Raw genomic sequence first — 49,707 nt, 5'->3', positions numbered from 1 at the left:
AGACTTCCTCCACACCTACAACCACCACCGCACCCACACCGCACTCGGAGGCCACCCCCCGATCAGCCGCGTCAACAACCCTGCGGGTCAATACAGCTAGGTCGTGCGTGCCAGGCGTCGCGAGCCAGACGGGATGTGGCAGACACGGCCTAATGGCCCGCGAGGCCTTCGCCGCGCAGCAGGTCGCGGCCGAACTCGACCATCTTCTTGGCATAGTCCTCGGTCCACTCCGCGCGGCGCGCGATGTCCTCCGTCGTGAGCCGGTCGAAGCGGCGCGGATCGGCGAGCTGGGCGGCGGCCACCGCCTGGAACTCGACCGCCCGGTCCGTGGCCGCGCGGAACGCGAGCGTCAGCTCGGTGGCCCTGGCCAGCAGCTCCGCGGGGTCGTCGAGGGACTCCAGATCGAAGAAGTGCTCGGGGTCGGCGACCGCCTCCGAGGGCTCGAAGAGCAGCGGTGCGGGCCGTAGCCGCCGCTCGCTCCGCTCGGGATCCGGCATCTCGTTCCTCCTGCTCGTACGTGTACAGGCCCTGCGACCACCGTCCATTCTCCCGCCCACCGCAAGGGGGCGTCGGGCGCGTGTGCCATCAGGCGTACGCGGGGCCCGGCAGGGCTTGTGGCGCAAGGCCGACGGCTGCTTGCCGATGACTCAGGGCCGCCAGCTCACCTTGTGCTCCGACAGATGCGCCAGGACCGCGTGGTTGGCTTCCCAGCCGTCCGGGAATTTGACCGTCACTCCGAGCTGGACCGGCTCGGTGGACGGGTGTTCGTCGAGGAGTTCGGCGACGCCCGCGCGGCAGACCACCACGCAGGCGTGGCGGTGGCGGGAGGCGAGGACGCAGAGGCGGCCGGTCTCCAGATGGAAGGCGGTGGCGTCGGGGCGGCCGGAGAGCGGGTGGAGGACGACGGTGACATCGAACTCGCGGCCCTGGAGACGGTTCGCGGTGTCCACGGCCACGCCCGTCACACCCAGCTCCGCGAGGGCCGCCCGGACCGCCGCCGCCTGGTCGCGGTGGGCCGTGCCGACCGCGATCCGGTCGGCGGTCACCGGCACCGGGTCCGGGGAGCGCTCGCTGGTGGCCACGCCTCCGCGGTCCAGCAGTCTGCGGACGACCAGGGCCACGGCCCGTACCGCCTCCGGATCCGTACGAGGCGTACGCCGGGCGGGCAGCTCCAGCAGGCCCCAGCCCGACTCCGCCGCCTCGTCCAGCACCCGGTCAGGGCCCGAGCCGTCGGACGCGACTCCGAACGCGAGCCGCCGGTCGCCGTGGTCCGTACCGCTGCGGAACGGTGTGTACGGATAGAACGCGTCCGACACCAGCGGCGCGGCCGACGCGGGCAGCCGCCAGGAGACGGGCAGCCGGTGCTGGGGCAGCTCCGGGTTGTGCGCCAGAAGCGTGGTGACCGCGCTCGCCGACGGGTCGTACGACAGCCCGGCCCACTGGTCGGCGCCCACCACGCTGAACGGATCGAGCTGGCCAGGATCGCCGACGAACAGCGCGCGCTCGAAGAGCCCGGCGACGGCGAGCAGCGCGTCCGAGCGCATCTGGTACGCCTCGTCCACGATGGCGTGCCGCCAGGGCTCGACGCCCTGCACATGGGCCCATTTCGCGGCGGTCGAGATGACGATGTCGAGGCCCGCGAGCTCGGCCGCCTTCGCGGACTTGCGGACGTTCGGCAGCTCGTCCAGCGCCTTGTCGTACGGATCCGGATCATTGCTGTGCAGCCGGCCGACCGGCAGCTCGGGATTCTTCTCGGCGAGCCGGACGACAAGATCGTCCACCTGGGCGTTCGTCTGCGCGACCACCATCAACGGGCGCCCGGCCGCGGCCAGTTCCCGCGCGGCCCGTACGACGAGCGTCGACTTGCCCGCGCCGGGCGGCGAGTCCACGACAACACCGCGGTGGGCTCCATGCAGCGTGTCCCGCAGGATCGCGTCCGTGGCCCGGCCGGCGGCGGCGCCCGGATCGAAGGCGGACGGCGCGTAGGAGGAGGAGTCCGATGTGGGACGGATCACAGGAAGTCTCCCTCGGTCACCGGGTCCGGAGCCTGCTGCGGTGAGGACGAGGCTGTGCCTGCCGTGTCCGCCGTTCCTTCTGTGGCCGGAGGGCCGCCATGGGTCCAGGGCGTCTCCTCCGGGTCCGGCAGCTTCGGGCCGACGCGCTGGTCGTGCTCGAAGAGCGTCCAGGCGATCCGGTCGCCCTTCTCCGGCACGGACCCGGGCGCGGGCTCCTTGCTCCGGCCCATACGGTCGGTCAGCCGCAGCACGAGCGTGCCGTCCTCCTCGGTCCCGGTCCCGGTCCCGGCTCCGTACCGTACGAACTCCGCCGACTGCGGCTTGCCGTCCAGCGAGCGGAACACCTTCGTACGCTCGCCGAGATGCGGCCGGTCGTCCGTGCGGAGCGTGATCAGCGGGCGTGGGCTCGGGCGTTTGCTCTCGCTGTACGCCATCTCCACCTCCGTCACCTCGCCGACGAACGCCTCGCCCGACAGCCTGCGGCCCGCGAGCACCAGCGGATCGTCCAGCGCCTCCGCCGCCTCCAGCTGCGCCTGTGCCGTCTCGCGCGAGGCCAGCTTCTGCGCCGCTGTCACGGCATCGTCGCGCCGGGGCTGTGGCGGCTCACCGGCGCGCACGCGGTCGCGATGGCCGGTGAACGACCAGCGGTCGCGCGTCCAGCGCTCCTCCACCCGTGCTCCTTCCGGCAGTTGACGCAGCAGATCGAGGCCGTGCCACACCGCGTCCCAGGTCGGCCGCAGCACACCGAGGAGCAGTTCGCGGATGTGCCGCTCCGCGGCCGTGAGCCTGGCGAGCCGCTCCTCCGCGTCCGGTCCGTCCTCGGCCGCGCCCAGCTCCTGGCGGGCCCGGTCGTACCGTTCGATCGCGGGCGCCAGCAGTCTGTTGTCGAACGCCGGATCCGTCGCGGGCCCGGCCGGCGGGCATGCCAACTGCCCGTCCCTGTCCCGGTCCAGCTCCGCCCGGAGCGCGGCCTCGGCGCCCGAGAGCGTCCCTGGCGGATTGATCCAGGCGAGCAGCGCGCCGAGATGCTGGTCCTCCAGGTTTGACTGCCCGGTCGCCCAGTGGCGATTGAGCAGATCGGTCGTCGCGAGCAGCAGCGAGGAGCCCGGTACGCGGGCGCGCTCGCCGTAGTGCGTCAGCCAGCGGCCGAGCAGCGGTACGCGCGGCGGCGCCGGGTACGGCGTCTCCGGATCCTCCTCGGCGGTGCGCCGGAACCGCATCGACCGGCCCAGCAGCCGTACGAAATCGATGCCCGGCCGGCTCGGCACGATCAACTGCGGTGCGTCCACGCACAGTTCGACCTCGACCTTGATCCGCTTCCCGGTCTCCGGATCGGTCTCGTTGCGCTCGGCGGGCTCGATCACATCGGCGTATGCGTCGAGATACGGGAGCACGGCCTCGGCCAGCTCGCCGAGGAACGCGAACCGCAGATCGCGGTCGCGCGGCTGTGCGACGGTCAGCAGCCGCGGCGCGTCCCGGTCCGTGCCGACGAGCGCGCCGAGCGGTGCGCCCGCCTCACCCGCGGTGGTCAACGGCACGAGGACGAGCGGCCGTTCGGAGATCCGCCGATGCCGGACGGTGGCCAGCGGCTGGGCCCGCCCGCTCGCCACGGCCTCCAGCCGCGCGAGCGTACTGATCAGCGACATCAGCCCTCCGTCCCCGGACGATCCGCACCATCCGCGACGGCCCGGTCGGCGACTGCCTGCTCGGCGACGGCCAGGTCGGTGATGGTCCGGTCGGCGACGGCCGGATCCGCGTCCGCCAGTGCCTCCGCCCTCAGCGTCGCCGCCCGGCGGAGCGCCGCGACCGTCGGGTCGTCCGGATCGCCCGTGTCGCCGTGGGCCGCCGACAGCACCGCCGTGACCGTCGTCAGCGCGCCCAGTTCGCCTCGTACGCTCCGGCCCAGCGCCTCCACCGCGCCGCGCTCCCGCGCGCGGGAGCGGCAGTGGAAAGCCAGTTCGCAGGCCGAGAGGCACTCGGGCGCATAGGCGGCGGTGACCGCGTCGACCGCGCTCGTCAGCTGGGCGCCCGAGCAGCGGTCCAGATCGAAGGTGGTGCCCTCAGGGAGCGCGTCGGCGATGTCCTCGATCCTTGTCAGCCTGGTGAGCTGACGGCGCGTCACCGACAACTGCTTCCGTACGTCCACGACGGACGCCGTCGGCAGATTGGAGAAGTCCTTCGGGCAGACCAGCAGCACCTGATGGCCCACCTCCGCGCCCTCCGTACGGGCCGCGACGCGCTCCAGGGCCAGTACGTACACCGCGGCCTGCCGCGCCGCCGCGCCCACCTTCGACGCGTCCGCCGAACCGTCGATCATCGGGAAGGACTTGATCTCCACGACCGTCCACCGGCCGTCGGGCCGCACCACCACCGCGTCCGGCTCCAGATACGCGGGCGAGCCCGCCACTTCGAGGGCCAGCAGCGGATGGTCGAGCAGCGCCCAGGCGCCGGCCGCCGTGGCTTCGCGCAGGGCCAGTGCCGTACGCGCCGTACGCCCTTCGGGGCCCGCCGCCGACAGATCGGGAACGGAGACCTCACCGGGCACGGGCGGCGGTTCCTGGCCGCCGATCCGGTCCGCCAGCAGCCGCATCAGCTCCGTACCACCGTCGGCCTTGACCTTCGCCTCGAAGGCGTTGCCACGCATGAACGCGAACTGGGACTGCCCGAACGGCGCGGGAGAGCCGAGCGCCTTGGCGAGTGCCGCCTTGTCGACACCGGCACCGTCCAGCAGGGCACGCCGGCGGCAGCCGGGATTCGCCGCGAGGGCGGCCAGCGCGCGGGCATCGAGCGGATGCGGCGCGACAGCGGGGCCGCGCAGCTCAGCGAGCCGTCGCCGGAGTGTCGTCTGCGGAGGAGGTGCCGGAGGTGCTGCTACGGGTCCGCCGCCCAGGGAATCGCTCACCCGCGGAAGTCTCGCATCCACCGCTGACAATCGGTGATGCGCGGGGCCGCGGGGAGGGCGGCACGGGTATACGGGAGGCCGTCGGCGAAGGGTCCGGCGAGGGAGCGGGCACGGTGGTCCGCGAGGGAGCCGGTACGGAAGTCCGGGAGGGAGTCGGGAGAGGAGTCGGCAGGGCGGTCGCGGTCGGCGCCGGTCCGAAGCGGGCCGTCAGCGCCGTCCGTATCCGGTCCGCCGCCCGTATCGCGGCCCCTGTCAGCAGCGCTCCCACCGCCATCACCACCGCACCCGCGACCGCGTCCAGGAAGTAGTGGTTCGCCGTCCCCATCACCACCACCGTGATGACAACCGGATAGAGCGCGCCCAGCCACCGCGCCAGCGGCGTACGCGCGTGCCGCCACAGCAGCACACCGCACCACAGCGCCCAGCCGACATGCAGGCTCGGCATCGCGGCGAACTGGTTGGTCATCTCGCCCAGACCGCGCGGCGCGCTCGCCTCGTCGCCCCACCAGCCGTACTCGCTGTACTGCGCCATGGTGTCGACAAAGCCGTGGCTGGCGTGCAGCAGCCTGGGCGGGCAGGTGGGCAGCAGCGTGAAGCCGACCAGGCTGAGCAGCGTGGAGAGCGTGAGCCAGGTCCGCGCGGTCCGGTAGAGCGCGGAGCGGCGGCGGAAGAGCCAGACGAGTACGGCCGGTGTGACCAGATAGTGGAGCGAGGCGTAGACGAAGTCGGCGGGTACGGCGAGCGCCGGAGTGGCGGTGAAGAGCCGGTTGAGCGGATGCTCGGCGTTCAGGAAGAGGGCCTTCTCGAACCGGAGGATCGCCAGCCCGTGCTCGACGGCCTCCGATCCGTCGTCGCGGGCCAGCAGCCGTCCCGCCGAGTACGCGGCGTAGATCAGGACGACGAGCGTGAGCTCCGCCCACCAGCGGGGCCGGGCGTCCGACGGCCGGGCATCCTGCGGCCGAGCACCCGGCGGCCGGATACCCGGCTGACGCGTGGCGCCGACGCGGGCGCTGTCTCTGGCGCGGGCGGCGGCGCTGTGCGGCATACGGGCGGTCTCCATCGTCATTTCATGCGGTTTTCGGCCGGTGTTCAACCGTACGGTGTACGTCTCCCATTTCCTCGGTCGGGTGGCCCGCCGAACTTCCGTTCGGTGAAATCGCGGCCAACGGAGAGAGGGACGCCCGTGTCCCCCAGGAGGTTGCCCTTCGTTCAGATACGCGATGATGGAGCGGCACCGGTTGTGAACTTCAGGGAGTAGCACCCATGGCACCGCGCATCCTTCTCGCCCGGCACGGCCAGACGGCCTGGTCGCTTTCCGGCCGTCATACGGGCAGGACGGACATACCTCTGCTGGACGAGGGCCGCCGAGGCGCGAAGCTGCTGGGCGAGCGGCTGCACCGGGCGCCCTGGTCGGGCCTCGCGGACGTGGAGATACGGACCAGCCCGCTGCTGCGCGCGAGCGAGACCTGCGCGCTGGCGGGCTTCGGCGACCGGGCCGAGGAGTGGGACGCGCTGATGGAGTTCGACTACGGCGCGTACGAGGGCATGACACCGGCCGAGATCAAGTCGGACCGGCCCGACTGGTTCATCTGGCGCGACGGCGTTCCCGACGGCGAGAGCCTGGCGGAGGTCTCGGCCCGCGCGGACGAGGCCATAGCCTGGGCGCGCTCGGCCGACCGCGATGTGCTGGTCTTCGCCCACGGCCATATCCTGCGCGCGATAGGCGCGCGCTGGCTGGGCGAGGACATCTCGTTCGCGGCGCGCATCCGGCTGGATCCGACGTCGGTGTCGGTGCTCGGCTGGGCGTACGGGCTTCCGGCGGTCGAGGTCTGGAACGACACGGCGCATCTGACGGACTGACGCGCCGGGGGTACGGGCGGGTGCCCGTCAGGTGTCCTTCTTGGCCTTACGCGCGGGCTTGGTTTTACGTACCGGCGTTCGTCGCGGCGTGGCGGTCCAGGAAGGCGCTCACCTCCGGCAGCCGGCGCTGCGGCAGCAGTACCCGGGCCGTGGTCGCGAGTCGTGTGTGGATACGGGACGACTGGACGCCGTCCAGCAGATCCAGCACCTGATGGCCCGCCACCGCCGCCGCGTCCGGCGAGCCCGCGCGGGCCAGATCGGTGGACAGCTCCGCGCGGTAGAGGGCGAGATTGCGCGCGAAGTGCGGATCCTGGAGGACCGTGGCGCGGTACGCGTGACGCGCCGCCCGCGCCCAGTCGCCCAGTGCCTCGTGGCAGAGCGCCTCCTGCGACTCCAGCTCCGGTTCGCCGAAGAAGGACATCCACTCGGGATCCGCGTCCGAGGGCCCGCGCTCGAAGAAGCCGTGCGCCAGGGACAGCGCCCGCTCACAGTTCGTACGGTCGCCGAGCCCGGCCCAGCCGCCCGCCTCGCGCAGCGCGAGCAGCGACAGCAGCCGCGGCGAGGCGAGCTGCGCGGCGGCCCGCGCGCCCGCCTGCGCGGCGCGCACGGCTTCCCGGCACCGGCCCGAATCCCTGGCCAGGAAGGACATGTTGCAGAAGGCGTGGGCCTCCAGCGCGGGATCGGCCGCGACCCGTGCGGTCGCCAGCGCCTCCGCGTAGTGCGAGCGCGCGTCCTCGAACCGGCCGGAGTCATGGGCGAGCCAGCCCACCGAGATCGACAGCTCGCCCGCGCCCGAGTGCAGCCGGTCGGCGGTGGTCTGCCGGGTGGTGGCGCCCGCGTCGAGCAGGGCGTACGCGACGCGCAGCGGCCGGGTGGCCTGCCGGTAGAGCCCGTCGGCGCCATGGCGGTCGTCCAGCAGCCGGATCCGCCGTACGGCCTCCTCGACGGCGGCCACCTCGGTCTCGCCGACGCGCCGCGGCGCGGGCACGGCCGCGGCGGGCGCACCGCCGAGACCGAGGGACGCGGCCATCACCGTGACGGGGCCGCTCGTCATGAATGCGCGACGCAGCACGTCGCTCTCCTCGTTGGTGTCGCTGGTCTCACTCGTATCGCGGATGGCACCGGCAGTGCTGGTGTCGCTGACGGGCGCCGGTGGCAAGGGCAGGGACGGAGGCGGCGGCGGGAGCGGTGGCGGCTCCGCCATGATCCGGGCCGCTCTGCCGCGTACCTCTTCCCGCGCGGAGAAGCCCAGGTCCTTCAGCGTCAGTCCCGGGAACATATGCAGGAAGACCCGTTCGTACGCGTAGTTGGGACAGCGGATCTCGCCCGCCTCCACCCGTCCGACATAGCGTGCGTCGCAGGCGACATGTTCACCGATCTCCCGAGCGGCCCTGCGTACGGCGGCGGCGAACTCCGCCGGCGAGCGCTGAGCGCGCAGCCTGCGGAAGGCGTGGTTGGGAACTGCCCGGGACGACGCCATGACCGAGCCCTCTCCTGGTACAGCCGATGGAGCCGCCGGTCTCCTCCGGCACTTCCGTCCGGTCCGGCACTTCCGTCCGGCACTTTCGGCGAAGCAAGAACGTACCGGTTGTGATGGGTCGTACACACAGGGTTTGCGTGCAAAGCGGATATCTCGCTCACGATCTGCTATGAACTGCCATCCTTTGCGGCGGCGTGCCGCCGTAGCCGTTGACGCCCTCGGGCGTTGAACCCCCTGGAGACGCTCAAGGCGTCTGCGCTCGACGAGGAGGGGTTCCCTTGTTGGAGTCTCAGCACACGAACGGCCAGGAGTTCGGCACGCGTTCCGGGGACGCGGGGGAGCCCTGCGACCTGGTGACCGTTCCGGCCCGGCAGGGGCTCGAAGCGGTGGACATTCTGCGCCGCGGGAGCACGCCCGCGGTGGGGCCCGTGCTCCATGACGCTCCCTGCGACACTCTCGGCTTTCTGGTGCCGCCGGGCACCGCGGCGGGCTGGGACATGCCGGGCAGCGCGTGTACGCAGACACATGGCCGCGGAGTGCGTCTCCCGGCGGATCCACCGGTCACGGGCTCGAACTGGCTGCTGCCGCCCGACACGACGGGCCCGGTCACGGACCCGGCGGTACTGAGGGAAGCCCTGGGCCAGGCGGCGAGACTGATCGAGGTGGTGGACCGATGCCGCTAGGCAGCTTCTTTTTTGGGGCTCGGTTCGCCTCCGGGCGCTTTCTGCCACTGTCGACGGTCGACCGTGCTCGACCCCTCGTACCTCGGGGCCTCCGCGCGCTCTCCCTTTCGACAGCGGCGCGCCCTTCGGCTCACTCGCCGGCGGCCGTGCGGGGCCGGAACGTCTCCGCACCCCAAGGCGGCCGGGCGAGAGGCGGTCGCGAGAACCGGTCGGGCATCCGAGCCCTTAAAATAGAGTGGCCTTGTGGCGAGGAACAGGCGTGGTGCGACGGGTACGGCGAGGGCGGCCGTCGTGGTGGAGGCCGTCGACGGGGGGAGCGCCGAGCTGATACCCGACCGGGAGCGGCCTCGCGCCTGGTCGCTGCTGATCGACGGCGCTCCGCAGTCCCATGTGGACCTTGACGATCCCACCCGTCTGTCCTTCGAGTACCAGCGCAGACTCGGCCATGTCGCCGATCTCCTGGCGCCCGCGGGCCGGCCGCTCCAGGTCGTGCATCTCGGCGGCGGCGCCTTCACTCTCGCCCGCTATATCGCCGCCACCCGCCCACGCTCCACCCAGCAGATCGTCGAAGTGGACGCCGCGCTCGTCCGGTTCGTCCGTGCGCGGCTGCCGCTGGATCCCGCTGCCCGGATCCGGGTCCGCTCCACCGACGCCCGCGCCGGACTCGCCAAGGTGCCGGACGGCTGGGCGGATCTGGTGATCGCCGATGTGTTCGGCGGCGCCCGTACTCCCGCGCATCTCACCAGCGTCGAGTTCCTCGCGGAGGTACGGCGGGCCCTGCGGCCCGACGGCTGTTACGCGGCCAATCTCGCCGACGGACCGCCGCTCGCCCATCTGCGCGGGCAGATCGCCACCGCCGCGACCGCCTTCACGCATCTCGCGCTGGCTGCCGATCCGACCGTGCTGCGCGGGCGCCGCTTCGGCAATGCCGTACTGCTTGCCTCCGACCGTGAGCTGCCGCTCGCCGAGCTGACGCGCCGGGTCGCGAGCGATCCGCATCCGGGACGGGTCGAACACGGGCGCGCGCTGGCCGACTTCACCGGTGGTGCGCCCGCCGTCACGGACGCGAGCGCCAAGCCGTCACCGCCGCCTCCGGCCGACGCGTTCACCACCTGACGGACGCGTCCACCGGCCGCCGCCCGACGCGCTCAGCGGTCGTCGAACTGGACCATCGGCGGATGGCCGTTCCAGGTGCAGAACACCGAGACCTCCCGGCCGTTCTGGGTGAACGTCACCCGGATCCAGGCCGGTTGCGTCCACACCTGCATCTGCCAGCCCGCGTCGGGTGTCGCCGAGACCAGCTCGGCCGAGACCTCGCCGATGTCGAACGCGACCCGGCCGCCGTCGACCGTATAGCTCTTCACGCTCCCGGAATCGGGCGGTTCCGCGTAGCCGTCCGTGCCGCCCTGCGCGGGCTCTCCCGTCGACGCGTACGGCGACGGCTGCCGGTCTCCGTCCGGTGCCGCCGCTCCCGCGTCCGTACCGGCGCCCTCACCCGTGCCCGTACCCGCGTGTGCGTCCGCGTCCGCGGACTTCACCGGGCGGCTCGGTCGCGCGGACGGGCTCGGAGGACGCTGGGTGGAGGAGGTGACCGGACTGGGCCGCGGCGCCGTCCAGTTGTCCGAGGGCAGCGCGAGTGCGCGCGGCGGATCGTAGGCCGTACCGGCCATGACCGTACGGACGCCCCACCACGTGAGCGTGACCGCCGCGCCGGTGGCCAGCGACCACGCCATCGCGTGTACGAGTCCTCTGCGCATCCGGGCCATAGTGCCGCACCCCGCGACACCCGCGCCAGACAACACCGGCTCCGGACAACACTCGTGCCACACAGGCCCCGTGGATCACGGACCGCTGGGACCGGCCTCCTCGTGTTCCCCGGATGGCGTACGGTGCCGCCCATGCCCAGTGTGCTCGTGGTCGAGGACGACCAGTTCGTGCGCTCCGCCCTCATCAGGCACCTGACCGAGGCCTCCCACACCGTACGGAGCGTCGGTACCGCCCTGGAGGCGCTGCGCGAAGTCGCCCATTTCCGGTTCGACGTGGTCATACTCGACCTCGGGCTGCCGGATCTCGACGGTGCCGAGGCGCTGAAGATGCTGCGCGGCATCACCGACGTACCGGTGATCATCGCCACCGCGCGGGACGACGAGACGGAGATCGTACGGCTGCTCAACGACGGCGCCGACGACTATCTCACCAAGCCGTTCTCGGTGGAGCATCTCTCGGCCAGGATCGCGGCCGTACTGCGCCGTTCGCGCGCCGGCGCCGACGAGGCCACGCCCTCGCGTGTCATCCGGGTCGGCGGGCTCTCCATCGATCCGCTGCGCCGCCAGGCCGAACTGGACGGATCCGCACTGGATCTGACGCGGCGTGAGTTCGATCTGCTGACCTTTCTCGCCGGGCGCCCGGGAGTGGTCGTACCGCGCAAGGAGCTGCTCGCCGAGGTCTGGCAGCAGTCGTACGGCGACGACCAGACCATCGATGTCCATCTCTCCTGGCTGCGGCGCAAACTCGGCGAGACGGCGGCCAGGCCGCGCTATCTGCACACACTGCGCGGTGTCGGCGTGAAGCTGGAGCCGCCGAAATGAGACGGGAGCCGTGGACATGAGACGGGAGCCGCGGAAATGAGATGGGCCCTGGTCAAGGTGGCCGTGGCCGTCACCGTGATGGTCGTCGTGGCCTTCGCCGTACCGCTGGGACTGGTCATCAAGGAGATGGCCAGGGACCGGGCCTTCACCAACGCCGAGCGGCAGGCCGCCACCATCGGCCCGACGCTCTCCATCACCACCGACCGCGCGGAGCTGGAACGGGCCGTCGCCTCCACGCTGGCCGGCGCGTACGGACGGATGGCCGTGCATGTCCCGGCCGCCGACGAGCCGGGCAGTCTGCCGCTGGAGATCGGTACGCGCCGGGCGGCCGAGGAGGATCTGCGGACCGTACGGCGGATCGGCCGCGCCTCCATCACCGAGGTCACGGGCGGTTTCGCGCTGCTCCAGCCGACCGCGCTCAGCCAGGCGAGGATCGCGGTCGTCGAGATCTTCGTGCCCGACGAGGAGGTCTCCAACGGAGTCACCACCGCCTGGCTGGTGCTCGCGGGTGTGGGTCTCGCGCTGGTGGTCGGTTCGGTCGCGGTCGCCGACCGGCTCGGACTGCGGATGGTCGAGCCGGCGCAGCGCCTCGCGTACGCGGCGCACGCGCTGGGCGAGGGAAAGCTCGGCGCGCGGGTCCCGGAGGAAGGGCCCACCGAACTGCGGTCCGCCGCCGTCGCGTTCAACTCGATGGCCGACCAGGTCGTCCAGCTCCTCGCCAATGAGCGGGAACTCGCCGCCGATCTCTCGCACCGGCTGCGCACTCCGCTCACCGTGCTGCGTCTCAACGCCGCGTCGCTGGGCGAAGGTCCGGCCGCCGACCAGACCAGGGCGGCCGTGGCCCAGTTGGAACGCGAGGTCGACACGATCATCCGTACCGCCCGCGAGTCCAAGCCGCAGACGGTGGCCGCCGGGCCGGCCGGCGGCTGTGACGTCTCCGAAGTCGTCCGGGAGCGGATGGACTTCTGGTCCGCGCTGGCCGAGGACGAGGGCCGTACGGCACGGGTCGCGGGCATCGGCGGCCCGGTCCGTATCCCGGTTGTCAGGGCCGAACTGGCCGCCGCGCTCGACGCGTTGCTCGGCAATGTCTTCCGGCACACACCGGAGGGCACGGCCTTCGCCGTCGATGTGCACAACGGCGAGGACGCCGTGATCGTCCTGGTCTCGGACGCGGGACCGGGTATCGCCGATCCCCGGGCCGCGCTCGCGCGCGGCAACAGCGGCGGACGGGACGGTTCGACCGGGCTCGGTCTCGACATCGTGCGCCGGGTGGCCGAGTCGACGGGCGGAGACGTACGGATCGGGCGCTCGGTGCTCGGCGGCACCGAGGTACGGATCTGGATCGGGCTCGACGGCTGGCGCGCGCCGGACGCGCCGCGAGGGCACCGCCTCGGCCGCCGCAAGCGGGCGGCCCAGGGCCGCAGGGCGGCGGAGGTCTGAGGCCTCCGGCCCTGGGCTCGGCGGGGCGAAGGCACGCGCCCGATCTTCAACAGGCGCCGGATCTTTAATCGGTTCCGATGCGCACCTTAAGCGCGCCCTAAGAACCGTGGCGCCTGTCCCGTACAGCCCATTTGTCCGTGCCGGGACAGCTAGCGTTCTGTCCTGGCTGCCCCACCAGCCGCCCCCCCCGCCGCCCCGGCCGGACCGACCCCCCACACCCATCCGGCCGGGGCTCGCGCGTACGGCGAAGGCCCGGGACACGCGCGTAACGAGACGGCGTACGGCGACGGGCCGGCGGCCGACGGGCCGGTGGGCCCGCGTCAGCCGACCGGGACCTCCGGCAGTACGCCCGTACCGGCCAGCCTGGCGTACCAGAGCGCGCTCGACTTCGGCGTACGGCGCTGGGTCTCGTAGTCCACATGCACCGCGCCGAAGCGCTTGCCGTAGCCGTACGCCCACTCGAAATTGTCCAGCAGTGACCAGAGGAAGTAGCCGCGGACATCGGCGCCGTCGTCGATCGCCCGCCGGACCGCCGCGAGATGGCCGTGCAGATAGCGGATCCGGTCCGGGTCGTGGACCGTACCGTCCGCACCGGGCCTGTCCGCGTACGCCGCGCCGTTCTCGGTGACCATCAGCGGCAGTCCCGGCGCCTCGCGCGTGTACCGCATCAGCAGGTCGTACAGCCCGCTCGGATCCACCGACCAGCCCATCTCGGTGAGTTCACCGGGCGGCTGATGGAAGGCGACGGAGTCCGCGCCCGGCCAGGGCGAATGCTCGCTCTCGCCGTGGCCGTCGTGGCGCCCGGCGAACTCGTCCGTGGCGGCCGAGACCACCGCGGGCGCGTAGTAGTTGATGCCCAGCGAGTCCAGCGGCTGGCGGATCGTCGCCGGGTCCGTGGCATGGACGAAGGACCAGTCGGTGATCCGCGCGGTGTCCGCGAAGAGATCCTTCGGGTACGCGCCGTTCAGCATCGGGCCGGTGAAGATCCGGTTCGCGAGCGCGTCGATACGGCGCCGCGCGTCCAGGTCCGCGGGCGACTGCGTACGGGCCCGTACGGCCGACGGGTTGAGGCTCACCGAGACCCGGCCGTCCGCCGGGAGCACGGAGCGCAGCGCCTGCGCGGCCAGACCATGGCCGAGGTTGAGATGGTGCGCCGCCCGCAGCGCCGCCGCCGGGTCCGTACGGCCCGGGGCGTGCACGCCGGACGCGTATCCCAGAAAGGCGCTGCACCAGGGCTCGTTCAGGGTGGTCCAGCGCCGTACCCGGTCGCCGAGCGCCTCGCCGACGTAGCGTGCGTACTCCGCGAAGCGGTACGCCGTCTCGCGCTCCGGCCAGCCGCCCGCCGCCTCCAGCTCCTGCGGCAGATCCCAGTGGTAGAGCGTGAGGACGGGCTCGATGCCGTGGCCGAGCAGATCGTCGACCAGCGCACGGTAGAAGTCGAGACCGCGCTGGATGGCGGGACCGCGCCCGGTGGGCTGGACGCGCGGCCAGGAGACCGAGAAGCGGTACGCGTTCACGCCCAGGTCCGCCATCAGCCGGACGTCCTCGGCCCTGCGGTGGAAGTGGTCGACGGCGATGTCGCCGGTGTCGCCCTGTGCGACCTTGCCTGGCGTGTGGCTGAAGGTGTCCCAGATGGACGGCGTACGGCCGTTCTCCCGGGCCGCGCCCTCGATCTGGTACGCGGCGGTGGCGGTGCCCCACAGGAAGCCGGGCGGAAAGGTGTCGGACATGGGTCAGCTCCCGTTGCCGTAGGTGTGAGGTGAGGAGTGAGCGGTGGGGGGTGACGGACGAGAGGTACGGAGTTACGGAGTTGACGGACGCGGACGTACGGCTCAGCCCTTGACCGCGCCCTGCATGATGCCGCCGACGATATGTCTGCCGAAGATCACAAAGGCGAGCAGCAGCGGCAGCGTGCCCAGCAGCGCGCCCGCCATGATCACCGACTGGTCGGGGATATAGCCGCGGCCGAGCCCGGTCAGCGCCACCTGCACGGTGGGATTGCCGTTCTGCGTCAGTGCGATGATCGGCCAGAAGAAGTCGTTCCAGGCCATCACGAAGGTCAGCATTCCCAGCACGGCCATCGCGGGCCGCGCGGCCGGGAAGACCACATGCCACACCACCCGCAAGCTGCTCGCGCCGTCCACCCGGGCCGCCTCGATCAGCTCCGTGGGCAGCGCTCCGATCAGATACTGCCGCATGAAGAACACGCCGAAGGCGCTGACCAGCGTCGGCAGGATGACGGACTGGAGCTGGTCGGTCCAGGACAGCTCGGCGATCAGCATGTACAGCGGTACGACACTGAGCTGCGGCGGCACCATCATCGTGCCGATCACCAGCAGCAGAAGCAGATTCTGGAACCGGAAGCGCAGTTTGGCGAAGGCGAAGCCGGCCAGGGTGGAGAAGAGCACGGTGCCCGCCGCGATCGCGCCCGCGACCACGGTCGTATTGAGCAGGGCCGTGCCCATATTGGCGTCGGTCCAGGCGATCTCCAGATTCTTGAAGAGGTTTCCGCCGAACCAGAACGGCGGAGGCGTCTGGGCGAGCCGGGTGTTGTTGCGGGAGGCCGCGATCGCCGTCCATACGAGCGGGAAGAGCGAGCCGATGGTGAAGATGATCAGTACGGCGTAGGTGATCCGCCCGCCGTGGAGCTGCCGGCCCGCGCCGCGCTTCTTCGGCCGGGCGACCTTCCTCCGGTCCGCCTCGGTGTGGCCGGGTGTCCGCTGATCCGTGAGTGTCTGTGAAGTCGTCGACATGAGTGGTCTCCCTACGCGCTCTTGCGGAGACGGCGGCCGATGACCCAGTTCACCGCGCCGATGATCAGCAGGATCAGGAACATCGTCCAGGCGATCGCCGAGGCCCGGCCGAGATGGAGATTCACCCAGCCCTGTTCGTACAGATAGAGCCCGAGCGTCTGGAACTGGTGGCTGGCGCCGCCCGTCGCGCCCGCGCCGCCGTTGAAGAGCAGCGGTTCACCGAAGAGCTGTGTCGCGCCGATGGTCGAGACCACACAGGTGAACAGGATCGTCGGCCGCAGCGAAGGCACGGTCACATGGATGAACTGCTGCCAGCGCGAGGCGCCGTCCAGGGCCGCCGACTCGTACAGATCGTTGGGGATGGCCTGCATCGCCGCCAGATAGATCAGGGCGTTGTAGCCGGTCCAGCGCCAGATGACGATCGTGGAGACCGCGAGCTGGGAGGTCCAGGTGCCGTTCTGCCAGTCGACGGCACCGATCCCGATCTGTCCGAGCAGCCAGTTGATCATTCCGTAGTCACGGCCGAAGAGCAGGACGAAGACCAGCGTCGCGGCGGCCACCGAGGTGGCGTACGGAGTGAGTACGGCGACGCGGAAGAACATCGAGCCGCGCAGCCGGTAGTTGAGCAGATGCGCGATGCCCAGCGCGATCAGAAGCTGGGGGATCGTGGAGATCAGCCCGATGGTGACGGTGTTCTGGAGCGCGTTCCAGAAGAACTCGTCACTGAGCAGCCGGGAGAAGTTGCGCAGTCCCACCCACTCCATGTCGGTGGGCGCGGTCAGCTCCACGCGGTGCAGGGAGGCCCAGCCGGTGTAGAGCAGCGGGAAGAGCCCGAAGGCCATGAAGAAGACGAAGAAGGGCGCGATGAAGGCGTAGGGACTCCAGCGCACATCGCGGCGGTACCGGCGGCTGCGCCGCTCACGGCGCCGCTCCTCGCGCGCGTCGCGGCCTGCGTCGTCGGGTTGCCGCTGATGTCCGTCGCGGTACGTGTCGTGGTCTGGGCCGGTCTTCCCGCCGCCCGTGGCGGGTGCGTCCGGCGCCGGGGCCGCGCCCTCCTCCTCGGAGGGCGCGGCGGCACGTGCGTCACTGGCCATCGGTCACTGGTCCAGCGCGTTGTCGATCGCCTTCACGGCGGCGTTCCAGCCGTCCTTGGAGGACGTGCCCTTCTGGTCGACCTGGAGCATGCCGATGTCGGCCAGGTTCTGCGCGATGATCAGATCCTTCGGACCGACGATCTGGACCGGTACGCCCTTGGCCGCCGCCGAGAAGATCTCACCGATGGGCGCGTTGTCGAAGTACTCGTGCTTGGCGCCCGACACGGCCGGCAGGGAGTACGCGGCCTGGGAGCTCGGGAAGCTGCCACGCTCGGCGAAGAGCGTGGCCTGCTGTTCGGGTGCGGTCAGCCAGGCGACGAGTTTGGCCGCGGCTTCCTTGTTCTTGCTCGCTTCGGGTACGACGAGGAAGGAGCCGCCCCAGTTGCTGGGCTTGGGCGCGGCGGCCACGTCCCACTTGCCCTTGCCGGCCTCACCGCCCTTGTCTTGGATGTAGCCCAGCATCCAGGCCGGGCAGGAGACGGTGGCGAAGGTGCCGTTGGCGAATCCCTGGTCCCAGCCGGGTGTGAACTGCTGGAGTTTGGCGGTCAGTCCGGAGCCGGCGAAGTCCGCCGCGATGTCCCAGGCCTGGCGCACGGCCGGGTTGGTCTTGTAGATGACCTTGCCGTCCTTGTCGTAGAAACGGTTGGCGTTGCTGCCTGTGATGGCGGCCATCACACCGCTCGCCGAGTCCACGAAGGCCGCGCCCTTGGGCGCCTTGGCCTTGAACTGCTTTCCCGCGTCGAGGTACTTGTTCCAGTCGCCCGCCCACAGCTTGCCGACCGCCTCACGGTCGGTGGGCAGGCCCGCGGTGGCGAAGAGGTCCTTGCGGTAGCAGATGCCCTCCGGGCCGATGTCGGTTCCCAGCGCGATGGTCTTGCCGGCCGTGGTGGTGGCCTGCGACCACTTCCACGGCAGGAAGCTGTCCTTCTGCACGCCCTCGGTCTTCCCGAGGTCCACGAGCTTGTCGCCCTGGGTGGCGGTGATCTCCGCGATGTTGTTGACCTCGATGGCCTGGACATCGGCGAGCCCGCTGCCGCTGCCGAGGTGGGTGAGGAGCTGCGGATAGTAGTTCTCGTTGCGCTCGATCGAGGTCTGCTTGATGACCACGTCCTTGTTGAGCTTCATGTACTGGTCGTAGAGCCCGGCCTCCTTGAGGCCGAAGGCCCCGAAGACTCCCACCGTGATCGTGGTCTTGCCCTTGCCGCTGACGCCTCCGCCCGAGGCGCTGCCGGAGGGATCCTCTGTGTCCTCCGCGCAGCCGGCCAGGACTCCGGCGCCCAGCGCGGCGACGGCCGCGAGGACCACCAGCCGACGGGACGAGCGAGTACGTGTGCGCATTACGTCCTCCTAATACACCGCACCGACATGCCGGGCTACGGCCCAACTGCTGTGCAGAGCACAGTAGTTGGGAAGGGCCGGTGCGGTCGGGATATGTGCGGGGCTGATATGGGTCAGGTACGGTGGGAGCGCTCCCATGTGTGATGTGTTGAAGCGTCGCCGGTCCCCGTAGGGGTGTCAAGGGACCGGGCGGCGCGAGGTGGCTCGTTTATCCGTTTGTTGGTTTACGCCATGGGCGCCATGAGGGTGGGTGGTGGTTCGGGCGGTGGATTCGTTGGGGGAGGCAGGGATGGCGTCTCGGAAAGCCCCGGGAGTCCGGGGAACGGACGGAGCCCAGGAGGCGGGCCGGGTACGGAGGACACCGGAGGCCGCGCCGGGAGAGCCGGGAGCACCGGGAGCCCTTGACGTCCCTTCAGCGCGCTCGGCGCGCCCGACGCCTTCAGCGCCTTCAGTGCCTTCGGCGGCGCGAGGGCGCGGCGGCAAGCTGCCCACGCTCGAAGAGGTGGCCGCGCGCGCCGGGGTCGGCCGTGGCACGGTCTCGCGGGTGATCAACGGTTCGCCGCGGGTCAGTGAGAGGACCAAGGCCGCGGTCGAGGCGGCGGTCGCCGAGCTGGGATACGTACCGAACCGCGCGGCCCGCGCCCTCGCCGCCAACCGCGCCGACGCGATCGCCCTGGTGGTGCCCGAGCCCGAGGCGCGGTTCTTCGCCGAACCGTACTTCTCCGACATCGTCAGCGGCGTCGGCGAGGCGCTCGCCGAGACGGGGATGCAACTGCTGCTGACCTTCGCGGGCGGCGCCCGCGAGCGCCGCCGCCTCGCCCAGTATCTGGCCGCGCACCGCGCCGACGGAGCGCTGCTGGTCTCGGTCCACGCGGACGATCCGCTGCCGGAGCTGCTGACCCAGCTCGGTATCCCGACGGTCATCAGCGGCCGGCGCTCGGCGGCCGAACCGCTGCCCGCGGTCGACTCCGACAACGCCGAGGGCGCCCGTACGGCCGTCGCCCATCTCCTCGCCCGGGGCCGGCGCACCATCGCGACCATCACCGGCCGGCTGGAGGTGTACGGCGCGGCCTGCCGCCTCGACGGCTACCGCCGGGCCCTCACGGACGCCGGACAGGCCCCGGACGGGCGGCTGACGGCCGTGGCCGACTTCACCGAGGACGGCGGTCGCCGCGCCATGCGCGAACTCCTCGCCCGCCGCCCGGACCTGGACGCGGTCTTCGCCGCCTCGGACGTCATGGCCGCCGGCGCCCGCCAGACTCTCCGCGCCGCCGGCCGCCGTATCCCGGACGACGTGGCCCTGATCGGCTTCGACGACTCGGCGATAGCCCGCCATATGGACCCGCCCTTGACGAGCGTCCGCCAGCCGATCGAGGAGATGGGCCGCGCGATGGCCCGTCTGGTCCTCGAAGAAATCGCCGCCCGCCCGACCGGCGCCGCGACACCGCCGCCTCAGATCGTGCTTCCCACCCAGCTGATCGTCCGGGCCTCCTCCTGACCTGGACCGGCCTGGACTGACCCGGACTAACCTGGGCCGACCCTGGATCAACTTGGACCGGCCTCGGCTCCCGGGAACGAAGAAGGCCCGGTCCGCTTGCGCGAACCGGGCCTTGCTCACTCAGGGTGAGTAACGGGACTCGAACCCGCGACATCCTGGACCACAACCAGGTGCTCTACCAGCTGAGCTATACCCACCACGACCGGTCGCTTTCCGACCGGCCGAGAAAAAGTGTACAGGGTCCGCGAGGGTGCTCGCGCCTGTATTCGTGCTGCGGTGGCGGCGGGCGCTTCCCGGGGTGCGGGGGTGCCCGGATGGGGCTATGGGGTGTGGAGCACGTGCTTGGCCGCGATCTGCTTGGCCGTGTCGGAGTCCGGGCCCGGCGCCGGTACGAAGACCGCCTCGCGGTAGTAGCGCAGCTCCGCGATGGATTCGCGGATATCGGCGAGCGCGCGGTGGTTGCCGGCCTTCTCCGGGCTGTTGAAGTACGCCCGCGGATACCAGCGGCGGGCCAGCTCCTTGACCGAGGAGACATCCACGATGCGGTAGTGGAGGTAGCCCTCCAGCGTCGGCATGTCACGCAGCAGGAAGCCGCGGTCGGTGCCGACCGTGTTCCCGCACAGCGGAGCCTTGCCGGGCTCCTTGACATGCTCGCGTACATACGCCAGGACCTGCTCCTCGGCGGCGGCCAGCGTCGTACCGCCCGCCAGCTCGTCGAGGAGTCCCGAGGTGGTGTGCATCTGCCGCACCACCTCGGGCATGGTCTCCAGCGCCGCGTCCGGCGGGCGGATCACGATGTCCACCCCTTCACCGAGCACGTTCAGCTCCGAGTCGGTGACCAGGGCGGCCACCTCGATGAGTGCGTCGTCCGTCAGCGAGAGCCCGGTCATCTCGCAGTCGATCCACACCATGCGGTCGTTCATACGCCTTACCCTACGGGGCGCTCCGCTGGCCGGGCAGACTCGGACGGCCCGGACCTGTTGCGTACATGTCGGAACCTGGCTTCCCGTGCTCGGACACCGCCGCCGACGTGGCCGTCTGGCCCGGCAGGCCGACGGCTGCCGCCGCCCGTCTGGCGTGCGGTGAGGCCTGGGCCGGCACGACCGACTCCATGACTCCCGGCGCCATCGGCTCGCCCTGCGGGCGCCTGGCCCGGTAGGCGGACCGGTAGGCCGCGGGAGAGGAGCCGAGCTGGCGCCGGAAGTGGCCGCGCAGCGCCACCGGTGAGCGGAAGCCGCAGCGGCCGGCGACCTCGTCGACGGAGTAGTCGGAGGTCTCCAGCAGCCGCTGTGCCTGAAGCACCCGCTGGGTGATCAGCCACTGGAGCGGCGCGCTTCCGGTCAGCGAGCGGAACCGCCGGTCGAACGTACGGCGGCTCATGTACGCGCGGGCCGCGAGCGTCTCCACGTCGAACTGCTCGTGCAGATGCTCCAGCGCCCAGGCCACGACCTCGGCGAGCGGGTCGGAGCCGATCTCTTCTGGTAAAGACCTGTCCAGATAGCGCTCCTGACCGCCACTGCGCCGCGGAGGTACGACCAGTCTGCGCGCGAGCGCGCCCGCGGCCTCCGCGCCGTGATCCGTCCGGACTATATGCAGACACAGATCGATTCCGGCCGCCGTGCCCGCCGACGTCAGCACATCGCCGTCGTCGACGAACAGCTCACGCGGATCCACATGCACGGACGGATAGCGCTTGGCGAGCGTCGGCGCGTACATCCAGTGTGTGGTGGCCGGGCGGCCGTCCAGCAGACCGGCCGCGGCGAGCACGAACGCGCCGGTGCACAGACCGACGATTCTCGCGCCCTCCTCGTGCGCCCGGCGCAGCGCGTCCAGCGCCTCCGGTGGTGGCGGCGATGTGATCGACCGCCATGCCGGCACGACCACGGTGCCCGCCCTGCTGATCGCCTCCAGGCCGTACGGCGCGGTGAGTTCGAGCCCGCCGGTGGTGCGCAGCGGTCCGTCCTCCCCGGCACACACGAGCAGGCGGTAGCGGGGAACCCCGGCGTCCTGGCGGTCGATTCCGAACACCGAGAGCGGAATTGAGCTCTCGAAGATGGGGCCACCGCTGAAGAGCAGCACGGCGACGACTTCTCGTCGGCGACGCCCGGAAAGCTTCCGTGCTGACTCCGGTGCGGCAATGGAGTCCTGGCTCATGGCGCTAAGCCCCCCTCGGTGTTCGCGTCTCCCCGTTCTTGTCGGGCCTCTCGCTCCTGCACGATTCCCCTCGGTTTTGCACGGGTCCCCAGCCTTCGATACTCATGATCGAATCTACTGTGTCCCGTGGTGCCGGCGTGACAAGTTCTCCATCCGGCGCTATGTCGACAAGGCAACTTGGCGCGAAGCATTCGATCACGAAGCGTTCCACTCGGGAGCCGAGAGTGGAAGTGGGCCTCGCGTGCATGGCCCGTCCCCGTAGGGTGCGGAGGACTGGGTCGGTCCTTTCTTCCCTGGTGGCAAGGGGGTTGGCAGGCCATTTCCCCAGGGGTTCTCTCCCAGTGTGAAGTTGGCCGAAAAGTGATGGGTGCGTCTGTACGAAGCTTTCAATCTCCCGGCGCACTACCTTCACGCGTGCGTGAGCTTCGACGCGCCCCCCGACCCCCCGAGGACCGTCGGCTTCCGGACGTTCCGTACGTTCCGTACATCCTTACCTCGTTCCTCGTCCTCCCGCGCGCTCTTCTTCTCGCGCCCGCCCGGCCCTCCGCGCCCGCTTCCGTCCTCGCGCCCACGCCCCTCCGCGGCCGTTCTCCCATCTTCGCCTCCTCCGCCCGCAGTTGGGCGGCGGAGCGCTCGGAACGGCGCAGCAGCAGCCGGCAGACGGCGGTCACCGCGGCGAGGCCGAGCGTCGTGGCGATCGTGCCGCCGAAGGACGTGCCGTACACGGTGAGGACCACCGGGACCAGCAGACAGCTCAACGACGCCCAGCGGACCACCTCGCCCGCCGGATCTCCCGACGGCGCCCGCGCGGTGTCCGCGACGGGCTCCCGGCACGGCTCTCCGTGCGGAGCGCGGGACCGCTCCGTACGACTTCCCGCCGCCCGGTGCGGCGGGAGCCCGGCAGCCGGTTCCACGGCCCGCTCCGCGAGCGACCGAGTGTCGGACGCGGCGAGTCCGCCGCCCGCCGGATCCGCCTCGTCCGCCGCCGAGGTCGCGCGCAGCGTCTCACGCGCGTCGCGACGTGGAGCGTCCGGAGTGGCCTGAGCGGTCGGTGATGCGGGCACGGGTGCTCCCTCGAAGTGACGATATGACCGATGGCCAACGAGGAGCGGAGCCCTCCGGTCACTCCTCGGACAACTGTAGGGGCCATCCGGCATTGCGATCCCGGGCAGCCTCGTGCATGCTCCCTGGAACGCCGCGTGTGGGGCGGCGGGCTCTGGGCATGAGAAGAGTGTCGCCGTACCCTTATGGGTACGGATTGGGAAGATGATTCCCGGACACGGCACCCGCCCACCACGACACCCGCCACGACCATTGTTGTCCCTTCCCAAGAGGACCTCTTTAGCCGAGACGCCATGGCTGGTCACGAAATCCCCGAACCCGCAGACCGCAAGCGCGTGGCCGACCCTCTGTCGGACCTGCGAGCGGCGGAACAGACAGATGCCTCCTGCGATCCCGCCTTCCGGCACGGAGTGGTCGTCGGCTTCGACGGCTCGACCTCCAGCGAGCGGGCGCTCGCGTACGCCATCGGCATGGCCAAACGGCTGGGCTCCGGCCTGATCATCGTCCATGTCGCCAACCGGCTCCCGACCACGGTCTGGGCGGGCTGCGAACCGCCGGTCTTCGTGGATGTGCCGGACCACCGCACCGAGGTGCTCGGTCTCGAACTGGCCTGTGCGGACTATCTCGCCGAGGTCCCGTGGATCCTGGTCGAGCGCGGCGGTGACATCTGCCATGAGCTGGAAGAGGTCGGCGAGGAGTATTCGGCGGACGCGATCGTCGTCGGCTCCACGCACGGCATCGTCGGGCGGATCTTCGGCTCGGTGGCGGGACGGCTCGCGCGGCGCGCGCAGCGGCCCGTCGTGGTGATTCCCTGACGGTCGGGCGCGATTCCCTGACGCCCGCTCGGTCCGACGCGGCCCGGTCCGACCTGACACCTGACGCGATCCGGCCTGACGTGATCCGACCTGACCCGATGTGATCCGGCCCGGGCGCCGCTCTGCCCGCTGCACTTCACATTGTCTGAGTATGTGTCAACTCCCTTGCGCCCAAGGTGAATTTACTCACGCGTAGAGGTGCATCGTGCGCTTGTGAAGGGTACATAACGGTCGCTGGGAAACAGCACACCCGCACATCATGAAGGGAGCCCGCCGTGGACAACGACGTCTCTGCGGGAAGCACCACCTCGACTTCGGTTCTCGGCCATCTCGCGCTCGGACTCACCCTGCTCGCTTTCGGCATCGGCCACACCGCCGTCATCGACGGAGCGACGGCGGCCGACGCCGTCCCGCTCGCGCTGTACGTCGGCGGTGTCGCGCTCTTCGTCGCCGGACTGCTCGAATTCCGGGCGGGCCGTTCATTCACCGGTACGGCCTTCGCGGGCCTCGGAGCCTTCTGGTTCACCTGGGGTACGGGCGTCGGCGATCAGATCTCCGCCGACGCGGCCGGCCTCTTCCTCCTCCTGTGGGCGCTGCTGGCGCTCAGCCTCACCTTGGGCGCGGCGGACGCGGGGCCGCTGTTCCAGGGCACGTACGGACTGCTCACCGTCGCACTGCTGCTGCTCGCCGTCGGGCAGTTCGCCGACAGCACCGGGCTCGCCAAGATAGGCGGCTGGGTCGCCGCCGTGGCGGGCCTCGCCGCCTGGTACGGAGCGACGGCCGCGCTTGCCAAGTGGCCGACCGCACTGCCGCGCCGTCGTGCTGCCGGCCGGGGGGTGACGGCCACCGGCTGAGGCAGCCGCGGGCCGGTGTCCGGGCAGCGCCGACCCCTACGGAGAGCGCCCCCGGCGCGCCGGGCGGCATGCACTGGGGGCGCTCTCACAGCCCTGCCGAGGGCTCGGCCGCAGCCGGTTTCGGGGCCGGCTCCGGGGCCGCGGGGCTCGGACCCGGACGCGCCCTGCTACTCCACCGTCACCGACTTCGCCAGGTTCCTGGGCTTGTCGATGTCACGGCCCAGCGCCAGTGCCGTGTGGTACGCCAGGAGCTGGAGCGGGATGCCCAGCAGGATCGCGTCCAGCTCGGTCTCGTTCTTCGGTACCACGATCGTGTGGTCGGCCTTCTCCTGCGGCTGGTGCGCCACCGCCAGGATCGGGCCGCTGCGCGCCTTGATCTCCTCCAGCGCCGCGCGGTTCTTCTCCAGCAGATCGTCGTCCGGGACGATCGCGACCGTCGGCAGCGCCGGTTCGATCAGCGCGAGCGGGCCGTGCTTGAGCTCGGAGGCGGGATAGGCCTCGGCGTGGATGTACGAGATCTCCTTGAGCTTCAGGGAGGCCTCCAGCGCCACCGGATAGCCGCGCACCCGCCCGATGAACATCATCGAGGCGGAGTCCGCGTACTGGGCCGCCAGCTTCGCGATGGCCTCCTCCGTCGCCAGGATCTCGGAGATCTGGGCGGGCAGTCTGCGCAGCCCGTCGATGATCCGCTTGCCGTCGGCGACCGACAGATCGCGGATACGGCCGAGATGCAGCGCCAGCAGCGCGAAGGCGACCACGGTGTTGGTGAAGCACTTGGTGGAGACGACACAGACCTCCGGGCCCGCGTGCACATACACGCCGCCGTCGGTCTCCCGGGCGATCGCCGAGCCCACCACATTGACCACGCCCAGCACCCGCGCACCCTTGCGCTTGAGCTCCTGCACCGCGGCCAGCACGTCGTACGTCTCACCGGACTGCGACACCGCGACATAGAGCGTGTCGGGATCCACGACCGGATTGCGGTAGCGGAATTCGGAGGCGGGCTCGGCGTCCGCCGGGATCCGCGCCAGCTCCTCGATGAGCTGCGCGCCGATGAGTCCCGCGTGGTACGAGGTGCCGCAGCCCAGGATCTTGATCCGGCGCACTCCGCGCGCCTCGCGGGCGTCCAGATTGAGGCCGCCGAGATGCACGGTGGCGAACCGGTCGTCGATCCGGCCGCGCAGCACCCGGTCCACGGCGTCGGGCTGCTCCGAGATCTCCTTGTGCATATATGTGTCGTGGCCGCCCATGTCGTACGACTCGGCCTCCCACTCCACGGTGGTCGGCGTGGCCGAGGTGCGGGAGCCCTCGGTCGTGTACGTACGGAAGTCGTCGGCCTTGAGCGTGGCCATCTCGCCGTCGTCGAGCGTGACGACCTGGCGGGTGTGCGAGACGAGGGCGGCCACGTCGGAGGCGACGAACATCTCCTTCTCGCCGATCCCGAGGACGACCGGTGAGCCGTTGCGCGCGACGACGATACGGTCCGGGAAGTCGGCGTGCAGGACCGCGATCCCGTAGGTGCCCTCGATGAGCTGGAGCGCCTGGCGGACCTTCTCCTCCAGGGTGGCGGCCTGGGAGCGGGCGATGAGATGGGTCATCACCTCGGTGTCGGTCTCGGAGAGGAACACCACACCGTCCGCCTCCAGCTTCACCCGCAGCTCGGAGGCGTTGTCGATGATGCCGTTGTGGACGAGCGCGACCTTGCCCTCGGCGTCCATGTGCGGATGCGCGTTCTCGTCGCTCGGCGAGCCATGGGTGGCCCAGCGGGTGTGCGCGATACCGGTGGTGCCCGTGAAGCGCTTGGGCACGCGGGCCTCCAGTTCGCGGACCCGGCCCTTGGCCTTGACCATCTTCAGCGTGGCGGCCTTGCCCGCGGCCGGCTTGCCGGTGATGACCACGCCCGCCGAGTCGTATCCGCGGTACTCCAGCCGCTGAAGGCCCTCCAGCAGCAGTGGTGCCACATCACGCTTGCCGATATATCCGACGATTCCGCACATACAGTCTTGCCCCTCCAGATCGGTTCATGATCGGTTCAGCCGTAGATCGGTTCGGCTGTGGATCGCTTCAATCGCTTCAGCCGTAGACGATGCGGCGCAACTGCCGGAGTGAGAGCTCCGGCGGCGCTACCGCCCGGTGCGGCAGCTCGGCCGCGATCCGCTCGAAGATCTCCGCGTTGGTGCCGCCGGAGGCCTGTATCTCCCGGTGGCGGCGGCGGACGAACTCCTCGGTCGTCTCGTCGAAGTACGCCAGCACGTCGAGCACCACCCGGGCCGCCTCGCCGCGCCGGAGCGCGGTGCTGCGGACGAGATGGTCGATGAGGTCGTCGTACGACGGGCTGCGTTCCGGCACCCGTTGATATTGCGGGTACGGAAGGGTGTTTGCAAGAAATCTGCCCGGAATCGGGCAGGAGTCGGCCCTTTCCGGGGCCGAACGAGGGAACGGTCAGCTACTACGGCGAAGGTACGGCGAATACGACGGATATGCGGGATGCGGCGGATGCGGCGCCGCCCGAACGGCAGCCCGGGCCGCTCTCAGAGCCGCTTCAGGACGGCCTGTTTGGCGGTGGCGAACTCCTCGGCGGTGAGTATCCCGGCCTGGTGCAGCTCGCCCAGCTCCCGCAGTCTGCGCAGCAGCGCGTCGTGGTCCTCGCCGCCCGGCGCCGCGGTGCCCGCCGGCTCCGTCTCCGGCTCCGCCTCCGTGCCCGTACCCGTAACGGCCGAGGCGTACGGATGCGGCAGCCGGGCCACCACGGCGGCTCCCGCCAGCGCCATCAGCGGGTCCTTCCTGAATCCCCACAGCTCCACCGCGTACGGGTCGTACTTCGGCCGGGCCGACGCCGGTGCCCTGGCCACCCGGAAGCGCATATAGCCGTTGTCCAGCCCGGCGCTCGGCTGCCACTCCACCGACTCCACATCGGCCAGCGCCAGGATCGTGGGGCCGCCCGAGGACTTGGACTCCTCGGTCTTCCAGTTCCACTCCAGTCTGATCCGCTCGCCGTCGAAGGTGACGGTCCCGTCGCCCGCGCTCGCGGTGATCGGCAGGGCGGGCCCGGGCAGCAGATAGCGGTCGACGGGACCGGACTCCACACCGTCCAGCAGCAGGGCGTTGCGCACCTCGTCCACGAGATACTCCGCGACTCCGGAACGGTCCCTTTCCACGGTCAGCCGGTACGGATCCGAGCTCTCGCCCAGCCGGCCGGCGGCGATCTGGAGCAGCGGATCGGCGCCGTCCCGCAGCCGCAGCCGGAGCCGCCCGGACTTCCGGCCCGACTCGAAGGAGATCCCGGCCAGCGCCTCCAGCGGTACGGCGATTTCACCGAGTGCCGCGCGCAGCGGGCTCACGCCCTTGTCGTTGCCGGGCACGATGCGGACCGTATCTCCGTCGAAGAGCCATGTGCCGTCCTTCTGGATGATTTCCGCCATGCCGTGGATTCTTCCATCGGGAGGGCGGAAATTGGTCTACACCTTGACCGCCGGTGGGACGTGCGGGTCCCATGGGAGAAGTTCATCGCCCGGCACCGCAGGTGAGTACCCCGTCGAAGGGACAACCTTGTGAGAACCGTTGTGGCACACCGCAGATCGTTACCTCGGCTGTTCGGCTCGCTGCTGCTCGTCGTGGCGGCCGGTATCGCCGGCATCGGAGCCACGGGCCCGGTGCCCATGGGCTCCGCGACCGTCCATGGCGACCGCCCTCACGGCGGCTCCGGAGCCGGCGGCACGGCAGCCGCGCGTCCGCTGGACCAGGTCGTGCCCGCGCCGCAGCGCGTACGGCCGGGCGGCTCGCCGTACGTCATCACTGCGGCGACCCGCATCCTGGTCGACGGCCGCTCGCGCGACGACTCGCGCGAGGCGCGGCGGATCGGCTCGTATCTGGCCGACGTGCTGCGCCCGTCCACCGGATACGCCCTGCCGGTCACCGACCGGCACGCGCAGGGCGGTATCCGGCTGCGGCTCGGCACGGGAGAGCGGAGTCTGGGCGCGGAGGGCTACCGGCTGGAGTCCGGGCGGCGCGGTGTCACGATCACCGCCCGTGAGCCCGCCGGACTCTTCCACGGCGTCCAGACACTGCGCCAGTTGCTGCCCGCCTCGGTGGAGAAGCGCGGCGCGCAGCGCGGTCCCTGGACGGTCGCGGGCGGCACCATCACGGACAGCCCGCGCTATGGCTACCGGGGCGCGATGCTCGATGTCTCACGGCATTTCCTGACGGTCGATCAGGTCAAGCTCTATATCGACCAGCTGGCGCTCTACAAGATCAACAAGCTGCATCTGCACCTCTCCGACGACCAGGGCTGGCGGATCGCCGTCGACTCCTGGCCGAGGCTGGCCACATACGGCGGTTCCACCCAGGTCGGCGGCGGTCCAGGCGGCTACTACAGCAAGGCCCAGTACCGCGATCTGGTGCGCTACGCGGCCTCCCGCGAGCTGGAGGTCATCCCGGAGATCGACATGCCGGGCCACACCAACGCCGCGCTCGCCTCGTACGCCGAGCTGAACTGCGACGGCGTCGCGCCTCCGCTCTACACGGGCACGAGCGTCGGCTTCAGCTCGTTGTGCGTGTCGAAGGAGGTGACGTACGACTTCGTGGACGACGTGGTGCGCGAGCTGGCCGCGCTCACGCCGGGCAAGTACCTCCACATCGGCGGCGACGAGGCGCATGCCACCAGCCATGCCGACTATGTGGCCTTCATGGACCGGGCGCAGGCCGTCGTCCGGAAGTACGGCAAGACCGTCGTCGGCTGGCATCAGCTCACCGGTGCCACGCCGGTCGCCGGAGCCGTGGCCCAGTACTGGGGTTACGACGCCACGGGCGCCGCCGAGCGCGCGCAGGTCGCGGCGGCGGCCAAGAAGGGCACCGGGCTGATCCTCTCTCCGGCTGACCGCGTGTATCTCGATATGAAGTACGACAGAAGCACCGCGCTGGGCCAGTCCTGGGCCGGCTACACCGAGGTGGACCGTTCGTACGGCTGGGATCCGGGGACGTATCTCGCCGGCGCGGGCGTGCCCGAGGACGCGGTGCTCGGTATCGAGGCGCCGCTCTGGACGGAGACTCTCGCCACCAGTGACCAGCTGGAGTTCATGGCGTTCCCGCGGCTGCTCGGTGTCGCGGAGCTGGGCTGGTCCCCGGCGGCCACGCACGACTGGGACACATACAAAGTGCGGCTGGCGGCGCAGGGACCGCGTATGACGGCGCTCGGTATCGACTACTACCGCTCGCCGCTGGTGCCCTGGCCGACCGGCTGACGGACCCACGCGCGGCGGGTGCCTGGGGGACCGGCCGGCCCTCGGCACCCGCCGCGTACCCGCCGTGCATCTGTCGCGTACCCGCCGCGCGCCGTCGTCGCTCAGCCCGGCAGGCCCAGCTCCCGTGCGATCAGCATCCGCTGGACCTCGCTCGTGCCCTCGCCGATCTCCAGGATCTTGGAGTCGCGCCACATCCTGGCCACCGGATACTCGTTCATAAAGCCGTAGCCGCCATGGATCTGGGTGGCCTCGCGGGCGTTGTCGACGGCGACCGTCGACGAGTACAGCTTCGCCAGCGCCGCCTCCTTCTTGAACGGTTCACCGTGGACCAGCCGCGAGGCCGCGTCCCGCCAGCCGATCCGCGCCATGTGCGCGCGCATCTCCATGTCGGCGAGCTTGAACTGGATGGCCTGGTTGGCGCCGATCGGCCGCCCGAACGCGTGCCGCTGCTTCGCGTACGCCACCGACTCGTCCACACAGCCCTGGGCGAGACCGGTCGCCAGCGCGGAGATCGCGATCCGGCCCTCGTCGAGGATACGGAGGAACTGGGCGTATCCCCGGCCCTCCTGGCCGAGCAGATTCGCCAGCGGGACCCGTACGTCCGAGAAGGACAGCTCACGGGTGTCCGAGGCGTTCCAGCCGACCTTGGAGTAGGGCGCGGCAACGGTGAAGCCGGGCGTGCCGGACGGGACGATGATCGAGGAGATCTCCGGACGGCCGTCCGCCTTGTGGCCGGTGACGGCCGTGACCGTGACCAGACCGGTGATGTCCGTACCGGAGTTGGTGATGAAGCACTTGCTGCCGTTGATCACCCACATGTCGCCGTCGCGCACGGCCGTGGTGCGGGTGCCGCCCGCGTCGGAGCCTGCCTCCGGCTCCGTCAGTCCGAACGCGCCGAGCATCTCGCCCGAGCAGAGGCCCGGGAGCCACTCGCGCTTCTGCTCCTCCGTACCGAAGAGATGGATGGGCATGGCGCCGAGCGAGACTCCGGCCTCCAGGGTGATCGCCACGGAGGAGTCGACGCGGGCCAGCTCTTCGAGGGCGATACCGAGCGCGAGATAGTCGCCGCCCATACCGCCGTACTCCTCGGGGAACGGCAGACCGAACAGGCCCATCCGTCCCATCTCACGGACGATCTCGTACGGGAACTCGTGCCGCTCGTAGAAATCGCCGATCTTGGGCGCCACGACGTCATGGGCGAACTCCTCGACGGTGCGGCGCAGTTCTTCGTGCTCGGCGGAGAGCCGGTGGTCCAGGGACATGGGTGCGTCACTCCTTGTGGGAGAGGGCTCGGACGGTACGGGAGGGGCTGGGGCGGCCCAGCCGTTCGGCCAGCCAGACGCTGGTGGCGGTGAGCTTGCCGAGATCGACGCCGGTCTCGATACCGAGGCCGTCGAGCATCCACACGAGATCTTCGGTGGCGAGGTTTCCGGTGGCGCTCTTTGCGTACGGGCAGCCGCCGAGGCCGCCCGCGGAGGCGTCCACCGTGGTCACACCGTGCTGGAGCGCGGCGAAGGTGTTGGCGAGGGCCTGGCCGTAGGTGTCGTGGAAGTGCACACCGAGGGCATTGGTCGGCACGCCCTCCTCGTTCAGCTCGGCGAGGAGGGTCTGTACATGGCCGGGAGTGGCGACGCCGATGGTGTCGCCGAGGCTCAGCTCGTCACAGCCCAGGTCCAGCAGGGCCTTGGCGACCCGGACGACCTGATGGATGGGGACGGGACCTTCCCACGGGTCGCCGAAGCACATGGAGAGATAGCCGCGGACATGGATCTTGTCCGCGCGGGCCCGCTCGACCACCGGCGCGAACATGGCGAGCGATTCGTCGACCGTACGGTTGAGATTGGCCTTGGCGAAGGACTCGGTGGCGCTGCCGAACACGGCGATACGGCGGACGCCGAGGGCGATGGCGCGGTCGAGGCCACGGGAGTTGGGGACGAGGACGGGAAGCGCGACCTCCCTGCCCAGATCGCCGAGGAGAGGGAACAGCTCCTCGGCGTCGGCGAGCTGAGGCACCCAGTCGGGGCGTACGAGGCTGGTGGCCTCGATGGTGGTCAGCCCGGCGTGGGCGAGCCGGTGGATGAACTCGGCCTTCACCTCGGTCGGTACGACGGCCTTCTCGTTCTGGAGCCCGTCGCGCGCGCCCACCTCGTGGATACGCACCTGGGGCGGCAGTCCCTCCGCCGGGACGGCCATGGGCAGTCCGTCGGTCATGACTCCTCCTGAGGGATGGCGGTGTCCGTGGGCGCGGCCGACGCTGGGTCCGGTGGCGCGGTATCCGGCGTCGCGGTGGGCGCGGTGTCCGGTGGCGCGGTCGGCGCGGCTGGCGCGGCTGGCGCGAGGTCCTCCGGTGCGGGCGCCGGGGTGACGACCGCCAGGATCTGGTCCATGGCGACGGTGGAGCCGGGCGTGACATCCAGCTCGGTGACGGTGCCCGCGTGCGGCGCGGAGATGACGTGCTCCATCTTCATCGCCTCGACGACGAGCAGGCTCTGCCCGGCCGCCACCTCGTCCCCGACGGCCACCTTGACCACGGTGACGGTGCCCGGCATGGGCGCGACCAGCGAGTCCACTCCGCCACGCGCGCCGCTCCCGCGCAGGGCGGCCTCGACGGGATCGAAGTCCACCACATGCCAGCTCTCGCCGTCCCTGCCGAGCCAGTCGCCGGCCCGGTGGAAGGTGTGGGTCATCCCGTTAACGGTGACCGTGACCCGGGTGGGCTCCACCTGGAACCTGTCCCCGGGCCGCATCTGGTGAGCGACGGGTTCGAGTCCCGTTACTTGCAACCGGTGTGTCACCGGGACGGGTTCGCCGCCCAGGCGCCAGCCGTTCGGTACGGAGAAGGGATCCACCCATCCCGCGCGCGCGGGCGGCCGAAGCTCCGCCTGGCGTACCGCTGCCGCCGCCGCGTAGACCTCCGGCGGGACTCCGTCCGGAAGCAGGGACGCCGTGTCCCGCTCCACCAGGCCCGTGTCGAGATCGCCCGCGATCACCGAGGGATGGGCGAGAAGCCGGCGGAGGAAGCCGGCGTTCGTGGGGACGCCCAGCGTGACCGTCCCGGCAAGGGCCGCCCGTAGTCTGCGCAGGGCGGTGGGCCGGTCCGGGCCATGGGCGATGACCTTGGAGAGCATCGGGTCGTACGTACTGCCGACGTCCGAGCCCTCGGAGAGGCCCGAGTCCGTCCGTACGCCGTCGCCCTGCGGCTCGCGCAGCGCCAGGACCGTACCGCCGGTGGGCAGGAATCCGCGCGCCGGGTCCTCCGCGTAGATCCGGGCCTCCACGGCGTGGCCGGTGAGGTGGATGTCCGGCTGGGCGAAGGGAAGCTTCTCGCCGGCGGCGACCCGTAGCTGCCACTCGACCAGATCGAGGCCCGTGACCAGCTCCGTGACCGGATGCTCCACCTGGAGGCGGGTGTTCATCTCCATGAAGAAGTACGAGGCCGGATCGCGGCCGGGCACGATGAACTCGACCGTCCCCGCGCCCGCGTATCCGCACGAGCGCGCCGCCTGGACCGCTGCCTCGCCCATCGCCGCGCGCGTCGCCTCGTCCAGCAGGACGGACGGCGCCTCCTCGATGATCTTCTGATGGCGGCGCTGGAGCGAGCACTCGCGCTCGCCGAGATGCACCACATTCCCGTGGGTGTCCGCCAGCACCTGGATCTCGATATGGCGCGGCCGGTTCACCCACCGCTCCACCAGCAGCGTGTCGTCCCCGAAGGAGGAGCGCGCCTCCCGGCGGGCCGCCGCGATCTCCTCGGCGAGCAGCGACTCCGCGCGTACCAGCCGCATGCCCTTGCCGCCGCCGCCCGCCGAGGGCTTGAGCAGCACCGGCATACCGATCTCCGCCGCCGCGGCGGCCAGTTCGCCATCGGTCAGACCGCTGCCCGAGGAGCCGGGCACCACCGGGACGCCCGCCGCCCGGACCGTCTCCTTGGCGCGGATCTTGTCGCCCATCAGCTCGATGGCGGAGGCGGGCGGTCCGATGAAGACCAGCCCGGCGTCCGCGCAGGCCCGCGCGAACGTCTCGTTCTCCGCGAGGAAGCCATAGCCCGGATGGACCGCCTGCGCTCCCGTACGGGCCGCCGCGGCCAGCAGCCTGTCCACGGAGAGATAGCTCTCGGACGCGGCGGCCGGGCCGATCCGTACGGCCGTGTCGGCCTCCCGCACATGCCGGGCGTCCGCGTCCGCGTCGCTGAAGACCGCGACCGAGCGCACTCCCAGAGCGCGCAGAGTACGGATGACACGCACCGCGATCTCGCCGCGGTTGGCGATCAGAACCGTGTCGAACATGCCCACCCTCACATCACATCCGGAAGACGCCGAAGCCGGGCGCCGCGCTGTCCCGCTGGGGCAGTGGGGCGTTGGCACACGCGGTCAGGGCCAGACCCACCACCTGCCGGGTCTCCAGCGGGTCGATCACACCGTCGTCCCAGAGGCGCGCGGTCGCGTAATAGGCGTTGCCCTGGGTCTCGTACTGCGCGCGGATCGGCGACTTGAACGACTCCTCGTCCTCGGCCGGCCACTCCTCGCCGCGCCCTTCGATCTGGTCGCGCTTGACGGTCGCCAGCACGGACGCGGCCTGCTCACCGCCCATGACCGAGATCTTGGCGTTGGGCCACATCCACAGGAAGCGTGGCGAGTAGGCCCGGCCGCACATCGAGTAGTTGCCCGCGCCGTACGAACCGCCGATCACGACCGTCAGCTTCGGCACCCGCGCGCACGCCACGGCCGTCACCATCTTCGCGCCGTGCTTGGCGATCCCGCCCGCCTCGTAGTCCCTGCCGACCATGAAGCCGGAGATGTTCTGGAGGAAGAGCAGCGGGATACCGCGCTGGTCGCACAGCTCGATGAAGTGCGCGCCCTTCTGGGCGGATTCGGAGAACAGGATGCCGTTGTTGGCGATGATGCCGACGGGGTGCCCATGGATCCGCGCGAATCCCGTCACCAGTGTTGTCCCGAACTCGGCCTTGAACTCGGCGAACCGCGAGCCGTCGACCAGCCGCGCGACGACCTCACGGACGTCGTAGGGCGTACGGGAGTCCACCGGCACCGCTCCGTACAGCCCGGCGGGATCGGCCTTGGGCTCCTCGACCGGCTCGACGGACCAGGGAAGCGCGCCGCGCGCGGGCAGCGTGGAGACGATGGTGCGCACGATCCGCAGCGCGTGCGCGTCGTCCTCCGCGAGATGGTCGGTGACACCGGAGATCCGGGAGTGGACCTCGCCGCCGCCCAGCTCCTCGGCCGTGACGACCTCGCCCGTCGCCGCCTTCACCAGCGGCGGTCCGCCCAGGAAGATCGTGCCCTGACCGCGCACGATCACCGCTTCGTCGCTCATCGCCGGGACATACGCGCCGCCCGCCGTGCAGGATCCGAGCACCGCGGCGATCTGCGGAATGCCGGCGCCGGACATCCTGGCCTGGTTGTAGAAGATCCGTCCGAAGTGGTCCCGGTCGGGGAAGACCTCGTCCTGCATGGGCAGGAAGGCGCCGCCGGAATCCACCAGATACAGACACGGCAGCCGGTTCTCCAGGGCCACTTCCTGGGCGCGGAGATGTTTCTTCACCGTCATCGGGTAATACGTGCCGCCCTTGACCGTGGCGTCATTGGCGACGATCACCACCTCACGGCCGCTGACCCGACCGATCCCGGCGATCACTCCGGCGGCCGGGGCCGCGCCGCCGTACATCCCTTCGGCCGCGAGCGGCGCCAGCTCCAGAAAGGGCGAGCCCGGGTCGAGCAGCGTGTCCACGCGGTCGCGCGGCAGCAGCTTTCCGCGCGCCGTGTGCCGCGCACGGGCCTTCTCGCCGCCGCCCAGCCGCGCCGCGGCGAGCCGCGTGCGCAGACCGAGGGCCAGCTCCTCGTGCGCCGCCTCGTTGATCCGCCAGGCCTCGGCGGCCGGATCCGCGGCGCTCGCCAGCACCGGTGCCTGCTGCATCGCTCGTAGCTCCTCGCTGGGCTCGCCGGGCACTCACCGGGTTAGTGAGCGTTAACGTTGTTGCCATAAGGTTAACGACCGCTAACAGCCCTGTCTAGAATGATTTCCCATGAGCACCAGGACCGCCGCCCCGACCCGCCGCGAGCAGATCCTCAAGCACGCCGCGCGCCTCTTCGCCGAGCGTGGATTCCACGGCGTCGGCGTCGATGAGATAGGAGCGGCCGTCGGTATCAGCGGTCCCGGGCTGTACCGCCATTTCGCGGGCAAGGACGCGATGCTCGCCGAACTGCTCGTCGGTATCAGCGGACGGCTGCTGGACGGCGGCAGGCTGCGCGTGCGCGTGGCCGGGACGGACGGCGACCCGGCCACCCTGCTGGCCTCGCTGATCGACGGACATATCGACTTCGCCCTCGACGACCGCCCGCTGATCACTCTCCACGACCGCGAGCTGGACCGCCTCAGGGACAGCGACCGCAAGCTGGTCCGCCAGCTCCAGCGGCAGTACGTGGAGCTGTGGGTCGACGTCGTACGCAAGCTCTACCCGGACGTACCGGAAACCCAGGCCCGCGGCGCGGTCCACGCCGTCTTCGGCCTGCTGAACTCAACCCCACACCTAGGCACCCCCGGCGGCGGCCTACCGAGCCGCACGGCAACGGAATCCCTCCTACGCCGCCTGGCCCACGGAGCTTTTGCCGCACTGGGCGACGAGGACCCGGTGCCGGGGGCGGCTTAGGGGCGGGGCTGGAGTGCTCATATGGTGCGCATGCTCACATGCCGCGATAGATGTCCTGGCGGTTGCCGACTGCCAGCACCCATACGATCAGCTGGCCGTCCTCGATCGTATAGACGACACGATGGTCGCCGACCCGGAGCCGCCACCGGGCGCTGTGGCCCTGTAGGGCTTTGATGTCAAAGGCTGCGGTGTCGCCTTCGTCCAGCGCCTTTTGGAGCTCGCTGAGCCGGTACAGAATCCGCAGGGCCTCGGGGCGGGAGATCTTGAGCATGTCCCGCTGCGCGTGCGGGGTGAACCGCGTGACGTATCCCATGGATCAGGCGTGGTGGGACCGGAGCGCCTCGGCCATGTCCTCAAGTGAGATGGAGCCGGCTGTTCCCTCGGATTCGGCTTCGTCGGCCAGCCGGTTGAGCCAGGCGTCCTCGCTCCGTTCCGCGATCTCCCGCAGTCGCCGGTACTCGTCGATGTCGACCAGAACGGCTTCCTCCTTGCCGCGGCGCGTGATGACGGTGGGGGTGTCGTCCCGCCGTGCGCGGTCGATGACATCCGCCAGATGGTTGCGGACTTCGGCCATGGATGCGACTACCGGTTCGCTCATGTAACGAATGTATCAGATGTACATCTGGCCGGAAGGTCATCCAGTGCTGTCCGAAGACCTGGACACCCACAGCCGGAGACCGGGACACCTGTAGTCGGAGGCCGGGACGCTCACGCCCGGAGGCCGGGACATCCGGCGCGGGGTGTGGGGCTGACGGCACAATGGGCTCATGCCGATACCCAGCCGCGCTGCCCTTGTCGACCACCTCGTCCGCACCCGTATCGCCGGAGACGTGGCCACTCCTCGCGACAACAACCTCTCCCACTACCGCAAGCTCGCCAACGGTGACCGCCACTACTGGCTGGGCCTGGAGCTGGGCGACCGCTGGACCGACGAGCAGGACGTCCTCGCCGTGATGGCCGAGCGGTGCGGTGTCAACGACGATCCCGAGCACCGGGCCGGCCAGGACACCATCGATCCCGAGCTGACCGTGGGAGCCCTGGAGCGGATGGCCGCCCGGCTGCGCAAGGCCGTTCTGGCCAGGGAGCGCGTACTGTTCGCGACCGGCCATCCGGGCGGGCTGCTCGACGTACACCGGCAGACCGCGGACGCGCTGCGGGCCGCGGGCTGCGAGATCGTACAGATTCCCGGCGGGCTCACCGCCGACGAGGGCATGGTCTTCCAGTTCGCCGATGTCGCGATGCTGGAGCGCGGCGCGACTCTCTGGCACACCCACTCGCCGGAGCCCATGCGGGCGATCCTGGACGCCCTGGAGGGCGAGGGCAGACCGCTGCCGGATCTGGTGGTCGCGGACCACGGCTGGGCGGGATACGCGGCCCAGCGGGGACTGGACTCGGTCGGATACGCGGACTGCAACGATCCCGCGCTCTTCCTCGCCGAGGCCGAGGGCACGATGGAGGTGACGGTCCCGCTGGACGACCATGTCACGGACCCGCGCTTCTACGACCCGATGACCGCGTATCTGCTGAACGAGGCCGATCTGCTCCGACGGTGACGTCCCGGACGGTGAGGTCCGGGACGGTGACTTCCTGGGCTGTGGCGTCCGATCGTGAGGGAGGGCTTGAGGGAGGGCTCAGGAGGGCGCTCAGAGGCCCATCGACTTGGCGATGATCATCTTCATGACCTCGCTGGTGCCGCCGTAGATACGGTTGACGCGGTTGTCCGCGTACAGCCGGGCGATCGGATACTCGTTCATATAGCCGTAGCCGCCATGGAGCTGGAGGCACCGGTCTATGACGCGGTGCGCGACCTCGGTGGTGAAGAGCTTCGCGGACGCTGCCTCGGCGGCGGACAGTTCGCCCAGGTCATGGGCTTCCAGCGCGCGGTCGACGACGGCCTCCGCCGCGTCCACCTCGGCCTTGCAGGCGGCCAGTTCGAACTTGGTGTTCTGGAAGGACGACACGGACTTGCCGAAGACCGTCCGCTCCTGCACGTACTGCTGCGCGAACCGCACCGCTGCGGCGGCCTGCGCATACGCGCCGACGGCGATGCCCAGACGCTCCTGAGGCAGATTCTGGCCGAGATAGGAGAAGCCCTTGTTCTCCTCGCCGAGCAGATCCCCGACCGGGACCTTCACATCGCTGAAGGACAGTTCGGCGGTGTCGGAGGTCTTCAGGCCCAGCTTGTCGAGCTTGCGGCCGACCGCGTAGCCCTCGGACCTCGTGTCCACGACCAGCAGGGATATGCCATGGCGCCGGTCGTCGGCGGTCGGAGCGGCGGTACGGGCGCAGACGATGACGCGGTCCGCGTGAACACCGCCGGTGATGAAGGTCTTGGCGCCGTTGAGCACATAGTGCGTACCGTCCTCGGAGAGCCGGGCGGTCGTCTTCATACCGGCCAGATCGGAGCCGGTGCCCGGCTCGGTCATGGCGATGGCGTACATGGTCCGGCCACTGACGAAGTCCGGCAGCCAGCGCTTCTTCTGCTCGTCGGTGGCATACGCCTTCAGGTACGGCAGACAGAGCGCCACATGGACGCCGGAGCCGCCGAAGGAGACGCCCGCGCGCGCGGCCTCCTCGGTCATGACCGCCTGGAACTTGAAGGACTCCTCGCCCGCGCCGCCGTACTCCTCCGGCACCTCGATCCCGAAGACGCCCAGCTCACCGAGCTTGTAGTAGAAATCGCGGGGCGCCTGGCCCGCCGCGTACCACTCGTCGTAGACCGGGACGACCTCGGCCTCGACAAAGGCGCGGATGGTCTCCCGGAACGCCTCGTGGTCCTCGTTGTAGACGGTACGACGCACGGGAAAACCTCCTGTGGTTCACGGGCCGATGGTGCACGGCCGGCCTGGGCATTCGCCATGACTGGCCTGAGCTTCGATTAAGCGCTTGCTCAGGGAAAGTTACCCGGCGGTCAGTCAGAGTGTCCAGGGCTGTGGAAAACGTGGAACGGTCGTACGCGTCACAGCGAAACGGCCGCGCCTCACAGCCGGCACCGTGTCGTACACCGGTGTCACGCCGAAACCGAGCGCCGCCGCGTCAGGCATGGACGATCCGTCCACCAGCTGTGAGCGGAATAGAGGAAACGTACACTTCAGCGCTGCTTTCCAGCCGCCTACCGTCATGACGCACGGACGAGGCGCTCAGTTATCCACAGGGCTGAGGACAGGTTTTCCACAGGTTCAACCGCCTGTCGGGACGCCGGTCCATTCTTGACGCAGCGACACAGACCGACCAGAGCAAGACAGCACCACGCAGAGCAGTGCGGAGCCGCACGCATCACCCGGAAAGGCCCGACGATGAGCAGCAACGGACAGGTACACCCGGCCACGGCCGACCGTGAGGACGGCCCGCGCGGTCCCGTCGACTCGTCCCGTATCCCGCGGTACGCGGGCCCGGCCACGTTCGCCCGGCTGCCCAGGCTGGACGAGGTCGGCACCGCCGATGTCGCCGTCGTCGGCGTTCCTTTCGACAGCGGCGTCTCCTACCGGCCGGGCGCCCGGTTCGGCGGCAACGCGATCCGCGAGGCGTCGCGGCTGCTGCGCCCGTACAACCCGGCCCAGGACGCCTCTCCCTTCGCGCTCGCGCAGGTCGCGGACGCCGGGGACATCGCCGCCAATCCGTTCCGTATCGACGAGGCCGTCGAGACCATCGAGGCCGCCGCCGACGAACTGCTCGGCACCGGCGCGCGTCTGATGACGCTCGGCGGCGACCACACCATCGCGCTGCCTCTGCTGCGCTCGGTGGCGAAGAAGCACGGACCGGTCGCGCTGCTCCACTTCGACGCGCACCTCGACACCTGGGACACCTACTTCGGCGCCGCGTACACACATGGCACGCCGTTCCGCCGGGCCTTCGAGGAGGGCATCCTCGACACGGAGGCACTCTCCCATGTCGGCACGCGCGGCCCGCTGTACGGGAAGAAGGATCTGGACGACGACGCCAGGATGGGCTTCGGCATCGTCACCTCGGCCGATGTGATGCGCCGTGGTGTGGACGAGGTGGTCGACCAGCTACGGCAGCGCATAGGGAACCGCCCGCTGTACATCTCCGTCGACATCGATGTGCTTGATCCTGCGCACGCGCCCGGCACCGGCACGCCCGAGGCCGGCGGGCTCACCTCCCGCGAGCTGCTGGAGATCGTCCGGGGACTGGCCTCCTGCGATCTGGTCTCGGCGGATGTCGTCGAGGTGGCGCCCGCGTACGACCACGCCGAGATCACCTCCGTCGCCGCCTCCCACACGGCGTACGAACTGACCACGCTCATGGCCCGAGGGATAGCGGAGGCCACGGAGCCGACGCGTCTCCGGGCGTGAACGCGATGGGTACAGGAACACGATTTGGTCTCGGTCAGCAATTGTGTTCGAGCCCATACAACCATTGACCCGTCCCTGTGCATCATGTCTGCGAGCGCGCCGTGCGGCGCGCTCGTTGACGCGACTGGGGCAGGGGCGGGACTCACTTCATGACTCACCAGCGAATATCCTGGCGCGCCCGTGGCGCGCTCTCCGTCGCCCTCGCCGCGGGGCTCGTACCGGTCGTCGCGGGAGCGGCGCCCGCCGTGGCCGCGACTCCGGCCGTCGGCTGTACCTCGGGCAGGGCGGGCCTCGCCGCCAAGCTGACCAAGGACATCACGGCGGCGCTCAAGTCCAGGAAGTCCACCACCGCCGTCGCGGTCTACGACCGCACGACCAACACACGCTGCACCTTGCGCGCCACGCAGAAGTTCGACTCCGCCAGCGTGGTCAAGGTCACCGTCCTTGCCACGCTGCTCTGGGACGCGAGGAAGACGAACCGCTATCTGACGCAGCGCGAGGTCGATCTCACGACGGCCATGATCACCAAGTCGGACAACGCGGCCACCAGCACCCTGTGGAAGCAGCTCGGTCTGACCAAGGTCAAGGGCTTCCTCAAGGCCGCCGGGATGACCCAGACCACTCCGGGCGCGAACGGTTCCTGGGGCCTCACCCAGATCACCGCGCGTGACGAGCAGCAGCTCCTGACCTTGGTGACCGCCAAGAACACTGTGCTCAGCGACAACGCCCGCAGTTACATCCTGGACCGGATGCGCCGGGTCGTCTCGTCCCAGCGCTGGGGCGTCCCGGCGGGCGCTCCGGCCTCCGCCACCGTCCAGCTCAAGAACGGCTGGCTCCAGCGGTCCACGCACGGCTGGCGCGTACACAGCATCGGCGCGTTCACCGGCAAGGGCAACAACTATCTGATCACCGTGCTCACACACGACAACAAGACCATGAACGACGGCATCAACACCATTCAGGCCGTCGCCCGGGCCGTCCACAAGGATCTCGCCGCGGCGAAGTGACGGCCCGGTGGCGGGCGCCCCTTCCTCCGTGGCGCAGACGTAGGCCGGTCCGACGCAAACCGGTCTCCGGGCCTAGGACCGGAGACCGGTCTTTGCCGCGCTTTGTTGCGGAGGGATGAAATCCGCCGCCGCCCGCGTTGGGCCTTCCGGCAGATCAGGACGATCGGGAGGCATCAGTGGCGGCGGAGCAGGGCTGGGCACGGCGGCTGGCCGGATACGCATGGCGCTACCGGCGCAATGTGATCCTGGCGCTCGGTTCGTCGCTGGCCGGTATGGCGGTGATGGCACTCGTCCCGCTGATCACCAAGGTCGTCATCGACGATGTGATCGGGGACGGCCGGCGCTCCCTCCTGGTCTGGACGGGTCTGCTGGTCCTCGCCGCGCTCGCCGTCTACGCGGCCACCTACGTACGGCGCTACTACGGCGGCCGGCTCGCGCTCGACGTCCAGCACGATCTGCGTACGGACATGTACGACACGATCGCCCGGCTCGACGGGCGGCGCCAGGACAGTCTCTCCACCGGACAGGTCATCGGCCGCGCGACCAGCGACCTCCAGCTCATCCAGGGCCTGCTCTTCATGCTGCCGATGACCATCGGCAATGTCCTGCTGTTCCTGATATCCCTGGTGATCATGGCGTGGCTGTCACCGCCGCTGACCCTGGTCGCCCTGGCCGTGGCCCCGGCCGTCTGGTACATCGCCCGCCGCAGCCGCGCCCGGCTGCATCCCGCCACCTGGTACGCCCAGTCACAGGCCGCCGCCGTCGCCGGAGTCGTCGACGGAGCCGTCTCCGGGGTCCGGGTCGTCAAGGGCTTCGGGCAGGAGGACCAGGAGACCGGGAAACTCCGCGAGGCCGGCCGCAGGCTCTTCGCCGGACGGCTGCGCACCATCAGACTCAACGCCCGCTACACCCCGGCGCTCCAGGCCGTGCCCGCACTCGGACAGGTCGCGATGCTGGCGCTCGGCGGCTGGCTGGCCACCCGCGGTCAGATCACTCTCGGTACGTTCGTCGCCTTCTCCACCTATCTCGCCCAGCTCGTCGGCCCGGTCAGGATGCTCGCCATGGTGCTGACCGTCGGCCAGCAGGCGCGGGCCGGCGTGGAGCGCGTACTGGAGCTGATCGACACCGAGCCGACTCTCCAGGACGGCACCAAGCAACTGCCGGCGGACGCTGTGACCTCCGTCGAGTTCGACGACGTGTCGTTCGCGTACGACGACGGCAGGCCCGTACTCGACGGCTTCTCGCTGGAGATCCGGCCCGGCGAGACCGTCGCCGTCGTCGGCTCCTCCGGCAGCGGCAAGTCCACGGTCTCGCTGCTGCTGCCCCGCTTCTACGACGTGACGCACGGCGCGGTCCTCGTCGGCGGCCATGACGTACGCGAGCTGACGCTCGACTCGCTGCGGGCCGCGATCGGTCTCGTACCGGAGGACAGCTTCCTGTTCTCGGACACCGTCCGCGCCAATGTCGCCTACGGAAAGCCGGACGCCACCGAGGAGGAGATCCTCAAGGCCGCCCGCGCCGCCCAGGCCCATGGCTTTATCAGCCAACTGCCCAATGGCTACGACACCAAGGTGGGCGAGCAGGGCCTCACCCTCTCAGGCGGCCAGCGCCAGCGCATCGCCCTGGCCCGCGCCATCCTCACCGACCCACGGCTGCTCCTTCTCGATGACGCCACCTCCGCCGTCGACGCGCGGGTGGAGCACGAGATCCATGAGGCGCTGCGCGCGGTGATGGCCGGGCGTACGACACTGCTCATCGCCCACCGCCGCTCCACCCTCGGCCTGGCGGACCGTATCGCCGTACTCGACGGCGGACGCCTCGCCGACATCGGCACCCACGAGGAGCTCCAGGAGCGGTCCGCTCTCTACCGGCGGCTGCTGACCGATCCGGAGGAGCTCGGCGAGGTCTCGCCCGGCCATCTCCCGGTCGCTGCCGGAGGTCCCGAGGACGTCCCGTCGCCGGAGGAGGCCCGCGCCCTCCAGCGGGAGATCGACGCGGAGTTCGACGCCGAACGCGGAGTCACTCCCGCGCTGTGGATACGGGAGGAGAGGTCGTACACCGCCTCCGACGCGAAGGCGCCCGGCGCCACTCCCGAACTGCTCGCCCAGGTGGAGGCGCTGCCTCCGGCCACCGACACCCCGGAGGTCGACGAGGCACGCGCCGTCGCCGCCGAGGAGTCGTACGGACTGCGCCGACTGCTGCGCGGCTTCGGAGTGCCGCTGCTGATCAGCCTCGCGCTCGTCGCCGTAGACGCCGGAATGAGCCTGCTGCTGCCGGTTCTCATTCGGCACGGCATCGACCAGGGCGTCGAGCGGCTCGCGCTCGGCGCGGTATGGGTCGCGGCCTCGCTGGGGCTGGTGGCCGTGCTCGTCCAGTGGGCGGCGCAGATCGGCGAGACACGCAAGACCGGGCGGACCGGCGAACGTATCCTCTACGCGCTGCGCCTGAAGATCTTCGCGCAGCTCCAGCGGCTCGGACTCGACTACTACGAGCGTGAGCTGACCGGCCGCATCATGACGCGGATGACGACCGATGTGGACGCGCTGTCGACGTTCCTCCAGACCGGTCTGGTCACGGCGTTCGTCTCCGTCGTCACCTTCTTCGGCATCCTGGTCGTGCTGCTGGTGATCGACATCCAGCTCGCGCTGGTGGTCTTCGCGACTCTGCCCGTACTGATCGTCGGTACGGTCTACTTCCGCCGCAAGAGCGTGCAGGCGTACGAACTGGCCCGTGAGCGCATCAGCGCCGTCAACGCCGATCTCCAGGAGTCGGTGTCCGGGCTGCGGATCGTCCAGGCGTTCCGGCGCCAGAAGGACGGCGCCGAGCGCTTCGCCGGGCGCAGCGACCACTATCGCGCGGCCCGGGTGCGCGGCCAGTGGCTGATATCGGTGTACTTCCCGTTCGTGCAGCTTCTGTCCTCGGTGGCCGCGGCGGCCGTACTGATCGTCGGCGCCGGGCGGGTGGAGGCCGGGACGCTGACCACCGGCGCGCTGGTGGCGTATCTGCTCTACATCGATCTGTTCTTCGCGCCCGTGCAGCAGCTCTCGCAGGTCTTCGACGGCTATCAGCAGGCGACGGTCTCGCTGGGCCGTATCCAGGAGCTGCTGCGGGAGCCGACCTCGACGGCCTCCTCGAAGGCGCCGCTGGATGTGCTGTCGCTGCGCGGCGAGATCGCTTTCGAGGGTGTGGAGTTCACCTACAACGGGCTGGAGTCCGACGGGCCGGCGCCGGACAGGCTGGCGTCGGACGGGCCGGCGCCGGACAGGCTTGTGTCCGACAGCAGGCCGACGTCCGATGGCAGGCCGACGGGCGCCGCGGATGCCGCGCTCAGCGGTGTCGAACTGCGGATACCGGCGGGCCAGACCGTCGCCTTCGTCGGCGAGACCGGTGCGGGCAAGTCGACTCTCGTCAAACTGGTCGCGCGGTTCTACGATCCGACCGGCGGCCGGGTCACCGTGGACGGTACCGATTTGCGGGAGCTGGATCTGACGGCGTATCGGCACCGGCTCGGAGTCGTACCGCAGGAGGCGTATCTCTTCGCCGGTACGGTCCGTGACGCCATCGCCTACGGACGTCCCGAGGCGCGCGACGCGGATGTGGAGGCCGCGGCCCGCGCGGTCGGCGCGCACGAGATGATCGCCACGCTGGAGGGCGGCTATCTGCACGAGGTCGCCGAGCGGGGCCGCAATCTCTCGGCGGGACAGCGCCAGTTGATCGCCCTGGCCCGCGCCGAACTGGTCGATCCGGACATACTGCTGCTCGACGAGGCGACCGCGGCCCTCGATCTGGCCAGCGAGGCCCTGGTCAACCAGGCCACCGACCGGCTGGCGGGCCGCCGTACCACCCTGGTCGTCGCCCACCGGCTGACCACTGCGGCCCGCGCGGACCGGGTGGTCGTGATGGACCACGGCCGGGTCGTGGAGGACGGTACGCACGAGGAACTCCTCGCGCTGGAGGGCCGGTACGCCAAGCTGTGGCGCAGCTTCCTCGGCGAGGAGGAACCGGCCGTAGTGGTTTGAGGACGGTGGCCGGAGGTCGGTGGTCCGAGGTCGGTGATCCGAGCCCTCACGGCGCATGCGAGTCCTCGGGAGCCTCCGGCCCGGCAGACTCTCCGGTTCGGCTGACTCCCCAGCTCGACCGACTCTCCGGTTCGACCGACTCTCCAGCTTGGCCGACCGGAATCTCTGCCGGGACGGCACTGGCGAGTCGCGCGTTCACCCCGCTAGGTTCACGGCGTCTGTCATGAACACAGGGAGTGTGAATGCGCAAGGCGCTGAGATGGCTGTTGTCGCTCGTGCTGATCATAGGCACGGTAGCCACGGCCGGTGCGGCCACCGCCGCCGATCGGGGTGCGGACCACCAGACCGCCACCGACACCACCGACATCAAGGACCGGGTCCTCGCCATCCCGGGGATGAGTCTGATCCAGGAGAAGCCGTACGAGGGGTACCGCTACTTCGTTCTCAACTACACCCAGCCGGTAGACCACCGTCATCCGTCCAAGGGCACCTTCCAGCAGCGTGTCACCCTGCTGCACAAGGACACCAGCCGGCCGACGGTCTTCTTCACCGGCGGCTACAACGTCTCCACCAACCCGGGCCGCAGTGAGCCGACACGGATCATCGACGGCAACCAGGTCTCGATGGAGTACCGCTTCTTCACGCCGTCCCGTCCGCAGCCGGCCGACTGGTCGAAGCTGGACATCTGGCAGGCCGCCAGCGACCAGCACCGGATCTTCTCGGCGTTCAAGAAGATCTATCCCAAGAAGTGGCTCTCCACGGGCGGTTCCAAGGGCGGTATGACCGCCACGTACTTCGAGCGCTTCTACCCGCGTGACATGGACGGCGTCGTCGCGTACGTCGCGCCCAACGACGTGGTGAACAAGGAGGACTCGGCCTACGACCGGTTCTTCGAGCGGGTCGGCACCAAGGAGTGCCGCGACAAGCTCAACGCCGTGCAGCGCGAGGCGCTGGTCCGGCGCGAGCCGCTGGAGAAGACGTACCAGGAGTGGGCGGACGCCACCGGCTCCACCTTCACCACCGTCGGCACGCTGGACAAGGCGTACGAGGCCGTGGTGCTCGACTTCGTCTGGGCGTTCTGGCAGTACAGCCTGCTCTCCGACTGCGAGTTCATCCCGGTCGCGGCCACCGCCTCCGACCAGGAGATCTACGACACCATCGACTCGATCTCCGGCTTCTCCGCCTATACGGACCAGGGCCTGGAGACCTACACGCCGTACTACTACCAGGCGGGCACCCAGCTCGGTTCGCCCGACATCAAGCAGCCGCATCTGGGCAAGCTGAGCCGTTACGGTTACCAGCCGCCGCGGAACTTCGTACCGCGTTCCATCCCGATGAAGTTCGATCCGTCCACGATGCCGGACGTCGACTCCTGGGTCCGTCACCACGCGAACCAGATGCTGTTCGTGTACGGGCAGAACGACCCGTGGGGTGCGGAGCCCTTCCGCCTCGGCCACGGCGCGCGTGACAGCTATGTGTATGTCGCGCCGGGTGCCAACCACGGCGCCAATGTCGCCGCTCTCGTCCCGGACGAGCAGGCGAAGGCCACGGCCCGGATCCTGGCATGGGCGGGCGTCGCTCCGGCCGCCGTCCAGCAGGACGCGGCGAAGGCGAAGCCGCTGGCGCCGTTCGACGCCAAGCTCGACCGGCAGAAGGTCGAGCGGGAGCACACCCTGAGGCCGTAATACGTCGGCCGTAGGGCCGCCCGGCCCTCGAACCGTGCCCGCCGTTCTCGGTCCCAGGACCCGAGGACGGCGGGCACGGCCGTGCTACGACCGCGTGCCGTGCTACGACCGAGTGCGCTCGGCCGGTCAGTAGGTCAGACCATGACCGATCGGATAGAGCACCTGCGTCGGATCGTCCGCGCGCTGCACCGGCACGGGCAGCGCTCCTCGGGGCCGGACCCGGCCCGCGATCACCCGCGCTGCCGCCCGCACTTCGACATCCGTCCAGGAGTACGTGGCGAGGGACGCCCTGACGCCGGACAGCCGCGCGATGTCGTACGGATTGCGGATGGCGACCGTGACGACGGGCACGCCGGTCGCGGCGAGCGCACTGACCAGCGTGCGCTGCGAACTGGTCGCCGAGACGTTGTACGTGGCCACGATCACCGCGTCCTTGCCTCGCGCGCCCGCCACCGCGGCCTCGATCTGCGCCGCGCTCGGGGCCGTACCGGTGGACAGCGCCGTGGCGGTGAAGCCCAGTTCGGTCAGGGCCGTGGCGAGCACGGTGGTCGGCGGGCCCGTCGTCCCGGAAGGCGAGGCCGGATCGGCGCCGACGACCAGCAGATTCCGCTGCCGACGCCGGTTCAGCGGCAGCAGCTTGTTCTCGTTGACGAGCAGCGTGGTGGTCCGCTCGGCGATCCGGTCGGCGGCGGTGAGATGGGCCCGGGTGCCGACCGTACGGTCCAGATTCCGCAGCGAGACGGCGGCATCGCCGCCGAACAGGCCCAGCCGCTCCTTGAGTTCGAGGATACGGAGGATGGATTTCTCGACGCGCTCCTCACTGATCTCGCCGCCCTTCACCGCCGCCAGGACCGCGTTCCAGGCGATCCGCAGATTCGGCGGATTGAGCAACTGGTCCACGCCCGCCTTGAGCGCGAGCACGGGCACCCGGTCGTCGCCGTACTTCTGCCGTACGCCCTCCATACCGAGCGCGTCGGTGATCACCACGCCGTCGTAACCGAGCTGTTCCCGCAGTACGCCGGTGACGATGGGACGCGAGAGCGTCGCCGGGTCCTTGCTCGGGTCCAGCGCGGGGACGACGATATGCGCGGTCATGATCGAGGTGACACCGGCGGCGATCGCGGCCCGGAACGGCGGTGCGTCCAGCTCGCTCCACTGCTCACGGGTGTGGTGGATGGTGGGCAGCGCGTAGTGGCTGTCGTCCTTCGTATCGCCATGGCCGGGAAAGTGCTTGGCGGCGGTGGCGATCCCGGCGCTCTGATAGCCCGTCACCTGTGCGGCGACCATACCGGCCACGGCCTGCGGATCGGCGCCGAAGGACCGTACGCCGATGACCGGGTTGGCCGGGTTGACATTGACATCCGCGTCCGGCGCGTAGTTCTGGTTGATGCCCATGGCGGCCAGCTCCGCGCCCGCGATCCTGGCGGCCTCACGGGCGTCGGCCCGCGAGCGCGACGCACCGAGCGCCATCGCACCCGGCAGCAGGGTGGCCGGCTTGCCCACCCGGGCGACGATGCCGTGCTCCTGGTCGGTGGAGATCAGCAGCGGGACCGGGGTGTTCTGGGCCAGGCCCGCCTTCTGGATGCCGTTGGAGAGCTCGGCGATCTGCCGGGGATTGCGGGTGTTGTGGGCCCAGGCGAAGTAGATGATGCCGCCGACGTGGTACGTCGAGATCAGCTCCGCGGCGGTACGGACGCCGATCTCGGCGAGGTTGGCGTCGATGTCGGCCTGGTCGGGAGCGGTGGCGGAGTGGCCGTACACCCGCATGACGAAGAGCTGGCCGACCTTCTCCTCCAGACTCATCCGTGAGATGAGTCGGCGGAGCCGGTCGCGGCGGTACGGAGCGAGGGGAGCGAGATGCGGGGGAGCGGCCACCACGGGGGCGGCCGAGGTGGCAACGGCTGCCGCCGCTACGGCGGTTGCGGTGAGGAGAGCGCGTCTGGAGATGGTCCGGTCGTGCACTGGTGCTCCTTCCGGCTGTGCGCTGCGAGGGGGGTGAAGGAAACTTCCAAAGAACCACGCTTAGCCGGAAACTAACTGCCAGTCAAGGGCTCTCCCATGGCGGCGCTTCCGCGGGAGTTTCCGGACCTTCGGAACCTCCGGCCCATACCGCTCGTCTTACTGATGTGCGCCGGTGAGTCTCCGCAGCGCGGTGTCGGCCCTCGCTGCTGGCTGCGATCGCTGACTCCCCTCTCCAGCCGCCTGCGTCCGGCAGCACACCGCCACCGGTGCGCCCCCCTTTG

39 protein-coding genes, 1 tRNA gene and 2 pseudogenes are annotated in these 49,707 nt (G+C 70.3%); 16 read left to right on the top strand and 26 right to left on the bottom strand.

What is annotated here, in order from left to right; genetic code table 11:
- Window positions 1–100, top strand: a pseudogene (locus ACFV6H_RS32595) (IS481 family transposase); the annotation flags it as partial.
- 49 nt (window positions 101–149) lie between these two features.
- Here ACFV6H_RS32595 and ACFV6H_RS32590 read toward each other — a convergent pair.
- From ACFV6H_RS32590 to ACFV6H_RS32570, 5 genes are all read right to left on the bottom strand, one after another.
- Window positions 150–497 carry a hypothetical protein gene (locus ACFV6H_RS32590; protein WP_093603051.1) on the bottom strand — a complete coding sequence of 116 codons (348 nt, stop codon included), beginning with the start codon at window positions 495–497 and terminating at the stop codon, window positions 150–152.
- Between the two features lie 150 nt (window positions 498–647).
- Window positions 648–2,012: an AAA domain-containing protein gene (locus ACFV6H_RS32585; protein WP_385549595.1), complete on the bottom strand. Its 1,365-nt coding sequence runs from the start codon at window positions 2,010–2,012 to the stop codon at window positions 648–650.
- The gene (locus tag ACFV6H_RS32580; RefSeq protein ID WP_385549566.1) at window positions 2,012–3,661 is read right to left on the bottom strand and encodes a hypothetical protein; all 1,650 of its coding nucleotides are present in this window, start codon (window positions 3,659–3,661) and stop codon (window positions 2,012–2,014) included. Before ACFV6H_RS32580 ends, ACFV6H_RS32585 begins: the two co-directional genes overlap by 1 nt.
- A complete protein-coding gene (locus tag ACFV6H_RS32575; protein WP_385549563.1) occupies window positions 3,661–4,917 on the bottom strand; it encodes a hypothetical protein in 1,257 nt (418 codons plus the stop codon). Before ACFV6H_RS32575 ends, ACFV6H_RS32580 begins: the two co-directional genes overlap by 1 nt.
- Window positions 4,835–5,962, bottom strand: coding sequence for a phosphatase PAP2 family protein (locus tag ACFV6H_RS32570; protein WP_385549591.1), 1,128 nt, complete (start codon window positions 5,960–5,962; stop codon window positions 4,835–4,837). Before ACFV6H_RS32570 ends, ACFV6H_RS32575 begins: the two co-directional genes overlap by 83 nt.
- Window positions 5,963–6,180: 218 nt before the next feature.
- Between ACFV6H_RS32570 and ACFV6H_RS32565 the strand changes: the two genes are divergently transcribed.
- Window positions 6,181–6,777: a histidine phosphatase family protein gene (locus ACFV6H_RS32565; protein WP_384987487.1), complete on the top strand. Its 597-nt coding sequence runs from the start codon at window positions 6,181–6,183 to the stop codon at window positions 6,775–6,777.
- 64 nt (window positions 6,778–6,841) lie between these two features.
- Here ACFV6H_RS32565 and ACFV6H_RS32560 read toward each other — a convergent pair whose 3' ends face one another.
- Window positions 6,842–8,257 (bottom strand): tetratricopeptide repeat protein, encoded by a 1,416-nt coding sequence (locus ACFV6H_RS32560; RefSeq protein ID WP_385549559.1) that lies wholly within the window; start codon window positions 8,255–8,257, stop codon window positions 6,842–6,844.
- 281 nt (window positions 8,258–8,538) lie between these two features.
- Here ACFV6H_RS32560 and ACFV6H_RS32555 point away from each other — a divergent pair, with 281 nt between their 5' ends.
- A complete protein-coding gene (locus ACFV6H_RS32555; RefSeq protein WP_385549556.1) occupies window positions 8,539–8,940 on the top strand; it encodes a hypothetical protein in 402 nt (133 codons plus the stop codon).
- 243 nt (window positions 8,941–9,183) lie between these two features.
- Window positions 9,184–10,056 carry a spermidine synthase gene (locus ACFV6H_RS32550; protein WP_385549553.1) on the top strand — a complete coding sequence of 291 codons (873 nt, stop codon included), beginning with the start codon at window positions 9,184–9,186 and terminating at the stop codon, window positions 10,054–10,056.
- 32 nt (window positions 10,057–10,088) lie between these two features.
- On the opposite strand, the gene ACFV6H_RS32545 is transcribed toward ACFV6H_RS32550, so the two are convergent.
- Window positions 10,089–10,706, bottom strand: a complete 618-nt coding sequence (locus ACFV6H_RS32545; protein ID WP_385549550.1) for a hypothetical protein — start codon at window positions 10,704–10,706, stop codon at window positions 10,089–10,091.
- Window positions 10,707–10,838: 132 nt separating this feature from the next.
- Between ACFV6H_RS32545 and ACFV6H_RS32540 the strand changes: the two genes are divergently transcribed.
- On the top strand, window positions 10,839–11,528 hold the full coding sequence (locus ACFV6H_RS32540; protein WP_384987478.1) for a response regulator transcription factor: 690 nt from the start codon (window positions 10,839–10,841) through the stop codon (window positions 11,526–11,528).
- A 36-nt stretch (window positions 11,529–11,564) separates the two neighbouring features.
- Entirely contained in the window at window positions 11,565–12,968 is a 1,404-nt protein-coding gene (locus ACFV6H_RS32535) for a sensor histidine kinase (RefSeq protein WP_385549546.1), read from the top strand.
- A gap of 320 nt (window positions 12,969–13,288) precedes the next feature.
- Here ACFV6H_RS32535 and ACFV6H_RS32530 read toward each other — a convergent pair whose 3' ends face one another.
- From ACFV6H_RS32530 to ACFV6H_RS32515, 4 genes are all read right to left on the bottom strand, one after another.
- Window positions 13,289–14,698, bottom strand: a complete 1,410-nt coding sequence (locus ACFV6H_RS32530; protein WP_385549543.1) for a GH1 family beta-glucosidase — start codon at window positions 14,696–14,698, stop codon at window positions 13,289–13,291.
- A gap of 102 nt (window positions 14,699–14,800) precedes the next feature.
- Entirely contained in the window at window positions 14,801–15,721 is a 921-nt protein-coding gene (locus ACFV6H_RS32525; RefSeq protein WP_385549540.1) for a carbohydrate ABC transporter permease, read from the bottom strand.
- 11 nt (window positions 15,722–15,732) lie between these two features.
- Entirely contained in the window at window positions 15,733–16,815 is a 1,083-nt protein-coding gene (locus ACFV6H_RS32520; protein ID WP_384987470.1) for a carbohydrate ABC transporter permease, read from the bottom strand.
- Between the two features lie 3 nt (window positions 16,816–16,818).
- On the bottom strand, window positions 16,819–18,153 hold the full coding sequence (locus ACFV6H_RS32515; protein ID WP_385549536.1) for an ABC transporter substrate-binding protein: 1,335 nt from the start codon (window positions 18,151–18,153) through the stop codon (window positions 16,819–16,821).
- Between the two features lie 451 nt (window positions 18,154–18,604).
- Between ACFV6H_RS32515 and ACFV6H_RS32510 the strand changes: the two genes are divergently transcribed.
- Window positions 18,605–19,651 carry a LacI family DNA-binding transcriptional regulator gene (locus tag ACFV6H_RS32510; RefSeq protein WP_385549533.1) on the top strand — a complete coding sequence of 349 codons (1,047 nt, stop codon included), beginning with the start codon at window positions 18,605–18,607 and terminating at the stop codon, window positions 19,649–19,651.
- Between the two features lie 124 nt (window positions 19,652–19,775).
- Here the strand turns inward: ACFV6H_RS32510 and ACFV6H_RS32505 are convergent.
- The 4 genes from ACFV6H_RS32505 to ACFV6H_RS32490 all read right to left on the bottom strand — a co-directional run bounded on the left by ACFV6H_RS32505 (window position 19,776) and on the right by ACFV6H_RS32490 (window position 22,869).
- A tRNA-His gene (locus ACFV6H_RS32505) sits at window positions 19,776–19,848 on the bottom strand.
- A 123-nt stretch (window positions 19,849–19,971) separates the two neighbouring features.
- Window positions 19,972–20,574 carry an oligoribonuclease gene (gene orn, locus ACFV6H_RS32500; RefSeq protein WP_384987464.1) on the bottom strand — a complete coding sequence of 201 codons (603 nt, stop codon included), beginning with the start codon at window positions 20,572–20,574 and terminating at the stop codon, window positions 19,972–19,974.
- 10 nt (window positions 20,575–20,584) lie between these two features.
- The gene (locus tag ACFV6H_RS32495; protein WP_384778224.1) at window positions 20,585–21,805 is read right to left on the bottom strand and encodes a GlxA family transcriptional regulator; all 1,221 of its coding nucleotides are present in this window, start codon (window positions 21,803–21,805) and stop codon (window positions 20,585–20,587) included.
- 386 nt (window positions 21,806–22,191) lie between these two features.
- Entirely contained in the window at window positions 22,192–22,869 is a 678-nt protein-coding gene (locus ACFV6H_RS32490; protein ID WP_385549529.1) for a hypothetical protein, read from the bottom strand.
- Between the two features lie 291 nt (window positions 22,870–23,160).
- On the opposite strand from ACFV6H_RS32490, the gene ACFV6H_RS32485 reads away from it, so the two are divergent.
- Complete coding sequence (locus ACFV6H_RS32485; protein ID WP_066956441.1) at window positions 23,161–23,682, top strand: universal stress protein; 522 nt, start codon at window positions 23,161–23,163, stop codon at window positions 23,680–23,682.
- A gap of 275 nt (window positions 23,683–23,957) precedes the next feature.
- Complete coding sequence (locus ACFV6H_RS32480) at window positions 23,958–24,536, top strand: acetate uptake transporter (protein WP_093604976.1); 579 nt, start codon at window positions 23,958–23,960, stop codon at window positions 24,534–24,536.
- A 167-nt stretch (window positions 24,537–24,703) separates the two neighbouring features.
- Here ACFV6H_RS32480 and glmS read toward each other — a convergent pair whose 3' ends face one another.
- The 3 genes from glmS to ACFV6H_RS32465 all read right to left on the bottom strand — a co-directional run bounded on the left by glmS (window position 24,704) and on the right by ACFV6H_RS32465 (window position 27,958).
- Window positions 24,704–26,533: a glutamine--fructose-6-phosphate transaminase (isomerizing) gene (gene glmS, locus ACFV6H_RS32475; protein WP_093593052.1), complete on the bottom strand. Its 1,830-nt coding sequence runs from the start codon at window positions 26,531–26,533 to the stop codon at window positions 24,704–24,706.
- A gap of 76 nt (window positions 26,534–26,609) precedes the next feature.
- A complete protein-coding gene (locus ACFV6H_RS32470; protein ID WP_385549524.1) occupies window positions 26,610–26,885 on the bottom strand; it encodes a hypothetical protein in 276 nt (91 codons plus the stop codon).
- 182 nt (window positions 26,886–27,067) lie between these two features.
- Window positions 27,068–27,958, bottom strand: a complete 891-nt coding sequence (locus ACFV6H_RS32465) for a DUF4429 domain-containing protein (RefSeq protein WP_385549521.1) — start codon at window positions 27,956–27,958, stop codon at window positions 27,068–27,070.
- A 237-nt stretch (window positions 27,959–28,195) separates the two neighbouring features.
- On the opposite strand from ACFV6H_RS32465, the gene ACFV6H_RS32460 reads away from it, so the two are divergent.
- Window positions 28,196–29,776 (top strand): beta-N-acetylhexosaminidase, encoded by a 1,581-nt coding sequence (locus ACFV6H_RS32460; RefSeq protein ID WP_385549588.1) that lies wholly within the window; start codon window positions 28,196–28,198, stop codon window positions 29,774–29,776.
- 101 nt (window positions 29,777–29,877) lie between these two features.
- Here the strand turns inward: ACFV6H_RS32460 and ACFV6H_RS32455 are convergent, their stop codons facing one another.
- From ACFV6H_RS32455 to ACFV6H_RS32440, 4 genes and pseudogenes are all read right to left on the bottom strand, one after another.
- On the bottom strand, window positions 29,878–31,038 hold the full coding sequence (locus ACFV6H_RS32455) for an acyl-CoA dehydrogenase family protein (RefSeq protein ID WP_385549518.1): 1,161 nt from the start codon (window positions 31,036–31,038) through the stop codon (window positions 29,878–29,880).
- Between the two features lie 7 nt (window positions 31,039–31,045).
- On the bottom strand, window positions 31,046–31,987 hold the full coding sequence (locus tag ACFV6H_RS32450; protein ID WP_384778204.1) for a hydroxymethylglutaryl-CoA lyase: 942 nt from the start codon (window positions 31,985–31,987) through the stop codon (window positions 31,046–31,048).
- An 86-nt stretch (window positions 31,988–32,073) separates the two neighbouring features.
- Window positions 32,074–34,062 (bottom strand): annotated as a pseudogene (locus tag ACFV6H_RS32445) (acetyl/propionyl/methylcrotonyl-CoA carboxylase subunit alpha); the annotation flags it as partial.
- A gap of 13 nt (window positions 34,063–34,075) precedes the next feature.
- On the bottom strand, window positions 34,076–35,707 hold the full coding sequence (locus ACFV6H_RS32440; protein WP_384987453.1) for a carboxyl transferase domain-containing protein: 1,632 nt from the start codon (window positions 35,705–35,707) through the stop codon (window positions 34,076–34,078).
- Between the two features lie 109 nt (window positions 35,708–35,816).
- Between ACFV6H_RS32440 and ACFV6H_RS32435 the strand changes: the two genes are divergently transcribed.
- Entirely contained in the window at window positions 35,817–36,440 is a 624-nt protein-coding gene (locus ACFV6H_RS32435; RefSeq protein ID WP_385549513.1) for a TetR/AcrR family transcriptional regulator, read from the top strand.
- Window positions 36,441–36,474: 34 nt separating this feature from the next.
- Here the strand turns inward: ACFV6H_RS32435 and ACFV6H_RS32430 are convergent, their stop codons facing one another.
- Window positions 36,475–36,753 (bottom strand): type II toxin-antitoxin system RelE/ParE family toxin, encoded by a 279-nt coding sequence (locus ACFV6H_RS32430; RefSeq protein ID WP_385549510.1) that lies wholly within the window; start codon window positions 36,751–36,753, stop codon window positions 36,475–36,477.
- A gap of 3 nt (window positions 36,754–36,756) precedes the next feature.
- Window positions 36,757–37,038 carry a type II toxin-antitoxin system Phd/YefM family antitoxin gene (locus ACFV6H_RS32425; protein ID WP_384778189.1) on the bottom strand — a complete coding sequence of 94 codons (282 nt, stop codon included), beginning with the start codon at window positions 37,036–37,038 and terminating at the stop codon, window positions 36,757–36,759.
- Window positions 37,039–37,207: 169 nt separating this feature from the next.
- Here ACFV6H_RS32425 and ACFV6H_RS32420 point away from each other — a divergent pair, with 169 nt between their 5' ends.
- Window positions 37,208–37,993 (top strand): phosphatase, encoded by a 786-nt coding sequence (locus ACFV6H_RS32420; protein WP_093601676.1) that lies wholly within the window; start codon window positions 37,208–37,210, stop codon window positions 37,991–37,993.
- Window positions 37,994–38,083: 90 nt separating this feature from the next.
- On the opposite strand, the gene ACFV6H_RS32415 is transcribed toward ACFV6H_RS32420, so the two are convergent.
- Window positions 38,084–39,241, bottom strand: coding sequence for an acyl-CoA dehydrogenase family protein (locus ACFV6H_RS32415; protein WP_385549507.1), 1,158 nt, complete (start codon window positions 39,239–39,241; stop codon window positions 38,084–38,086).
- 495 nt (window positions 39,242–39,736) lie between these two features.
- On the opposite strand from ACFV6H_RS32415, the gene speB reads away from it, so the two are divergent.
- The 4 genes from speB to ACFV6H_RS32395 all read left to right on the top strand — a co-directional run bounded on the left by speB (window position 39,737) and on the right by ACFV6H_RS32395 (window position 47,464).
- On the top strand, window positions 39,737–40,753 hold the full coding sequence (gene speB / locus ACFV6H_RS32410) for an agmatinase (RefSeq protein ID WP_385549504.1): 1,017 nt from the start codon (window positions 39,737–39,739) through the stop codon (window positions 40,751–40,753).
- A 149-nt stretch (window positions 40,754–40,902) separates the two neighbouring features.
- The gene (locus ACFV6H_RS32405; RefSeq protein WP_384987441.1) at window positions 40,903–41,760 is read left to right on the top strand and encodes a serine hydrolase; all 858 of its coding nucleotides are present in this window, start codon (window positions 40,903–40,905) and stop codon (window positions 41,758–41,760) included.
- 176 nt (window positions 41,761–41,936) lie between these two features.
- Complete coding sequence (locus ACFV6H_RS32400) at window positions 41,937–45,779, top strand: ABC transporter ATP-binding protein (protein WP_385549500.1); 3,843 nt, start codon at window positions 41,937–41,939, stop codon at window positions 45,777–45,779.
- A 242-nt stretch (window positions 45,780–46,021) separates the two neighbouring features.
- Window positions 46,022–47,464, top strand: a complete 1,443-nt coding sequence (locus tag ACFV6H_RS32395) for a S28 family serine protease (RefSeq protein ID WP_385549497.1) — start codon at window positions 46,022–46,024, stop codon at window positions 47,462–47,464.
- 126 nt (window positions 47,465–47,590) lie between these two features.
- Here ACFV6H_RS32395 and ACFV6H_RS32390 read toward each other — a convergent pair whose 3' ends face one another.
- Window positions 47,591–49,426, bottom strand: a complete 1,836-nt coding sequence (locus ACFV6H_RS32390) for a glycoside hydrolase family 3 protein (protein ID WP_385549494.1) — start codon at window positions 49,424–49,426, stop codon at window positions 47,591–47,593.
- Window positions 49,427–49,707: the final 281 nt, after the last annotated feature.

This window comes from Streptomyces sp. NPDC059743 (genome assembly GCF_042732975.1).
Lineage (GTDB): Bacteria > Actinomycetota > Actinomycetes > Streptomycetales > Streptomycetaceae > Streptomyces.
Note: the sequence above shows the minus strand (reverse complement) of the source record. Positions and strands in the feature narration are given on the sequence as shown.

What these genes read in the sequence shown, in the direction of transcription:
- ACFV6H_RS32590 (WP_093603051.1), bottom strand. Translation starts at nt 497, where the DNA reads ATGCCGGATCCCGAGCGGAGCGAGCGGCGGCTACGGCCCGCACCGCTG.
- ACFV6H_RS32580 (WP_385549566.1), bottom strand. Translation starts at nt 3,661, where the DNA reads ATGTCGCTGATCAGTACGCTCGCGCGGCTGGAGGCCGTGGCGAGCGGG.
- ACFV6H_RS32570 (WP_385549591.1), bottom strand. Translation starts at nt 5,962, where the DNA reads ATGCCGCACAGCGCCGCCGCCCGCGCCAGAGACAGCGCCCGCGTCGGC.
- ACFV6H_RS32565 (WP_384987487.1), top strand. Translation starts at nt 6,181, where the DNA reads ATGGCACCGCGCATCCTTCTCGCCCGGCACGGCCAGACGGCCTGGTCG.
- ACFV6H_RS32560 (WP_385549559.1), bottom strand. Translation starts at nt 8,257, where the DNA reads ATGGCGTCGTCCCGGGCAGTTCCCAACCACGCCTTCCGCAGGCTGCGC.
- ACFV6H_RS32545 (WP_385549550.1), bottom strand. Translation starts at nt 10,706, where the DNA reads ATGGCCCGGATGCGCAGAGGACTCGTACACGCGATGGCGTGGTCGCTG.
- ACFV6H_RS32540 (WP_384987478.1), top strand. Translation starts at nt 10,839, where the DNA reads ATGCCCAGTGTGCTCGTGGTCGAGGACGACCAGTTCGTGCGCTCCGCC.
- ACFV6H_RS32535 (WP_385549546.1), top strand. Translation starts at nt 11,565, where the DNA reads ATGAGATGGGCCCTGGTCAAGGTGGCCGTGGCCGTCACCGTGATGGTC.
- ACFV6H_RS32530 (WP_385549543.1), bottom strand. Translation starts at nt 14,698, where the DNA reads ATGTCCGACACCTTTCCGCCCGGCTTCCTGTGGGGCACCGCCACCGCC.
- ACFV6H_RS32525 (WP_385549540.1), bottom strand. Translation starts at nt 15,721, where the DNA reads ATGTCGACGACTTCACAGACACTCACGGATCAGCGGACACCCGGCCAC.
- ACFV6H_RS32520 (WP_384987470.1), bottom strand. Translation starts at nt 16,815, where the DNA reads ATGGCCAGTGACGCACGTGCCGCCGCGCCCTCCGAGGAGGAGGGCGCG.
- ACFV6H_RS32515 (WP_385549536.1), bottom strand. Translation starts at nt 18,153, where the DNA reads ATGCGCACACGTACTCGCTCGTCCCGTCGGCTGGTGGTCCTCGCGGCC.
- orn (WP_384987464.1), bottom strand. Translation starts at nt 20,574, where the DNA reads ATGAACGACCGCATGGTGTGGATCGACTGCGAGATGACCGGGCTCTCG.
- ACFV6H_RS32495 (WP_384778224.1), bottom strand. Translation starts at nt 21,805, where the DNA reads ATGAGCCAGGACTCCATTGCCGCACCGGAGTCAGCACGGAAGCTTTCC.
- ACFV6H_RS32485 (WP_066956441.1), top strand. Translation starts at nt 23,161, where the DNA reads ATGGCTGGTCACGAAATCCCCGAACCCGCAGACCGCAAGCGCGTGGCC.
- glmS (WP_093593052.1), bottom strand. Translation starts at nt 26,533, where the DNA reads ATGTGCGGAATCGTCGGATATATCGGCAAGCGTGATGTGGCACCACTG.
- ACFV6H_RS32465 (WP_385549521.1), bottom strand. Translation starts at nt 27,958, where the DNA reads ATGGCGGAAATCATCCAGAAGGACGGCACATGGCTCTTCGACGGAGAT.
- ACFV6H_RS32460 (WP_385549588.1), top strand. Translation starts at nt 28,196, where the DNA reads ATGGGCTCCGCGACCGTCCATGGCGACCGCCCTCACGGCGGCTCCGGA.
- ACFV6H_RS32455 (WP_385549518.1), bottom strand. Translation starts at nt 31,038, where the DNA reads ATGTCCCTGGACCACCGGCTCTCCGCCGAGCACGAAGAACTGCGCCGC.
- ACFV6H_RS32450 (WP_384778204.1), bottom strand. Translation starts at nt 31,987, where the DNA reads ATGACCGACGGACTGCCCATGGCCGTCCCGGCGGAGGGACTGCCGCCC.
- ACFV6H_RS32440 (WP_384987453.1), bottom strand. Translation starts at nt 35,707, where the DNA reads ATGCAGCAGGCACCGGTGCTGGCGAGCGCCGCGGATCCGGCCGCCGAG.
- ACFV6H_RS32435 (WP_385549513.1), top strand. Translation starts at nt 35,817, where the DNA reads ATGAGCACCAGGACCGCCGCCCCGACCCGCCGCGAGCAGATCCTCAAG.
- ACFV6H_RS32430 (WP_385549510.1), bottom strand. Translation starts at nt 36,753, where the DNA reads ATGGGATACGTCACGCGGTTCACCCCGCACGCGCAGCGGGACATGCTC.
- ACFV6H_RS32425 (WP_384778189.1), bottom strand. Translation starts at nt 37,038, where the DNA reads ATGAGCGAACCGGTAGTCGCATCCATGGCCGAAGTCCGCAACCATCTG.
- ACFV6H_RS32420 (WP_093601676.1), top strand. Translation starts at nt 37,208, where the DNA reads ATGCCGATACCCAGCCGCGCTGCCCTTGTCGACCACCTCGTCCGCACC.
- speB (WP_385549504.1), top strand. Translation starts at nt 39,737, where the DNA reads ATGAGCAGCAACGGACAGGTACACCCGGCCACGGCCGACCGTGAGGAC.
- ACFV6H_RS32405 (WP_384987441.1), top strand. Translation starts at nt 40,903, where the DNA reads ATGACTCACCAGCGAATATCCTGGCGCGCCCGTGGCGCGCTCTCCGTC.
- ACFV6H_RS32395 (WP_385549497.1), top strand. Translation starts at nt 46,022, where the DNA reads ATGCGCAAGGCGCTGAGATGGCTGTTGTCGCTCGTGCTGATCATAGGC.